The organism is Xanthomonas sp. CFBP 7698, from assembly GCF_003600855.1.
Classification (GTDB): Bacteria; Pseudomonadota; Gammaproteobacteria; order Xanthomonadales; family Xanthomonadaceae; genus Xanthomonas; species Xanthomonas cannabis.
This window is the reverse complement of the sequence record NZ_PRDN01000004.1, coordinates 1-56,790: the sequence shown is the minus strand read 5'-3', so window position 1 is coordinate 56,790 and position 56,790 is coordinate 1. Positions and strand designations below refer to the sequence as shown.

Sequence of the window (56,790 nt, the reverse complement as noted above, 5' to 3'; positions counted from 1 at the left end):
TACAAAGCCGCACAAAGACGAGATCAAGAAGGTTGCAAAGTGGAATGGAAGCCTTGGGGCATGGGTTCTACCTAAGAGCCGAAAGGAAGCATTCGAGCGCGACTTCTCGAAGTTCATGGGTTGAGATCTAAATAATTAATTCAAGCCGACGCCGCTCCGCGGCGCAGCTTATTCAGGGGTTGGGTCGCGGCATCGAAAGCGCTGCAAACTGAAAGGGAGCAGAGTATGGCAACGACGATGTACTTCGACGAGGTGGTCAATGATCAGGGCGGAGAGCATTCCTTTGAGATTGAACTCGGGCGATCATCCTTTTATCCAGAAGACAGCATTTACCTGACCATCGATGGCAACACCGTTATCATGGATTGGGCCACAGCCAAGAGATTTGTGAACGCAGTTCTGGCTGTCGGTCACTACCATGGCATGGTTGACGGACGATGATCGAGCAGCGATCTAACAATCCGTTCAAGCTGACGCCGCTCCGCAGCGCGGCTTAACTCAGGTGCTAGACACCATGGCGAGCAACTTCGCGTATAACCTTCTCATGGCACTAGTGCCAGGCTCTGCCGTCAGTTTTTACGAGGGTTTGCTTATGGCAAAGCAGTCTAAGTTCTACGCGCTAAAGTACGAGTCGCTCCAAATCGTTCGAGCCATCAACTACATTGGTGGTGGTACGCGGACGAAGATCCTTAGATCGGACAGAGCAGATGATCTGTGGTTGATTGCTTCAGAACTTTAAATTAAAACATAAGCCAGCCGGTCATGTTGTCTTGCGCAGAAATAGTGAAATTGTAGACGCTATCGCCGCCTGTGAAATCTCTCCCTACTCTGCTGAGCGCCTCATGCAGCAAATCGCGACATGGCAAGTGGACCTGCGTGGACTTCGCGTACGTAAAATCCTCTTCTTGCCTCGGGGCCAACTAGCAATGTGAAGAACGGGGCAGGTGCAATTAATAAGTCAACCTGCCCCCTTTTGCCCGCGCGTCAGGGTTTTTACAAAAACATCCAGCCCACATCACTCACTTTTCTCAGGAGGAATCCCGATGGCAATTAAATGCGACAACACTGACATTTTGTTGGCAACTGTCCGCGCTAAAAATAACCTGCGGCAGGGATCTCCCATCCCAATGGCACGCAAACAAAAATTGATGTGCCGGAAGGGTTGGTGATGAATATCCTTAGCATTGGAAACGGCAATTTTTAAGACGATAGTTTTGAGAATCACATTGCTACAGACATTGTTAATGTAATTGAATTTATTAACTATCCGGTCCCTGAAAACTAAGGGCTGTAGTTGTTCGCTCTAACTTATCAGTGCACCACTGCCTTCGGCAGACCATGAATTCAGACGTTAGGCTTACTTGGAGCATTTATGACGGACTTAAAAGTACATAGCGTTGACGGAAAGGGAGGTCTTGATAAAGAGTGCGTGTGGTTGAGTGTTCTGGAGGACATCCCGAGTCTTCAGTATTACGTCCTCTGTGACACTACTTACACAGACGAAAATCACATTTCTAATGAGCTTCGCCATACTTTCTGGTTCCCAAAGATTGCTGCAAAAAAAGGCGATTGGGTTCGGCTCATGACAAAAGATGGAAAGAACACGTCCGCTGCCAACGACAAAGGAAGCACAACGCACACTTTGTACTGGAAGCTTGGCAAGACGGTCTGGAACAAGGACGGTGATGCCGCAATCTTGTTCCCAGTAAAGAATTGGAAAACCACACGGGCTTAAGCCTAACAATTCATTCAAGCCGATGCCGCTTCGCGACACGGCTTAACTCAGGCGTTAGGACGTAAAGCATGTTAAACGACCGGCTTTCCTGGGCCGCTACTGCTGCGACAGTAGCCCTAATGTTCTTCGCAATAGTTTGGGTGCAACCATTGGTATCGGCCATGCAGTTCACCTACGTCATAGCAGGTGCTGTCGCTGGCGCGGTCGCTTCGCTCGGTATTTATCGGCTAGTAGCTAGCGCTCTCCTTTGGCTGTTCGGGAAAAGCATCGGCCTTCGAGCACTAATCCTTGGAAAAGGCTTCCTCGAAGGAACGTGGGTCGGTCATTATATGCACAGTGATCAACACCGATACACGATTGAATACATCGATCAGTCATCCGGTCACACTGTCATCCATGGTCGCGAGTTCGATCAAACTGGAGAGACACGTGCGTCCTGGTCATCCGACACTGTCTCCATCGATATCGTCCGCATGCAGCTCGTCTACGCTTACACGTGCAAAGTGTTTGAGCACAAGCATGTGCAAGAAGGCCTCGGTGTATTTGCTATGGTTAGGGAATCGAACGACAAAGCTGCAAGGAAGCTTGATGGCTATGCAGTTGACCTCATCGATGGAGAACGCGATCTAAACACAGAATTCAAGATTGACGACAAGCCGGTGTCAGACGAAGAGGCGCTGACCAAAGCGAGAGAGAAATTCAATATACCCGAACAACGAGTGGGCTAACCAGTCGGTCAAGCGGACGTGCCTACGGCAAGCCGCTTACCTCCAATGTTAGGCGACACATATGACCATGGTCCCGACCGAATGTCGCATGCCATCTCTCTACCCGGAGTTGTAACGACTGCAGCCCATACTCCTACTATTCATTGGTAAAAGAGCGGGGGCAGGCTCACTTAATAAGTCAACCTGACCCCGTTCCTTCTATCACGCAGTACCGCACAGCGGTCCGGCGGACTCAGGCATTAGATTGCAGTTGAGATCATAACCAGCCTAGATTTCTGTTGAAAAATTTGTCCATCTTCCGGCAGCGTACTAAGCAGCGCGATAAGAAGATGTCACAGCAGAGTTTTCCAGTTGGTCTCCAAACGACCGCATGAGCATAACTGTAGTTTCCACGATTTCATCAATCTGGCCATTATCTATAAATGCGTTCTCTCCATGTGCAATTGCATTACGGCGGTCCAAAAGGAATCTGTCGATAAAAGCCGCCTGCGACTCGTAAGGCGATGAGTCAACTCCGCAGACCAAGCATATTTCGCGCATCACTGCACTGCTTAAATTTGATCGTGTGCTAACAATTGTGTCGTCAACTTTGGCGAACTGAAGAGAAGATCCGGAAAGTATTTCATCAATTAACTTACAGCTGTCTTTAAAGTTCTTTTTAGTGGAATACAATGTCGCAAATCGCGGAATAAAGAGATTTTTAAGGAACTGTGGATGAAGCTCTTCATATCGTAGACTTCGCGTTGCTACGAACTCGAGATAGCTCTTAGCGGCCAACCTAACATATCCCTCCCAGTGCGCGTAAGCGATAGTCACCAAAGCGCGGAGAAGGACGCGACGCCCAACCGAGTCCGAGCGTCGAATTGCTTGCTTTAGATCGGAAAGTTCCCTAATTCTCCATACTCGATCTGAACTCAAGAGCGCGCCAAGAAGTTCCGGCGTATGCGGCCTAGTCATGGCGTAAAGAATCTTACGCCGAAAGGAACAGTCATCTGAATTCGCTGCGTCCCTCGCAAGCCAGGAGACTTAAAAGCAGCAACTTCAGGAGAGAGCCAAAATGCCGCGACTTTTGATCGGACAAAGTCTACAGGGTTATCCGAAGCCAAGATCGCATCAATATTTGAAGCAACGCCTACCGCAACTCCTTCCAAACCAACTAGTCCAACCCTACCAACGTGTCGGGTGCCGTCCCAAGGACGCAGCGCATCCGCACCGAGTGCTTGATGGAGGAGATCGGTTGTTGTCCCTAGGACAAGGTTTGCCTTGCTTAAGTCACCATCTTTAGCTAGAGCAATGATGCCTTCATCGATGTAGGCTTCAACATCGAGCAATCCCGCGTAAGGAATAAGGGTATGGACCAGCAGTCTAGTGGCGTACTCGATATGTCGCTGACGCTCGGCTTGGTCGTCACTCGTGCCGGTGATCTCCTTGAACCTCTGGCTTTCGGCAGAAGCTTTCACTGCTCGGAAGTAATTCGTGTTCACCATCAGCATGATGCAATTACGTAGCTCTTGAGCATTTGCGGGCGTTCCGCCAGCGTTCAGACGTTGGAAAAGGTCATACTTTGCGTCGTTATCGCTTGGCCGTTTCAAGATTTCGACGCCAATCCTTGCGCGCTTGATTGCTAGCTGCTGAGGCTTCTCGATGAGTCGTTGTTCCTGCTCCGGAAGGCCCGTTATCGCAGCTGACTTTTCCCAGACTGCGTTCTTAAGAGAGGGGAGGTAGCGAGTTGCTTCAAGCGCAGAAGGGGGCATCAAGACGCCGGCTGGGCCCCTGAGGACACCCATAAACTCTAGAATAGTTGAAAGCCTTTGAAGTCCATCGATGAGCTCCCATCCTCCATCTTCCATCTCAAATACAAATATTGGTGGAAGAGGGATGCCGAGCAATATGGATTCGATGAGTTTCGATTTTTGCCCTATGTCCCATCGGAAAAGTCTTTGGAACTCGGGTCTAATTGTCAGTTCATTTCCCTCATACATACCCACAATCTCGCCAAGGGACATCTGGTACGCATCTGTGCGAACTGACCTTTGGGTGTTCTCAATCTCTTGTGCAAGCATTATTGGCATCTCCCTTCGTTGAGGGCGCTTGCCCAGTGAGTGAATGGTAATCGCTAGCTGAGTGTCACGCATCATCTCTGTGCGGGCGCCGCATTGGCAGGGTCGCATTGTTTTTCATGCTTATCAGCGCTTTGCGTCGCCACCCGGCGGCGGGGCCTGTTCGTCAAGGAGGGCGTTGCCATGCGTCGACCCACGTCCAGTCCCACATCAGCACGCAAGCGCACCAAGGTGCCGCCGCCCACCGAGGTCGTCTGGCGTACCCTCGACCCCACACTGAAGCCGCCGCCGTACCTTGAGCGCACGCCAATCCCAGAGCCCCGCACCGAGCGCCGCCCCCCACGCCCAGGCCACCCGCGTGCCCCCCAACACTGCACCGTCGGCTACGGCTACTACTCCGCCAGCCACCAACGCATCCCCACGCTACGCCTACGCGGCCGCTGGCTGGAACAACTCGGCTTCACCATCGGCAGCAAACTCAACATAAGCATGCGCAACGGCGAACTGGTCGTCAGCGTCGCACCTACGGACTAACCAGGTGCGCCGCGTACGCGCAGCACGCACCCGCACTCCCCGCGCCGAGCGCAACGCGCCAAGCGCCGCACCGTGCGCGTTCCCCGCTCACCGCGCAGAGGAGAACACAGATGGAGCACCACGCCGTCGTCTTGCATCTCACGCTGGACCAACGCGACCAGCCCGACCGCCTGCTACGCAGCCTCATCGCTCATGGCGACGTGATCGCCATGAGCAAACCGGAGTGCCTGGAGGCGCAGGCGCTGCCCACGCTCGGGCAAGCCATCTTCGATGCTGCCAATGCCGTGCGCGAGATGCTTGAGCAGCGGGTGGAGCAAGCGTGTGACGCTTCTAAGCGAAATCCCTGAGACCGCACTCAATCATGTCCTATGGTGACTTTGAATAGCGATGACGCGACACGGCTTGCATTCTGGAGGCGGCGCCACTGTTGAACTGAATGTGCAACTTCACACAATGTGATGAGACGGAGCGATTGACATGTTCTTGCTGGCGTCACTGCTCCATAGCGCACGCGTTGAAATAGCCTATGCTGTGATCGAAACAATCTCTTCAGGCACAAGGCATGTCACGATCGCATAAAGTTGTACGCGTATTGCTGTTATTAGTAGCAATGTATACAGCGGTAGGCTGTCATCGGCAGCCACAACAGACCAGTACGCCACAGCCGGACCGGAATAGTGATAGCCGAACGGCTGTACCGTTGGCTCGCTCGTTGGAAGCCTTCCACGATGGCGAAATCCGACTTGATTTTGACGTGCCGGCAACAACTGGTGAGTCACCTCGCTCCGTCTTCATTGGGGTTCGTCTCGAGGGGCGCGATCCAACCTCCGTGGCTGAGGCTGCCGATGCGCTTAGAAAAGCAAAGATTCCTGCAACGGTTCAGCTCTATCAAATCGAGCAAGGCCGTACCGTAGAGGTTGAACTTAAGCGCAGCCGGTGGGTGAGTCGTAATAAGGTGGAGTGGCTCACTATCCCTGCGGACGGTACCGTCCCCGGCCTGGAAGCGGCCGATGCAGACCGAGAGTCCTTGTTGGAAGCAGGCTTGATCGCTCAAGGGGTTGCTTACACTGAACTATCTTTTGCAAGCGCAGATGCGTTGCCATCAGGCCACTATGTCCTTGGCCTCTCGCTGGGCAATGAGCGTCAGTTGTTGATTGACGCCAAGGCGAAGCTCTTGGTTGCTTATCGCGCAAAGAAGAAGTGAGAGGAGCAACGGAATGAATTCATCAGAAACGCACTACACGGTCACTGTCTATGTAGCCGCGCCCGGCACGCCATTAGCAGGCGGCGGCACATCCGCAGCGGGACACGTCTACTACTCCATCTCCGATGGGCAAAATAACAATAGCTACGGGTTCGCTCCGATAGCGCATGGCCAGTCAAGTGGGCCTGGAGGCGTATCAACAACCGATGCTGCAGACTACAAAGACCCTTACTATTCTAGGACGCTGGAGATCAGCAAGGGGCAGTATGAGAAATTGCAGGCCTTCGGCAGAGATGCTGGCGGCCACGGTTTTAACATGCAGTATGAGTGGAAACAAAATAGTTGCATTGATTTTACCTGGAGTGCATTAAACGAGGCCGGCTTGCATCGACGGAACGTATTTGTCATGACGGATAAGGATTTCGAAGGGCAGTTGAAGCCACTTTCTAACGTCGAAGACATCAAGAGCATCAAGGCTCCGCTCCCCGATAGTAAGTTGAATAGTGAGTTGCAGCATCCAATGCCGAAGCAGACTTTCGAGCAGCGCTTTATTTCGGAGCAGCGCGATCCGGAAGGTCATAGTCTGCCGGGTCTAGCTGAGTCAGTTGAACGACATCAGATGCCAGCAAGCGACCTAAGTAAGACGGACCCTCTCTTAGCTCAAGCTGAAACTGCAGTCCGCGATCTCGAGAAAGGGCTTGGTCGCGACTACGACGAGAATAGCGCTCGCCTCGCTGCGAGTAGTGCCTATCTCGCAAAGGAGAATGGGCTATCAAGAATAGATCACATTGCATTGAGTGAGCAGACCGCCTCTGTCCGCCAAGGCGAGAACGTTTTTGTAGTGGAGGGGGCAGTGAATGATCCCGCACACAAGATGGCGTATATGAAGACCATGGATGCCATTTCGCAGCCAGTGGTGCAATCATTGGCCCAGCTGCAGACATTGAGCGAGGCGCAGCGGCAGCGACAACCACAGCAACAGCAAGAGCAGCAACGTGATCAAGCATTAGTGCAGCCGCATCGAACGGTGTGAAATTGATCAGATAGCGCAATCAAGGTGAGCGTGATTGCGATGCTTTTGTCGCACGACACACCGGTTGCTAGGGCCTTCTAACACATCCGAAATCCATCAACGACAGGGATGAAGCTCAAGTATCCGAGGAACATGACATCCAGCTTTTCGAAGCGCGTTAGTCACCTGGCTCGTTTCCTGCGGTCTCCCAACGACTAACCCACAAACGCCTGCCGGTGGTCGCGAATAAAGTCATCGAATGTATGTGGTGGCACTCCGGTGAGCCGCTCGATCTCGAAGGTGGGGTCGATATCGTGATGGCCTGCCACCACGTCCGCGAACTGCACCGTGAGGCCCTTGGCCATCCAGGGCGAGTTGCCCGTGGCACGCATCAGCACGTGGAACACAGGTGTGGGCAGGTTGAGATAACGCACCTTGCGGCCAATGCCCTGCGACAGGCGCGCGGTTGCCGCCTGCATATCGAGTGTCTCCGGCCCGGTAAGGAAATAGGTTGCGCCTGCGTGGCCTTCTTCGGTCAGCACCGTCGCGGCCACGCGCGCGATGTCGCGTGTGTCGATCCAGGACACGCTGCCGCGGCCGGCCGCCATCGGGAACACGCCCTTGGCAATCGGATCCTTGAACCACAGAAAGTTCTGCATGTACGCGGTGGGCTTGAGGATGGTCCACGCGATGCCTGACGCACGCAGGTGGTGGTCGATCAGCGCATGCGATTTCGCCCACGGTACCGGTGAGCGCACGTTGCAATCCGATGCCGAGACTTTCACGATCCGGCCAACGCCAGCGCGCTTGGCCGCGTCAATCGCGGCCGTCTCCTGCGCCACCTGCCCGGGTGTGGGCGGGGTGATGAGAAACAGCGTGCTGCACCCCTGCATCGCGTTTTGCAGCGTGTCGGGTGTGTCGAAGTCGCCCAGCACGGCGTCGATGCCCTTGCGTTGCAGCTCATCCACCTGCTGTTGCTTGCGGCACATTGCGCGGAACGATGTGCCTGCTTCTTTTAAGAGCCTGCACAGCTCGCCGCCGATACCACCCGTGGCACCTGACACCAGAATCATGACTGCGTTACTCCTGCGGTTTGGCGGTGGAACTGGAAGCGCTGGGCGCATCGCCCAGCCACTCGGAGATGACAGTGCTCATCTCCTCAAGCGTGCGGATGGCATCGCAGATGCGCTCGAGGCCGATCCGGTCGGCAATCGCCTGGTCGACGGGCGCAACCGCGTTCTCGGCACCGGCCACGGCTTTACTGCCTGCCCGGGTGAGCGCTACGAGCTTGGCGCGCAGGTGATGTGGATTCGGCTGGAACTCGACCAGCCCCTGCTCGGCAAGCACATCGACAATCCGCTGCACCGCCTGCCGGGAGAGGCCCATGTTGCGTGCGATCGAGGCGGCGGGAAGCGGAGCGGGTGCGTACCGCAGCGCGGCCAGCACCTGCCACCACGCACTGGTGAGCCCAAGGTGGGCAACCAGTTCGTTGCCCGCGCTCACCAAGCGGCCGTTGGCTGCGAACACGGCTAGCGCCAGCGCGCGTACGTGTGCGTTATCTGTCTGCATGCCATTGCCGTCATTCAAGTTGACAACATGTTGTCAATCTGGCGGTGAGTGGTATGTGATGCAGGACTCTGCACAAATCCCGTTCGGCATCGCAGGATCGCGATAAGTGAAAGCGGCGCCAATGGGCGTGGATCGTATGCATCGCTCGTTTCGACACGAGCGACCTATTTACGTTTCAGCGGCACGTCGCCAGCTTCGCCTACTCACTAAGTCGTGCGTCCAATCCGAAGCAACGGGCGGATGTCCTCACGCGCCTGCCGACGCAGCGGGCAGTTGAGATGGCTGAAGTGTCGCCGCACAGGGGGGCTGCCTGTCATTGGCCCTGGCGTTACTCAAGCCAATTGGAAGACGCCCGCTTCTCCGGTTGCTGGGTCGTACGCCACCAATGCCTCTTCAGACGCGTCGGCGCTGCACACGCGTTCTCCGTCACTGCTCCAGATAGCAGACTGGCCCGCACCGATGAAGGTGTCGGCGGCGCCCACACAGTTGGCCATCACCACGGTCATGGAATGTTTCTTCGCAATCATCGGGTAATGCCCATAGGCCGATGCGACGCCTCTCTCGGACTTCGCCACGCTTGCCAGATACACGTGAGCGCCTAATGCGGCTGCGTGTTCGGCATGGCTGGCCTGCAGTGATTCATAGCAAATGGCGGGTGCCAGAACATGATCTGCCTGCGTGAGCACAAGCTGCTCGGCGCCTGGGGTGAAAAAAGGCAACTCGTCGAGGTGGAGATGCTGCTTCGAATAGGTACAGCGTTTCAGCCCCGGCTGGAAACAGACCATGCTGATTTCGGTACCGTTCGCTCCCCTGGTGGGCGCGCCCACGGCGATGAGCATGCCGTACCGGTCACTGGACACCTGAAACGCGTCAAAACGCCTGTCAGCCGGGTCCACCGCCAGCGCCTCTGCCAGCCCCGGCTCATAACCGGTAAGGGAAAGCTCGGGGAACAGCAGCACGTCGGCACCTTTGCTCGCAGCGAAGCGAATGACATCAAGGTGTCTGCCAATGTTCCTGTCGATCTCACCCGGTGTGGAACGAATTTGTGCAGCGATGAGCTTCATTGCTGGTCTCGCGCCCATGGATTGAGCACCAAGCTTAGTCCTGCTTGCCTGGGCACAGCCGGGCTTGTTTGATTTTCGTCAATTCGGCCGACACATGAAATTCGCAGGGGGGGTGCTTGACTGCATCGGTCAAGAATCGTTGCGGAGTTGCGCATGAGTGCAGTCACGGTAGGCAGGGTCGACCAGGCGTTGAGCGGGCGGGCATCAGTGCAGCAGGCGGCGGCGCAGCATGCGTCGCTGCCGCTCGCATCGGTCCGAGCGGGTGGAGGGCCGGCGCGTTGGCAGCGAGCGCTTGCAGCGACATGGAGCGGCGGGTGCCGCGTGACGTCCACCCTGACGGTGCGTTCGCGCGCCGTTGCTTGCTGAGGGGCGGTCATGCGGATCTGTGTACTCAATGAAACGACCCCGAGCGTCACCGGGCTGGAGCAGCGCTGCGCGGCGGCGCGTGAGGCCGGGTGCGACTACGTGGTGATGGCTGCGCCGTTCGAGCGTGATGCGGATGGCCGGCTGGTCGAGCCGGCTGGTGCTGCCGATGCGCAGCACGGCCCGTTGCGTGATGCGGCGCAGGCCGCGCATCGTGCCGGGGTGAAGCTGCTGATCGATCTGCGGCTGGATGAAGTGGGCGGGGCCAGCGCGGTGGTGCGCGATAACCCGCAGTGGTTCCGCGCACGCAGTACGGCGGTGCCGGACCCGCGTCAGCCGCGCGCCACGCCGGAAGTGGCTGAGGCGCGCTTCAGCTATGCACAAGAGGGCGCTGCGCTGGTGGAGTGGTGGAGCACACGCTTGCTGGAGTGGGCCGGGCAGGGTGTAGCCGGGTTTCGGCTGTTGCAGCCGCAGCAGGTGCCGGCACAGCGTTGGCGCGAGCTGATCGCCCGCGTGCATGCGCAGGCTCCGGAAGTGGTGTTTGCGGCGTGGACGCCCGGGTTGGGGCTGGAGGCGCTGCAGCAGCTGTCCGGTGCCGGGTTCGATGCGGCGTTCTCGTCGCTGGCATGGTGGGATGGTCGCGGCAGTTGGTTCTTCGATGAAGACACCGCGCTGCGTGCATTGGCGTCGCAGGTGATTGCCGTGCTGGATGCACCCGATGGCAAGCGTGCTGCCGCGCCCGAGCAGCACTGGCAGCTGGCGCTGGCCCTGGGTGGCGCCTGGTTGCTGGACGATGCGCATCTGGACGCGTTGCCGCTGTCGATCCGTGCCACCGATGGTTTGCCCACCAGCAATGCGGGCATGCGGTTGCGGCCGCTGTTGCGCGAAGCTACCGGCTTGACTGCGGTGGCAGTGGAGCCACTGGGTGGCTTGCCCTCCTTGTTATTGATCAATGGCGATACGCGGCACGTGGTGCCGGTGCCGGCATCGGATCTGTTGCGCCTGCTCGGCGACGCCGAAGCGCTGGTGGCCGAAGACGGCCGCACCTTGTCCGGCGCAACGCTCGACGCGCTGGAACCGGGCGAGGTGCGCGTGTACCGCAGCGTGCCGGCGCGCCATGTGCTGGCGGTGCCCCGCATGCGCCCGCGTGCGCAGACCGCCGCCGCTTGGCCACGCGTGTGCATCGAGTCGGTGACGCCGTCGGTGGACAACGGCCGTTTCCCGGTCAAGCGCACGGTGGGCGACCGCATCTGTGTGGAAGCCGATGCGTTCTGCGACGGGCACGACCGCATCGCGGTGGCGGTGCTGTGGCGCCCGGCCGATGCCAAGACCTGGGCCAGCGCACCGATGCGTGCACTGGGCAACGACCGCTGGCGCGCGGAATTCCCGCTGGAGCGCATCGGCACCTATGAGTTCCGCGTGGAAGGTTGGCGCGACGTGTTCGCCACTTTGCATGCGGACCTGGAAAAGAAGCGCGCGGCCAATACGGTGCTGCCGGTGGACGTGCAGGAAGCCGTCGCCGTGGTGCAGGCCGCGCATGCGCGTAGCAACGGCACGCTGGCCGAGCGCCTGCAGGCGGTGCTTACCCGTATCGGCGCGCAGAGCGAGCCCTTGCAGCAGTTGGCCATTGTGCTGGAGCCGGACACCGCGCAGGCCATGGCGGCGGCCGACGACAAGCCGTTCCGCTCCGAGACGCCGGTGACCTACCGGGTGGAATCGGAGCGCCGCGCGGCGCACTTTGCCAGCTGGTACGAATTGTTCCCACGCTCGCAAAGCGGCGACCCGCAGCGGCACGGCACCTTCGACGATGTGATCAAGCGGCTTGCGCACATCCGCGCGATGAACTTCGATGTGCTGTACATGCCGCCGATCCACCCGATCGGCTTGAATAACCGCAAGGGCCGCAACAACTCGGTCACCGCGGTCGAGGGCGAACCGGGCAGCCCGTATGCGATCGGTGCCAGCGATGGCGGGCACACCGAGGTGCATGCCGAACTCGGTGGGCTGGAGGGCTTCCGTCGCCTGATCCAGGCCGCGCGTGCACATGGGCTGGAGGTGGCGCTGGATTTCGCGATCCAGTGCGCACCCGACCACCCGTGGTTGAAGAAGCACAAGGACTGGTTCACCTGGCGCGCGGATGGGTCGATCCCGTATGCGGAGAACCCGCCGAAGAAGTACCAGGACATCGTCAACGTCGATTTCTACGCCAGCGGCGCGGTGCCGGACCTGTGGAACACGCTGCGCGATGCGGTGCTGTTCTGGGTCAACGAAGGCGTCACCCTGTTCCGCGTGGACAACCCGCACACCAAGCCGTTCCCGTTCTGGGAATGGTTGATTGCCGATATCCGCGGGCGCCGGCCGGACGTGGTGTTTTTATCGGAAGCCTTCACCCGGCCGAAGATGATGTACCGCCTGGCCAAGTGCGGCTTTTCGCAGTCCTACACCTACTTTACCTGGCGCAACCACAAGCACGAGCTGCAGGAGTACGTGGAAGAGTTGAACGAAGGCGTGCCGCGCGAATGCTTCCGCCCGCATTTCTTCGTCAACACGCCGGACATCAACCCCACGTTCCTGCAAAACAGCGGGCGCAACGGGCATCTGATCCGCGCCGCGCTGGCGACCACCTTGTCCGGGCTGTGGGGCATGTACCAGGGCTTTGAATTGTGCGAAGCCACGCCGCTGGCACCGGGCAAGGAAGAGTATCTGGACTCGGAGAAGTTCCAGCTGCGCGCCTGGCCCGAGCGTGCGCCCGGCGACATCGTCGATGAGATCACTCGCTTCAATCAGCTGCGCCGCATGCATCCGGAGCTGCAGTCGCATCTGGGCACACGCTTCTATCAGGCGCACAACGATCAGGTGCTGTACTACGGCAAGTTCCTGGATGCCGGCTACCTGTCGCGCAGCCGCAGCATGGTGCTGGTGGCGGTCAACCTGGACCCGCATGTCGGGCAGGATGCGGATATCGAAATCCCACTGTGGGAGCTGGGCCTGCCCGATCACGCCACCGTGGCCGTAGAAGATCTGTGGGACGGGCATCGGTTTGAGTGGCACGGCAAATACCAACACATCCGTCTAGAGGCAACGCGACCGTTCGCGTTATGGCGCATCCGCGCAGGAGAGGTCGCATGAATGCAGTTGCAGCGTTACAAGCCGATGCCGAGCAGTCGTCGGTGGTTGCCGATCAGCTTTGGTACAAGGACGCCATCATCTACCAGGTGCACGTCAAGTCGTTCTTCGACTCCAACGACGATGGCATCGGCGATTTTCCGGGGCTGATTTCCAAGCTGGACTACATTGCCGAACTCGGCGTGGACACCATCTGGCTGCTGCCGTTCTACCCCAGCCCGCGCCGCGATGACGGCTACGACATTGCCGAATACATGGCGGTGCACCCGGACTACGGCAGCATCGAAGATTTCGAGCAGCTGGTGGCGCAGGCGCATGCACGCGGCATCCGCATCGTCACCGAGCTGGTGATCAACCACACCTCCGACCAGCACCCGTGGTTCCAGCGTGCACGCAATGCGCCGGCCGGCTCGCCGGAGCGCGACTTCTATGTGTGGTCGGACACCGACCAGGAATACGAAGGCACGCGCATCATTTTCTGCGACACCGAAAAGTCCAACTGGACCTGGGACCCGGTGGCCGGGCAGTACTTCTGGCACCGCTTCTACTCGCACCAGCCGGACCTGAACTTCGATAACCCCGCAGTGCTGGAAGCGGTGCTGGAGGTGATGCGCTTCTGGCTGGACCGCGGGGTGGATGGCCTGCGGCTGGATGCAGTGCCGTACCTGATCGAGCGCTCCGGCACCTCCAACGAAAACCTGCCGGAAACCCACGCGATCCTGCGCAAGATCCGCGCCACGCTGGATGCCGAATACCCGGACCGCATGCTGCTGGCCGAGGCCAACATGTGGCCGGAAGACACCCAGCAGTATTTCGGCCAGAACGCCGACGAATGCCATATGGCGTTCCACTTCCCGCTGATGCCGCGCATGTACATGGCGATCGCGCGCGAAGACCGCTTCCCGATTACCGACATCATGCGCCAGACCCCGGAGATTCCGGAGAGCTGCCAGTGGGCGATCTTCCTGCGTAACCATGACGAGTTGACGCTGGAAATGGTCACCGATTCGGAACGCGATTATCTGTGGCAGACCTATGCCGCCGACCGCCGCGCGCGCATCAATCTGGGCATCCGCCGCCGCCTGGCGCCGCTGCTGGAACGCGACCGCCGCCGCATCGAGCTGATGACCTCGTTGCTGCTGACCATGCCCGGCACGCCGGTGCTGTATTACGGCGACGAGATCGGCATGGGCGACAACATCCATCTGGGCGACCGCGATGGCGTGCGCACGCCGATGCAGTGGTCGATCGACCGCAACGGTGGTTTCTCGCGCGCCGACCCCGCGCAGCTGGTGCTGCCGCCGGTGATGGACCCGCTGTACGGCTTCCAGGCGGTGAATGTGGAGGCGCAGATCCGCGACCAGCATTCGCTGCTCACCTGGACCCGCCGCGTGCTCAGCGTGCGCAAGCGCTACCAGGCCTTCGGTCGTGGCAGCCTGCGCTTCCTGTACCCGGGCAACCGCCGCATGCTGGCCTACCTGCGCTGCTATCAGGACGAGACCGTGCTGTGCGTGGCCAATCTCTCGCACACGCTGCAGGCGGTGGAGCTGGACCTGTCCGAATTCGAGGGCCGCGTGCCGGTGGACATCATCGGCGGCGGCAGCTTCCCGCCGATCGGCCGGCTGACCTATCTGCTCACGGTGCCGCCGTTCGGTTTCTACGCATTCCAGCTGGTGAGCGAAGGCACGTTGCCGGATTGGCATGTGCCCAGCCCGGTGCCGTTGCCGGATTACCGCACGCTGGTGCTGCGCAGCGACACCGATGAGAGCAACGCCTTGCTGCCGCACCTGGCCACGCTGGAAGGCGAGATCCTGCCGGCCTGGTTGTCGGCGCGGCGCTGGTTCTCGGCCAAGGATCAGGCATTGAAGAATGTGCGCATCTCGCGCCGCACGCCGCTGCCGGGTGATGAGCCGATGAGCCTGCTGGAGCTCGACGCAGAGCTGGAAGATGGCCGCCACGAGCGCTACATGCTGCCGATTGGCATCGTGTGGGAGCGCGACCACCCCAGCACGCTCGCCGAGCAGCTGGCATTGGCGCGCGTGCGCCAGGGCCGCGAGGTGGGCTATCTCACCGATGCGTTCGCACTCAAGCCGATGGTGCGCGGCGTGATCGATGCGCTGCGCAGCAATGCGGTGCTGGACGTACGCGATGGCGACGATGCCGCGCAGCAGGGCCAGGTACGCTTCGAAGCGACGCCGGCACTGGCCAGGCTGGAGATCCCCGCCGACCCGGACATCCGCTGGTTGTCGGCCGAACAGAGCAACAGCTCGCTGGTGGTCGCCGACAAGGCGGTGTTCAAGCTGCTGCGGCATGTGGCCGACGGGGCCAATCCGGAGATCGAGATCGGCCGCCGCCTGACCGAGATGGACTACGCCAACGCCGCGCCGTTGCTGGGCAGCGTCAGCCGGATCGACGCACAGGGCACCGTCACCACCATCGCCTTGTTGCAGGGCTTCATCCGCAACCAGGGCGATGCCTGGCGCTGGACGCTGGATCACCTGGCGCGCAGCTTCGACGAGTACGCCACCGCGCAGACCGACGAAGCACGCGCCGAAGCCATTGCCGGGTACGACGCCTTTGCCGCGGTGGTCGGCAAGCGCCTGGCCGAGCTGCATGAAGCCTTGTCGCGTGCCAGCGACGATGCCGACTTTGCCCCGCAGCGCATCGACCTGCCCGCCGCCAACGATGTGGTGGCCGGCGTGGCGCGGCAGGTCGAAGAGATGTGGGACACGGTCAATGCGCGCCTGGCAGGCACCGACGACGCCACCGAGCGCGAGGCGCTGGAAGCGGTGCTGGCGCAGCGCCCGCAACTGGACAGCCTGTTGGCCAAGGCGCCCAGCGTGCTGGCCGATTCGTTGCTGACCCGTGTGCATGGCGACTTCCACCTGGGCCAGATCCTGGTGGCCTTCGACGATGTGGTGTTGATCGATTTCGAAGGCGAGCCAGCCAAGCCGCTGGCCGAACGCCGCGCCAAGGCCAGCCCGCTGCGCGATGTGGCCGGCTTCCTGCGCTCGCTCGATTACGCCAGCGAAGTCTCGGCACGTGGCGAAGAGGGCACGGCCGCGCGCGCAGGCGTCGGGGTGGACACGCATCTGGACGAATTCCTGGTGCAGTTCCGCCGCCGCTCCACACAAGCCTTCCTGGACGCTTACCATGCCGTGCTCGACGCCAGCGCCCACCCGTGGATTGCGCCGGCGGCGTTCAACGCGGCCACCTTGCTGTTCCTGGTGGAGAAGGCCTGCTACGAGGTGCGTTACGAGGCGGCCAACCGCCCGGGTTGGCTGATGGTGCCGATCGAAGGCTTGCGACGCATCCTGCAACGTGCACGTGCCGGTGCAGGAGACACATGATGAATGGAGTAATGACAGCAGTGACCAATCGATGGGACCCCGGCGTGGTACGCGCGCTGGCCGAATCACGCCACGGCGATGCTTTCGCCATCTTGGGCGCGCATCCGACCGAGACCGGGCGCGTGTTGCGCACTTATTTGCCGGGCGCCAACCAGGTGAGCGCCGTGCTCGACGACGGCCAGACGATCGCCCTGGAGGCCGGCCCGGAACCGGGCCTGTTTGCCGGCGACCTGCCGGCCCAGGGCGGTTACCGGCTGCGCATCGGCTGGCCCGGCGGCGAGCAGGAAACGGCCGATCCTTATGCATTCGGCCCGCAGCTCAGCGACTTCGACCTGCACCTGATCAGCGAAGGCCACCATCTGCAGCTAGCCGACGCGCTGGGCGCCAATGTGGTCGAGGTGGATGGCGTACGCGGTACGCGTTTTGCGGTGTGGGCGCCCAATGCCTCGCGCGTGGCGGTGGTGGGCGACTTCAATAGCTGGGATGCGCGCCGTCACCCGATGCGGCTGCGGCATCAGTCCGGCGTATGGGAGCTGTTCGTGCCCGACGTTGGCCCCGGTGCGCACTACAAGTACCAGCTGCGTGGCCCGCATGGGCACGAATTGCCGGCCAAGGCCGACCCGGTGGCACGGCGCGCGGAACTGGCGCCCGGCACCGCCTCGATCGTGGCTGACCCGGCGCCGTTCCAGTGGAGTGACGACGGCTGGATGGCCACGCGTGCGCGCCGCCAGGCGCACGACGCACCGATGAGCATCTACGAGATCCACGCCGGTTCCTGGCTGCGCGAAGAAGGCGTGGACCTGGACTGGGATGGCCTGGCCGACCGGCTGATTCCGTACGTGGCCGATATGGGCTTCACCCATGTCGAGCTGCTGCCGGTGAGCGAGCATCCGTTTGGCGGCTCGTGGGGCTATCAACCGCTGGGCCTGTTCGCACCCACCGCGCGTTTCGGCTCGCCGGACGGCTTTGCCCGCTTCGTCGACCGCTGCCACCGCGAAGGCATCGGCGTGCTGGTGGACTGGGTGCCGGCGCACTTTCCCACCGACGCGCATGGCCTGGCGCATTTCGACGGCACTGCGCTGTACGAACACGCCGACCCGCGCGAAGGCTTCCACCGCGACTGGAATACGCTGATCTACAACCACGGCCGCCGCGAGGTGTCCGGATTTTTGATCGCCAGCGCGCTGGAGTTCTTGCAGCGTTACCACGTGGACGGGCTGCGCGTGGATGCGGTGGCTTCGATGCTGTACCGCGATTACAGCCGCAATGCCGGCGAGTGGGTGCCTAACATCCATGGCGGGCGCGAGAACTACGAAACCATCGCCTTCCTGCGCCGGCTCAACGAAGTGGTGCGCGAGCACACCCCGGGCGCAGTGATGATTGCCGAAGAATCCACCGCATTCCCCGGTGTCACTGCCGATGTGGCGCACGGTGGACTGGGTTTCCACTACAAGTGGAACATGGGCTGGATGCACGACACTTTGCATTACGCCGGGCTGGACCCGATCTATCGCCGCTACCACCATGGCGAGCTGACCTTCAGCATGGTCTATGCGTATTCGGAGCGCTTCGTGCTGCCGATCTCGCACGATGAAGTGGTGCACGGCAAGGGCTCGCTGCTGGGCCGTATGCCGGGCGACGAGTGGCAGCGCTTTGCCAACCTGCGCGCGTATCTGGGCTATATGTTCACGCACCCGGGGCGCAAGTTGCTGTTCATGGGCTGCGAGTTCGGCCAGCCCACCGAGTGGAACCACGACGCCAGCATTCCGTGGCACCTGCTCGACGACCCGCGCCACCGCGGGGTGCAGACCCTGGTGCGCGATCTCAACCGGTTGTACGCGGAATATCCCGCACTGCACGCGCATGACGACGACCCGGCCGGGTTCGCCTGGGTGGTGGGCGACGATGCCGCCAACAGCGTGCTGGCGTTCCTGCGCAAGGGCAAACGCGGCGATGCGCCGGTCCTGGTGGTCATCAACTTCACCCCGGTGGTGCAGCACGGCTACCGCATCGGCGTGCCGCAAGGCGGCCAATGGCGTGAGGTGTTCAACAGCGACGCCGGCATCTACGGCGGTGCGAACCTGGGCAATGGCGGCATCGTGACGGCAGAGCAGCAGTCCATGCATGGCCATGCGCAGTCGCTGCCGTTGCTGTTGCCGCCGCTTGGCGCCATCGTGCTGACCCCGCACGGCTGATGCGTCACGCACACCGCCGGACAGCTGGTCCGGCGGTGTGCCACCTGTTAGATTGCGCGCCGTAGAGTGGCTGACAACCTGCCGCGCATGCCCGCCGGGCCGCGCTGCAGGATTGCCAGCTTCTTCTTAGGCAGCCCGGGGAGGGCTGCCGGGCACAGCCGCCGCCATGCCTTCCGTCGATCCTCTTGCGGGAGTGGTGTGCGTGGGCGTCTTGATCGCTGCAGTGGGTTTTTCGCCGGTTGCGGCCGTTCGCTGCGTTTTGGGCGTGCATGGCCGTGCGCAGGCAGACGTGTGGACGGTGGTGCCGCTGCAAGCGAGGGCGCAAACTCGCCGCTCGCATCGTGCCCAGCGCGGTGCGCTGCCTTCGCTCACCTCGATGCAGGCTGGCACATGAGCGCGCTGATGGCCGCACTCTATCTGCTTGCCGCTGCCGCCTCGGCCCTGGCGTTTTATCTGGCAACCACGCATCAACGTCTGTTGCTGCAGCGACGCCCCTCGGTGCGCGTGTTGCGCGTCGGTGGCTACGTGTTGCTGGCGTTGTCACTGGCCTGCGCCATCCTTGCGCTGGGCGTGTGGGCCGGCATCTTTGCCGCCGTGACGGCGCTGATGCTGGCGGCAGTGGCGCTGCCGGTGCTGGATGTCGGGCGGCAGGTGCGCGCACAACGCAGGCAGGCACGCCATGTGGGCTAGATGGTTGAGTGCGGTGGTGCTGGGCCTGCCGCTTGCGGTGGGTGTGGTCGGCCTGTGCGCCTTGCTGCTACCGGGGCCGCAACAGCGCTATACCCTGGTGTGGTTGCTGCTGATGTTTCCGGTCTGGATCGGCGCGATGGCGTTGCCGTTCGTGTTCCGGCGGGCATCGCATGCCTGGATCGTGCTCGGCGGGCTGACGCTGCTGTGCTACCTCGCACTCGCCGCGATCAAGGCACTGGGCTGGACGGAGCTGAGCGCATGAAAGCATCGACCTTGCGCGCGTTTCTGTCAGTGCACAGCTGGATGGGGTTGCTGGCCGGCATGGCCTTGTTCATTGCCTTCTATGCCGGTGCCATCACCGTGTTCACGCATCAGCTCAGCGAGTGGCAGAGTGCGCCGGCGGTTGCCGACAAGACGCCTGCCGATCCGGTGACTGCGGCGCAGTCCTTGCTGGACACGGTCATCGCCACGCACCCGCAGGTGGCCGATTCGTTCTTGCTGCTGTTGCCGGGCGAACATGGGCCGATTGCGCGGGTGTATTGGTATGGCGCGCAGGCCGATGCCAGCGGCGGTATGCGCCAGTATCAGGCAGGGCCCGATGGCGGCCTGCTGGAGTTGCCGCAGCGCGTGGGCTTTGCGGATTTTCTCTACGACCTGCACTTCACCGCCGGCCTGCCGCGCGTGCTCGGCACCTATCTGTTCGGGGTGGTGAGTGTGTTGTACGGGCTGGCGCTGGTCAGCGGCGTGGTGTTGTACGCGCCGGTGTTCTTCAAGGACCTGTTCGCGCTGCGCGTGGGCGCCAACCTCAAACGGCTGTGGCAGGACGCGCACAATCTGGTGGGCATGCTGTCGCTGCCATTCCATGTGATCTTTGCCTGGTCCGGCGCAGTGCTGTGCCTGGGCGTGTTGCTGCTGGCGCCATTCCAGTTCCTGGTGTTCGACGGCAAGCTGATGCAGATCCTGGAGCCGGATTTCGAACTCGCACCGCATGTGGCGCCGGCCAAGCGTGCAGCGCCGTTGTTGCCGGTAGCGGTGCTGTTGCACAAGGCAGTGGCTGCCAGCCCCGGCTTCGTGCCGGAAAGCCTGGCCTACCACGATGCCGGCGATGCCCATGCGCGGGTGGAGGTCTACGGCCATCACGACCAGCGCCGGCTCAACACCTTGGGCGGCGTGGCACTGGATGCCAGCACCGGGCAGGTATTGCGCGTGCTGGAGCCGGCCACGATGTCGCCCGGCACCGCTGCGTTGCGCGGCTTGCAGGCGCTGCATTTCGGCAACTTCGGGCATGTGGCGGTGCAGTGGCTGTACTTCCTGCTTGGCTTGGGCGGCGCGTTCCTGTTCTACAGCGGCAACCTGCTGTGGATCGAAACACGGCGCAAGCGCCGCGCCATTGCGCAGCCGCGTCGCACGCATGCGATGGCGCGGCTCACCGTCGGTGTCTGCCTGGGCAGTGTGGCCGGCATCTCGGCGCTGTTTATCGCTGCGCGGTACCTGCCGCAGGGCCAGGAGCGCTATGTCTATTACGCAGTGTTCGCCGCAACGCTGCTGTGGGCCCTGGTCCGCCCCACCGCACGCGGTGCGTATGAGCTCTTGATGGTCTGCGCCGGGTTGACGGCGCTGATTCCGCTGGCCAGCTGCATTGGCGCACAGGGCGCGACCGCGCCGTGGCAGAGCGCGACCGTGCTCGGCGTCGATCTGGTTGCGCTGCTGATGGCCTGGGCCTATTGGCGCATGGCGCTTGCGAGCAAACGCCGTGGCATGCAGGGCGATCCCAATAGCGTATGGGCATGGCCGGCGCGCGGGGTTGCTTAGGAGCGGCGAACAGATGACTGCGTTCACCGCCAGGCGCGCACGGTCGCTGTCCGATGCGGCATGGACGACGCGTGCGCGGCGGTTCCAAGCGTGGTGACCGCACCCATCTGACGACCGCTCGCTACGTTTTTTGGTCACGCTACGCCGCGGGTGATTGCGGTGCAGGCATGAAGTAGTGAACGTCGCAGGTGATTGCTGGTGCAGGCGTGCAGCAGTGAACGTGTAGTACCTGCACGGCGTTGAGCTGCGGCGTGCGACCTCTGCACGCGCTGGCCTCACGTCCGGCGCACGTGCAGTGCGTAGCATGTGCCGCTTCTGTCCGCGCAAGAGGATGCCATGCCCGCCCGCACACGCATCGGCCTGATCTCCGACACCCATGGATTGTTGCGACCCGAAGCAGTGGCCGCGCTCGTGGGAAGCGATGCGATCATCCATGCCGGCGACGTCGGCAAGCCGGACATTCTCGCCGCGTTGCAGGTGCTGGCGCCGCTGCATGTCATAGCCGGCAATATCGACAACAAGCCCTGGGCAGCGGGCTTGCCGCAGACGCTGGATGTGCTGATCGGTGGCGTACGCATCCACGTGCTGCACGATCTGAAAACGTTGACGCCGGGTGTTGCAACAGACGTCGTCATCAGCGGGCATTCGCACAAACCGGCGATCCAGACGCGCGATGGCATGTTGTACGTCAATCCCGGCAGCGCCGGGCCGCGTCGCTTCAGTCTGCCGATCAGCGTGGCCACGTTGTGGCTGGGCGATGGCGCGCCACGCGCACAGGTGCATGAGCTGGCACTGGGCTGAGTTCGCTGACCTGGCATGCACACGCGCGGGGCCATCCTCGTGGGCCACGTTGTTGCAAGGAATCCCGATGAATACACGTCGCCAATTTCTTTCCGCTGCCGCTGCGGGCACTGCGGCATTGGCCGCTGCACCGCTGCTGGCACAGGCTTCTGCGCCTGGCAGTGTGATGCCGACGCGCGGCAAAACCGCTGCGAACGCGTTGCCGACCAATTCCGTCGTCAAGGGCGCACGCTACCGGCCGCGCAGTCGCCTGGGCTTCGGCGGCGTGGCCATCGGTAATGGCTTTGCGCCCACCAGCGACGCACAAAGCGAGCAGACGCTGGCCGCGGTGTGGGAGTCGGGGGTGCGTTATTTCGATACCTCGCCATGGTACGGGCTGGGCCTGTCGGAGCGGCGCACCGGCCATCACCTGCACAATCACACGGCCGATGATTATGTGGTGTCGACCAAGGTCGGGCGCCTGCTCACCGCCACCGACAAACCGCCCAAGACGATGTGGGTGCAACCCTCGCCGTTCGACTATCGCTACGACTACAGCGCGGCCGGTGTGCGGCGTTCGATCGAAGACAGCCTGCAGCGTTTGGGCGTGTCCCAGATCGACATCGCCTATATCCACGACCTGTCGCCGGAGAACGAGAAAGACCTGGGCATGCCGTGGGAGCAGCGCTTTGCCGAAGCGGTGAAGGGCGCGATGCCGGAGCTGACCAAGATGCGCAAGGAGGGCCTGATCAAGGCCTGGGGGTTTGGCGTCAATCGCCCGGAGCCTGCGTTGCGCGCAATCGAAGAGGCCGACCCGGATATCTTCCTGCTCGCCTGCCAGTACTCGCTGCTCGATCATGCGCAGGCCTTGCACGACACCTTCCCGAAGATCGCCAAACACGGCGCCTCGGTGGTGGTCGGTGCGCCATTGCTGGCCGGGTATCTGGCCGGCCGCGAGCGTTATCTGTACGACGGCACGGTGCCGGAATGGGCACCGGCCAAGCGGCAGAAAGCGCTGGCCGTTTGCGAGCGGCATGGCGTGGATCTACGCACCGTATCGCTGCAATTTGCCGCTGCGCCGCAGGTGGTGTCGTCGGTGATTCCTGGCGCGCGCACGGCCGAGCAGGCAGTCGCCAATGCGGCATCGATGCGGGTGGCGATTCCTGCGGCGGTGTGGGAGGAGCTCAAGCGCGAAGGCGTGATCGAGGCGGATGCGCCGGTGCCTGTTGTGCGTTGAAGGACGACGCTTGGAGCGTCTAATCAAACATTGCGTAGCCGCTGGGCCGGCGCGGTCGGTGCTCGTGCGATGCGTCCAACAAAGCGCAGCCACGCTGCGTTTCCTTCTCCCACCGGGACATTGTCCTCCTTCATGGGGGAGAAGGTGCCCCGGAGGGGGCGGATGAGGGTACGGAACAAGCGACCACGTCCCCGATAGCAGTCGATTGCACCAACCCAGCCCTGCACGCTGGGAACGACTTCAGCGTCATTGCGCGCAGCGAGCTCCCGACCGTGCCAAGCACAGTTGCCGTCAACGCATCACGGAATCAACAGCGGCCGCAAAGCAGGCACTTGCCTTGCCAATTCGTCGGCGACGATCGCCGCAAAGGCATCTGCGCCCTCGGGGCCAAGATGCGTGTAGTCGAACGCAAGTTTGGCCTGGCCCATCGGTTCCGCACTGGCATTGTCCTGTGCAGTGGCAGCCGCGGTGGCCGCAGTCACGCTGGCGCCCTCAGGCACTTTCGACGATGACGATGACGATGACGGCAGCGTCTGCGCCGGTGTCTTGCCGACGGTAGTGCCCGATTGCGCAGCGATCACTTGCTGCGGGTCGGCCGGCCGCTGCGCAAGCCGCATCGCCAGCACCGGCCCCATGCCCTGCACCAACGCGCGGCTGCGCGCGTGCAGGTCGACCACCGGCACCTGCAACTCGCGCGCAACTGCACGTGTGGCCTGCGCCCATGGCGCCAGGTCGTCCAGCAGTTGGCCGCGCTCGAACTGCCGCCGCGTCAACGGCGTCACCAGCACCGGAACTGCGCCTGCGGCACGCGCCTCGGCCACATAGCGGCGCAGGTTGGCCGGGAATTCTGTCGCCAGGTCGGTGGAGCGCCCCGGCTTGCCGGGCTGGTCGTTATGGCCAAACTGGATCAGCACCACCACCTGCCGGTAGCCACCGCTGCGCAACTCCTTGAGCGCAATGTCCCACGACCCTTCCGCACGATAGTTGGAGGTACTGCGCCCGCCACGCGCCAGATTGAGGCAGCTCAAAAACGAGGTCACATGCTGCGCGCAGAAACTCGGCCCCCAACCACCCTGCACGGCGGTGGTGGAATCGCCGACCAGCACGATCTTGCTGGCGGCAAACACGGGTGGCGGGGCCGGCGCGTTGCTGGCAGAGGTACCGGTGGTGGATGCCTGGGAGACGAGCGATGTCTCGACAAGCGCAGTGGCATCGGCGAACGGAAGGCATGCAACTGCCAGCGCAGTCAGCAGCAGCGATGGGAGTGCGAAGTGATGACGCATGGATGACCTCAAGATCGAATCAATACGGCTGCGTGATCGCAGCCAGCGCGTGGCCAGTGCGCGAAGCGGCATGTGGTGCTCAGCCCCTGCCATTGCGTGCACGCGTTCCGAACGCGAATGGCGACCGCTTTCGACGCTTTGGTTGGGGCTCAACAAAACACGCATTCAGAACGTGCCGCGTTGAATGAAGGGCGCTTGCTGATACAGGCGTCGCTCGCCACCGCGCGGATCGTGTTCCAACCGGCTCGGCGTATCGAATACCAGCGTTTCGCGCCGCTGCAGCGAATACGGCTGCCAGCGCGGCGCACCGCGACGATTGGGGTCGCCATTGCGTGCAAACGCGATCAGCGCATCGCTCATCTGATCGGCCATGCGTTGCGCATCAATGCTGTCGCCGGTGCGCGAACCAGGCTGGCGTATGGTGTCGAACACCAGCGGAATATCCAGCGTGTGGAAGGCGCCGAACTTGCCACCCTCCAGCGGCGAGCCCCAATCCAGCTGATAGACCCAGGTGGGCGCGCCCTGACGCGCACGCGCTTCGGCCTCTTCGACCGCGCCACGCCACGAGCGGCCGGCAGTGGTGGCGGCAAAGAACACCTGCGAAGGCGAGTACTGCGGATACAGCCGCCGGTATTCGGCAATCACCACCTGCGGCAACAGGTCAACGTACTGCTGCGCTTCCAGCTTGGCCGGCAACTCGTCCCAGCTCAGCGCAAAGTTTTTTGCGTCGTTGCCGAGAAATGCGCGTGTCTCGTCGCGGGTATTGCCGATCACCATCGGAATGCGCGCCGATTGCACTGGTGCGGTCGGCCAGAACGGATGCACCGGCACGTTGCGCGCATCCAGGACCGGGCCGAAATACAGCGCGCTGTTTTCCACCCGCGACGGGTCGCGCACCTGTGCGGCTGCCAGCAGGTCCGCCACCGGCACAGTGCGCAGCCGCGCCAGATCGCCTGGCGCAATCTTCAATGCGTCCAGCAGCAGCTGCGCGCGCTGGGTGGCCGCGCGCGGGCCGGCCACGGTGACCTGCTGCCCGCTCATGGTCCAGGCACGGTGGAACAACCCACGTGCGGCCGGCATCGCCATCAGCGTGGCGATCTTGGCGCCGCCGCCGGACTGGCCAAACACCGTGACGTTGCCGGCATCGCCACCGAATTCGGCCGCATGCTGGCGCACCCAGTGCAGCGCCTGGATCAGGTCCAGCTGCCCGGCATTGCCCGAATCGGCGAAGCTCGCATCGCCGAGCTGCGCCAGCGACAGGTAGCCGAACAGGTTGAGCCGGTGATTGACCGTGACCACCACCACATCGCCGCGCGTGCACAGGCGCACGCCGTCGTAGAGCGGGTCGCTGCCGGAGCCGGTGGTGTAGCCGCCGCCGTGGAGATAGACCAGCACCGGCCGCTTGCCGCCATCGCGCAGGCCGGGCGTCCACACGTTGAGGAACAGGCAGTCCTCGCTGGTGGGCTCGCTGGCCTTGGGTTGTGGGGCGGCCGCACCGAAATGGCTGGCATCGCGCACGTCCTGCCACGGCGTTTCCTGCAGCGGCGCCTGGAAGCGTCGCGCCGCGGTATCGCCGCCATACGGGATGCCCTTGAATACGCAGATGCCCTGGTCGCGGTAGCCGCGCACTGCGCCGCCACGCACGCGTGCCAGCGGGGCGCTGTCGTTGCGTGGCGGCGGCGCCACGGCACCCGCGAAACCTGGCAGCGCGACGGCGGCACTGGCGAGTAATCCACTGCGCAACAGCGTGCGTCGGCGCACGTCGGGGGACGGCGCTGTCATCGTGCCGCGTCCTTTGCAGATGCATCTGCTGGTACCGAGCCCGGTGCCTGTGCCGCTGCAGCTGTCTGCGCCTTGGTCACATGCGCAATCCAGGCCTGCGCCAGCTGCGGCCATGCGGCCAGCGTCAGCCCGCTGATACGGCCGCTGCCGAAGCCATGGCCGCCCTGCGGGAAGACATGCAGCTCGCTCGGCACGCCGGCGCGCAGCAGCGCGTCGTACATCAGCAGGCTGTTGCGTACCAACACCACAGTGTCGTCCTGCGCATGCAGCAAAAATGTCGGCGGGGTGCGCGCATCCACGTGCAACTGCGGGGAATACGCGCTGACCTGCGCCGCGCTGGGCGCCTTGCCGATCAGGCGTTCGCGCGAGCCCATGTGCGCGTTGGCGCTGTCCATGTCGATGACCGGGTAGACCAGCAGCTGGAAATCCGGCCGCGCGCTCAGCGCATCGGCCGCATCCACCGGTGGATACACCTGCGCGGCGTAGCGCGTGCCAAGACTGGCCGCAACGTGGCCGCCGGCCGAAAAGCCCATCACTCCCACGCGCTGCGCGTCGATGCCGTAGCGCGTTGCATTGGCGCGGATCAGCCGCAGCGCACGTTGCGCATCGGCCAGCGGCACGTCGGCGCCGTTGGGGTGGCCTTCGTCCGGCAAGCGGTAGCGCAGCACGAACAAGGTGATGCCGGCCTGGTCGACGAAGCTGGGCACCAGCGTGCTGCCTTCGTTGTCCAGCACGATGCGTTGATAGCCGCCGCCGGGGGTGACCAGTAGCGCGGTGCCGTTGGGCCGCCTGGGGCGGTAGACCACCAGGTATGGGTCGCTGATGTTCTGGATGTAACGGTCGGGCAGGGCGGCATCGCTGCTGCGGTCGACGATGCGCTGCGGCTGCGGCAACGCGGTGTCTCCCGGTGCCAGTGCGCGCGGCCACAGGCCGATGCGGCTGGCCTGTTCGGCTGCGGTGTCGGCGCTGGCCACCTCCGCCGACCACGCCGGGGTGGCAACCAGGGCGAGCGCGCCCAGGGCCACCGTCACTGTTCGGCGCAATGCGTGCAAAAGCCCGCTGCCCCTGCGTTTGCGACGTGTCTGTTGCATCCACCCCTCCCAGGGCCAGTTCGTTATCGCGGTCACAATGCCGCACTGCACATTGCCAATGACACCGGTTTACCATATACAGCACACCGTGCCGCTGTCGATTGGCAGTGCAACAAAACACCTATCAGGGAGACACCCTTGAGCAACGACGCCGCCACCCCGCCAACGTCCACATCCGCGTTGTCCGACATCGCCCAACGCTTTGTGGAGGCTCGCCGTGCCGGGGCCTCACTGCCCGACTTTCCCGGGCAAATCCCGGACGATCTGGTCACTGCATACCAGGTGCAGGACATCGCTATCAGCCAGTGGCACGACCAGGTGGTGGGCTGGAAGGTGGGCTACATCGCCGCCGAGCGCCGCGATGCCTCCGGCGACGAACGGCTGCTGGGCCCGATCTTCTCTCAGAAGCTCTGGAATGCTACCGGTGGAACAACCGAGTTCCCGATCTATGTCGGCGGCTTCGGCGCGGTGGAAGCCGAGTACGTGCTGCGGCTGGAGGCCGATGCTCCCAGCGGCAAGACGCACTACACCGCCTACGAGGCCGCCGCCTTGCCGGCGCGGCTGTTCATCGGCGTGGAAATCGCCAGCAGCCCGCTGGCGACCATTAACAAGCTGGGCCCGCGCGTGGTGATTTCCGACTTCGGCAACAACAACGGCCTGATCCTGGGGCCGGAAGTGACCGATTGGCTGGACCGCGAGGAGACTGCGCTGACTGCCGAAACCCTGATCGACGACCAGGTGGTCGGCACCGGCGGCGCCACCACGCTGCCCGGCGGGTTGCGTGCGGCCTACGCATTCGCGCTCAGCCGTTCGGCCCAGCGCGGGCGCCCGCTCAAGCGCGGTGATCTCATTGCCACCGGCAATGCCACCGGTATCCACGACATCGAAGTGGGACAGCATGCCCTGATTCGCTTCGCCGGCATCGGCGACATTTCCTGTACGGCTGTGTCCGCCAACTAGGTGCGGGCCCCGTGACCAGACGCTTGGGAGGGCGCCAATGATCACACGCAGACATTTCCTCGGTGCCGGGCTCGGCGCCGCCGCCGCTGCCCCGTGGCTGGGCGCCGGCGCCACCACGCCGATTCCCGGCGGGCAGTTGCTCACCGCCACCGATGTGCACGTGGGCGACTACCCCACCGTGGAAGCGGTGCGCTGGTTCGGCAAGCAGCTCGAGGCACGCACCAACGGCCGGCTCAAGCTGCGCCAGTACCATTCCGGCCAGCTGGGCCGCGAGTCCGAGGCGATCGACATGGCGCGCTTCGGTGCCATCGACATCACCCGGGTGTATTCGGGCGCGTTGAACAACACCTTTCCGCTGACCCAGGCGCTGTGCCTGCCGTACGTATTCGACTCGGTGCCGCATCTGCGCCGTGCCATCGACGGCCATGTGGGCGACAGCGTGTTGCGCAGCTTCGAGCAGCGCGATCTGGTGGGTCTTGCCATCTACGATTCGGGCGCGCGCTGCTTCTACAACACCAAGCATCCGCTGCACCGCCCGGAAGATCTCAAGGGCCTGAAGCTGCGTGTGGCTTCGTCGGATATCTTTCTCAAGCTGATGCGCATGCTGGGCGCCAACCCCACCCCGATGTCGCTGGGCGAGACGTTTTCGGCGATGGAAACGCACATGATCGACGGTGCGGAAAACAACATGCGCAGCTTCCAGTCCAGCCGGCATTTCGAAGCCGCGCATTACTGGTCGCAGAGCGAGCATTCCTATGCGCCGGACATCCTAGTGATGTCGCGCGCCAGCTTCGAATCGCTGAGCCCGGCCGATCGCGGCCTGGTGGTGGAACTGGCGCGCGCCTCGGTGCCGGTGATGCGCAACTTGTGGGATGCCTCGGAAACGGTGGCACGCAAGCAGGTGATCGACTACGGCGTGAAGCTCAACCAGGTCGACATGCCGGCCTTCCGCGCCGCCTCCGCCCCGCTGCTGGCCGAATACCGCAAGCAGCCGGAGATCGAAGCGCTGTACCGCCGCATCCGCGATTTCGCATAGAGGTGACCCGATGACCGAACCCGAGACTCTCGCCGTCCCGGTCGCGCCGTTGCAGCGCGCGCTGGACCGCGTTTCCGATATCGCCGTTGGCGTAGCGTCGCTGGCGCTGCTGGGCCTGGTGGTCGTGCAGGGCTGGCAGGTGTTTACCCGCTACGTGCTCAACGACTCGCCCAGCTGGACCGAGCCGGTGACCTTGCTATTGCTGAGCACCGCACTGAGCCTGGGCGCTGCCGCCGGCGTGCACACCAACCGCCATTTTGGCTTCTACTTGCTGGGCGAACACGTGCCGCCGCTGGTGCGCAAACTGTTCGAAGTGATTCGCCCGCTGATGATCATGTCCATCGGTGCGGTGCTGGCCTGGTGGAGCGCGGCGCTGCTGCTCGATGGCCTGGACATCAAGATGGCCGGCGCGCAGATGCCGCAGAGCATCAACTACCTGCCGCTGTCGATCGGCGGTGCGCTGATGGTGCTGTTCGCGTTGTTCAAGTTGTGGCGTGTGCTGCGCCCGGTCCATGTTGGAGGAGTGCGCTGATGGGCATCGCCATGTTGTTGGGAACCTTTGTGGTGCTGCTGCTGATCGGCGTGCCGGTGGCCTATGCGCTGGGTGCGGCCGCCCTGGCCACGCTGCTGTATCTGGACCTGCCCACGGTGGTGCTGGTGCAGCAGATTTCCGCCGGTAGCGGTTCGGCGTCGCTGATTGCGATTCCGCTGTTTATCTTCGCCGGCGAGCTGATGTTGCGCGGTGGCATTTCCGAACGCCTGATCGCGTTGGCGTCGTCGTTGGTGGGGCGCGTGCGTGGCGGCCTGGGCCAGGTCAGCGTGCTGTCGTCGTTGTTCTTCGGCGGCGTGTCCGGTTCTGCCATCGCCGACGTCTCGGCCGTTGGCGGCACCATGATTCCGCAGATGATCAAGCGCGGTTACGACCGCGATTACGCGGTGAACGTGAGCATGACCGCTGCGCTGGTGGCCTTGCTGGTGCCGCCCTCGCATAACCTGATCCTGTTTTCGGCCGCGGCCGGCGGCGGCCTGTCGATTGCCGATCTGTTCGCGGCCGGCATCTTCCCCGCGTTGTTGATGACTGCAGCGATGATGGTCACCGGCTACGCGGTGGCGCGCCATCGCGGCTACGGCACCGAGCCGTTCCCGGGCTGGCGTGCGGTGGCATTGCGCCTGTTCGGTGCATTGCCTGGCCTGGGCCTGGTGGCGCTGATCTTCATCGGTATTCGCGCCGGCATCTTTACCGCGGTGGAGAGTGCGGCCATCGCGGTGGTGTACGCGCTGATCGTTACTGCGCTGCTGTATCGGCAGCTGCGCTGGGCCGAGTTCTTCGCGGCCGTCACGCATGCCGCGCGCACCACCGGCGTGATCCTGTTCGTGATCGCCACCGCGGCGGTGTTCGGTTGGTTGCTGGCCTATCTGCAGGTGCCTGCTGCCGCGGTGAAGTTCCTGCAGGCCATCGCCGACAGCAAGAACACCGTGCTGCTGATGATCGTGGTGATGCTGTTGCTGCTGGGCATGTTCATGGACCTGGCACCGAAGATCCTGATCTGCACGCCGATCTTCCTGCCGGTGGTCAAGGCCTACGGCATCGACCCGATCCACTTCGGCCTGGTGATGGTGCTGGCCGGCGGCATCGGCCTGATCACCCCGCCGATCGGCTCGGTGCTGTTCATCGGCACCTCCATCGGCCAGATCACCATCGCCCAGAGCATGCGCACCATCTGGCCGTTTTGGCTGGCGGCGCTGTGCGTGCTGTTGATCGTGGCGTTTTTCCCCGAATTGTCGCTGTGGTTGCCACGCGCCTTGCGCGCATGAGGACCTGAGCGACGGCGTGCCTGGCAGGCGCGGATCGGCGCGGCAATCGCGCCGTATCCCCGCCTGCCAGGCACGCGCGATGCCTTGCGTGGGTTGGGCATCGCTGCTGGCGGGAGGGTTCCGCCTCATCCGGTTAACCGGTGGCATTGCTGCCGCGACCGTATCGCCCCGCACCGCGGGGACCAGGAGAAAGCATGCGTATGCGTATCACCTCACCCCGTCTGCGTTGGCTGCTGGCCGGCGGACTGTTGCTGTGCACCGGGCTAAGCGCCGCGGCCGACTGGAAGCGCGGCATCGAGCATCAGCGCATCGCCGACCAGGGCAATGGCACCTTCCTCAACCCGGTGCTGGCCGGCGACCATCCCGACCCGTCCGTGCTGAAGGATGGCGACGATTACTACCTCACGCTGTCCTCGTTCGATGCCTACCCGGGCCTGCCGATCTGGCATTCGCGCGATCTGGTCAACTGGCAGCCGCTGGGCCATGCCATTACCCAGAATGTCGGTGCGATCTGGGCACCGGACCTGATCAAGCATGGCAAGCGCTATTACATCTATTTCCCGGCCCGGCGCGGCGACCAGGGCGAGCGCAGCAACTTCGTGGTGTGGGCCGATGACATCAAGGGCCCGTGGAGCGCGCCGATCGACATCGGCCTGGGCAAGTACATCGACCCCGGCCATGCAGTGGGCGAAGACGGCAAGCGCTATCTGTTCCTGAGCGGCGGCGATTACGTGCAGCTCTCCGACGACGGCCTCAAGGTGGTCGGCACGCCCAAGCACGTGTACGACGGCTGGAAATACCCGGAAAGCTGGGACGTGGAAGGCTACGCGCAGGAAGGCCCCAAGATCACCCGCCACAACGGCTGGTACTACATGACCACCGCCGTGGGCGGCACCGCCGGCCCACCGACCGGGCACATGGTGATCACCGCGCGCTCGCGCTCCATCCACGGGCCCTGGCAGAACGCGCCCAACAACCCGATCACCCGCACCAAGAGCGCCGACGAGCCGTGGTGGTCGCGTGGCCACGCCACCCTGGTGGAAGGCACCGACAAGCGCTGGTGGATGCTTTACCACGGCTACGAACACGGCTTCTGGACGCTGGGCCGGCAGGCGCTGCTGGACCCGATCGAATGGACCCCGGACGGCTGGTTCGTCGCCAAGGGCGGCGACCTGGGCACACCGCTGAAAAAACCCAGCGGCCAGGCACTGCAACACGGCCTGGCGCTGTCGGACGACTTCCGTGCCGCCACGCTCGGCCCGCAGTGGGCGTTCTTCAACCCGGCCGCCGACGAAGCCAAGCGCCTGCAGGTGGGCGATGGCGTGTTGCGCCTGCAGGGCAAGGGCACCGCCCCGCGCAATGCCTCGCCGCTGACGGTGATCGCCACCGACCCGGCCTACCAGTTCGAGGTGCAGATGACCGTGGCACCGGGCGGGCAGGGCGGGGCGCTGCTGTTCTACAGCGACAAGCTCTATGCCGGCGTGGGCAGCAATGGCGAAAACTTCGTCATGCACCGCTATGGCGAGGAACGCCCCGGCACGCTGGCGCCCAGTGCTACCGGTGGCACCTTGTGGCTGCGGGTCACCAACAACCGCCACATCGTCACCATCCACAGCAGCACCGACGGCAAGGCGTGGACCAAGTACCCGGTACAGATGGAAGTGTCCGGCTATCACCACAACGTGGCCGGCAAGTTCCTGGCCTTGAAGCCGGCGCTGTATGCCGCAGGCCCCGGCCAGGTGGAGTTCCGCAACTTCCGCTACCGCGCCCTGGACTGACCGTTCTGCATCGTCGGGCATGCCGCGGCACGGCCTGCCGCGACAGGCCCTGCATGGCGGGTCTGCGCTCTCGGCAGGCTGCGCTCAGGTCTGCCGGCCCTGTGGCCGGTAGAATCCAATCAACTTCAACGGTTGACCGCTATGCCCGCCCGCAAGATGCCTGAAGAGGGAATGCCCGGCCTGCCGAAGGGCAAGGTAGCCACGATCAACGACATCGCCCGCATGTCGGGCGTGTCCAAGAAGACCGTGTCGCGGATCATCAACAACTCGCCGCTGGTGCGGCAGGACACCCGCGAGAAGGTCGAGGCGCTGATGCGCGAGGTGGGCTACGCGCCCGACCCGCTGGCGCGCGGGCTGGCGTTCCGGCGCTCGTTCCTGATCGGCATGGTCTACGACAACCCCACCGCCCAGTACATCGTGGACATGCAGTACGGCGCGCTGGACGCGCTGCGCGGCTCCAGTTTCGAACTGGTGGTGCACCCCTGCGACAGCCGCAGCCCCGGCTACATCGAGGGCGTGCGCCGTTTTGCGCAGGCGCAGAAGTTGCACGGGGTGATCCTGGTGCCGCGCGCCTCCGAAGACCAGGCGCTGGCCGACATGCTGGCCGAAATCGGCTGCCGCTACACCCGCATCGCCTCGATTGCGCTGGACGCCACCTCGCAGACGGTGATCACCCACGACCGCGACGGTGCGGCCGAAGCGGCCGATTACCTGCTCTCGCTCGGCCACCGCGACATCGCCCTGGTCACCGGCCCCAGCGCCTACCGCTCTTCGATCGAACGCACCTCGGGCTTTGCCGACGCACTGACCCGGCGCGGTATCGAACTGCCGCCCGAGCGCATCGTGGAAGCCGGCTACACCTTCGAATCCGGCGTGGCCGCGGCCGAAAAGCTGCTGCTGGGCAAGAAGCGCCCCACCGCCATCTTCACGGGTAACGATGAAATGGCCGCCGGTATCTACAAGGTGGCCCTGCGCGCCGGCATCAGCATCCCGCGCCAGCTCTCGGTGATCGGCTACGACGACAGCTCGCTGGCCTCGCGCCTGTGGCCACCGCTGACTTCGGTGCGCCGCCACACCCGCGACACCGGCCGTACTGCCGCCGCCATGCTGATCCAGCCGGACAACGCCCCGCAACTGCCCACCGCCAGCGTGCGCCCGCACCTGATCGTGCGCGACTCCTGCCAACCGCCGGAAGATTGAGCGCTGCGCCATGCAGCGTCGGGAGATTGAGGGCCGCGCGCCACGGTGCCCGCCTTCCGCCACCTTAGCAGGGCGTTGTGCCCGACAGGGTGAGAACAGCTGGCTCGATCGGCCAACAGCATGCCCCCATCCGCCCTTCGGGCACCTTCCCCCGCAGGCGGGGGAAGACAGTCCGCCGATCGCCGCCACAAAGCCCCTCTCCCTGCAGGAGAAGCGCTCTAAGCCCCTCTCCCGCCGGCGGGAGAGGGGTTGGGGTGAGGGCAGGCGGCAGACAGCCATCCAAAAACGCCAAGCCGTAAGCCTTGGTAGGAGGTCCACATAAGCCTCTACCCGACCACCAGGCTACGCCCCCAAACACCACGCGCAGCCTCGTACCCTCATCCGGCGCTGCGCGCCACCTTCTCCCGACGGGAGAAGGGGTTAAAAGCCCCTTTCCCGCCAGCGGGAGAGGGGTTGGGGTGAGGGCAAGGCGGCAGACAGCCATCCAAAAAAGCAAGCCGTAAGCGTTGGTGGGAGATCCACATAAGCCTCTAACCCGACCAACCAAACCGCGCCCCCACACACCACGCGCAGCCTCGCACCCTCATCCGGCGCTGCTCGCCACCTTCTCCCGACGGGAGAAGGGGTTCCCATTCCGCCACAGCTCCATCTTGCACTGCGCAATGACACCGGTTAACCAGAGCCGGTAGACTACCCCGGTGCAAGCCCTCTTTCCCCCCGCTTGCCACGGAGATCGCGCATGTCCCTGTACTGCAAGACCCACTACGCCACCCACCCGGACGCCATCAAGGGCGCCAGCAACGACGACCTGCGCGAGCTGTATCTGCTCGACAGTCTGTTCGTCGACGGTGCGGTGACCCTCAAATACACCCACTACGAGCGCTTCGTGCTCGGTGGCGCCGCACCGCTGGGCACCGCAGTGGAGCTGCCCAAGCAGACCGAGCCGGCGTCGGCCGCCGGTCACGCGTTCCTGGAGCGGCGCGAGCTGGGCGTGATCAACGTCGGCGCGGGCGCCGGCACCGTGACCGTGGACGGCACCGCCTACACGCTGGGGCCGAAGGACGGCCTGTACGTGGCGATGGGCAGTACCGATGTCAGCTTCGCCTCGGATGATGCCGCCAACCCGGCCAAGTTCTACCTGGCCTCGACACCGGCGCATGCGCGCTTCGAGACCAAGCAGCTGTCGATCAAGGATGCGGTGGCGCTGGACCGGGGCGCGCTGGAAACCAGCAACGAGCGCACCATCTACCAGTACATCGTGCCGGCCACCTGCCAGTCCTCGCAGCTGCTGCTGGGGCTGACCGTGCTCAAGCCGGGCAGCGTCTGGAACACCATGCCGCCGCATCTGCACGACCGCCGCAGCGAGGTGTATTTCTACTTCGACCTCGGCGCCAACGACCGCGTCTACCACTTCATGGGCGAGCCCGACGCGCAGCGCCACATCGTGATCCAGAACAACGAAGCGGTGGTGTCGCCGCCGTGGTCCATCCACATGGGCGCCGGCACCAGCAATTACGCCTTCATCTGGGCGATGGGCGGCGAAAACCTGGATTACACCGACATGCACGTGCTGGACATCTGCCAGCTCAAGTAAGCCCGCGTTTCAGCAAGGCCGGCACCACAGCGTCGCCTCGGTCGCGCTAGGCGCCGGCAGCGTCAGCGCCCTCCATCCGGCGCCGGCACTGCACCCGTTCGAACAATGCAATCGGCCGCGCATCGCGCGGTTCACTCATCACATCACGGCACATCCAGCAGGAGCGACAAGGTAATGAGTAATCCGTTCAGTCTCGAAGGCAAGGTCGCACTGGTCACCGGTGCCAACACGGGCTTGGGCCAGGGCATCGCGCTGGCACTGGCGCAGGCCGGCGCCGACATCGCTGCCGCCGGCATCCAGGCGCCCACCGAGACCGAACAGAAGGTCAAGGCGCTGGGCCGTCGCTTCCTCGCCATCGAAGCCAACCTGATCAGCATCGAACCGGTGCAGCGCATCGTCGACGAGACCATCGCCGGGCTGGGCGGGCTGGACATCCTGGTCAACAACGCCGGCCTGATCCGCCGCACCGACGCGGTCGATTTCAGCGAGCAGGATTGGGACGACGTGCTCAACGTCAACCTGAAGTCGGCGTTCTTCATGGCGCAGGCCGCCGGCCGCCACTTCATCGCGCAGGGCCGCGGCAAGATCATCAACATCGCCTCGATGCTGTCGTTCCAGGGCGGCATTCGTGTCCCGTCCTACACCGCCAGCAAGTCCGGCATTGCCGGCATCACCCGCCTGCTCGCCAACGAATGGGCCAGCAAGGGCGTGACCACCAATGCCATTGCGCCGGGCTACATGGCCACCGACAACACCGCGCAGCTGCGTGCCGACCAGGATCGCAACAAGGCCATCCTCGATCGCATCCCGGCCGCGCGCTGGGGCGAGCCGTCCGACCTTGGCGGCACCGCGGTGTTCCTGGCCAGCACCGCCTCGGATTACGTCAACGGCGCCATCATCCCGGTCGACGGCGGCTGGCTGGCACGCTGATCCAGATCGCACGGCGATGGCGCGCACCGTCCAGCGCGCGCCGCCGCCCCTGGTGTTGCTGCGATGTGGTGTCCTTCTCCCGCCTGTGGGAGAAGGTGCCCGAAGGGCGGATGAGGGCAGCCCTCGCCTGCCAACGCCCCGGACGGGCAGCGCAACCGAACACCTCGCGGCGGCACCATTGCCTTCATCTTTTCCGAACCACTCTTCCCCAACCAATCGGAGCATTCCCATGAAAATCGCACTCATGAACGAGTTTAGCCAGGCCGCCAAGAACCCGGTGATCCTGCAGCAGCTCAACGACGTCGCCAGCGAGCAGGGCCACAGCGTGTTCAACGTCGGCATGGACGGCGACAACGATCACCGCCTGACCTACATCCACCTGGGCATCGTCGCCAGCCTGCTGCTGAACTCCAAGGCCGTGGACTTCGTGGTCGCCGGCTGCGGTACCGGCCAGGGCGCGATGATGTCGCTCAACGCGCACCCGGGCGTGTTCTGCGGCTACTGCATCGAGCCGACCGACGCCTACCTGTTCGCCCAGGTCAACAACGGCAACGCGCTGTCGCTGGCATTCGCCAAGGGCTACGGCTGGGGCGCGGAAATCAACGTGCGCTACATCTTCGAAAAGGCCTTCAGCGGCGAGCGCGGCCTGGGCTACCCGGCCGAACGTCGCGAATCGCAGGCCGCCAACGCCGGCATCCTGACCCAGGTCAAGCAGGCCACCGCCAAGTCCTACCTCGACGGCCTGCGCGCCATCGACCCGGAGCTGATCAAGCAGGCCATCGGCGGCGAGCGTTTCCAGCAGTGCTTCTTCGACAACGCCCAGGATGCGGAAATCCGCAACTTCGTCGCCGGTGTACTGGGCAAGCCCGAAGCCGCAGCTGCGTAACGGCTAAAGCCCCTCTCCCAATGGGAGAGCCAGTCATTGCGATTAAGCCCCTCTCCTACCGGGGCGAGAAGGTACCGCTTGCGCGCCATTGGCGCGCGTACCTTGGAGCGCCCGCACTGCTAGCGCGGGCAGGGGCGCGGAGCGGGGGTTGGGGTGAGGGTACGACGGCAGACAGCAACCCCAAACGGGGAAGGCTTGGACGACGGCAGCACCGTCCAATAGTTCCAATGCAGTCGCACCCTCATCCGCCCTTCGGGCACCTTCTCCCGATGGGAGAAGGAACACCGCGCTGTACTAGCACCTTCTCCCGGAGCCCATCATGCGTCTGCTGCTGTTCGCATCGCTGCTGCTCTTTGCAAGCATTGCCCACACCGCACCCCACCACATCTTCATCGCCGGCGATTCCACCGCCGCCGATTACGGCCCGGAGCGCGCGCCGCAAGCCGGCTGGGGCCAACTGCTGCAGGAGTGGTTCGACCCGGCGCAGTGGCAGGTGCACAACCACGCCAAGGGCGGCCGCAGCACGCGCAGTTTCATCGCCGAAGGCCGCCTGGATGCCATCGCAAAAGAATTGCAACGCGGCGACATCCTGCTGATCCAGTTCGGCCACAACGACGCCAAGCGCGAAGATCCCACGCGCTACACCGATCCCACCACCGACTACGTGCAGTTCCTGCGCCGCTACATCGCCACCGCACGCGACACCGGCGCCACCCCGATCCTGATCACCCCGGCCGCACGTCTGCTCTACGACTTCGGCGCGCTGCTCGACACGCACGGCCGCTACACCCTGGCGATGCAGCAACTGGCCGCCGAAGAACGCGTGGCCCTGATCGATCTCAACGCCAGTTCCAGCGACTGGATCCGCGCACTCGGCGAACAAGCCGCCAAACCGTATTTCCTGTTCGTGCCCGAACAACACAAGGCAGACGGCACCCACTTCAGCCGCGCCGGTGCCACCGCCATCGCCTGCCTGGTCGTGCACGGCTGGGTGCAACTGCAGCCCGAGCTCAAGACGCAACTACGCCGCGATGCCGACTGCGGCGCAGCACCCGACACCGCCGCCCAACGCGCCACACAGGTGTATCCCTCGCTGGTGCTGCACGAACGCGATCTCGCCCGCGAACAACCCGGCCCGCACGGCGGCGCCGGCCCCACCACGGCCTATCCATTCTTCGCAGACGCGCCGGAGCTGAAGTTCGTGCTGCGCAAGCGCGTGCTGCACAAGGGCGCCGGCATCGGTCTGCACCTGCACGACAAGGACGAGATCTATTACATCGTCAGCGGCCGCGGCTTGTACGCGCTGGATGGCAAGCAGTACGACGTCAGCGCCGGCGACGCGCTACTGACGCGGCCTGGCAGCACGCATGCCTTGCAGCAGATCGGTGAGGAACCGCTGGTGCTGCTGTTGGCCTACACGCAGATACCGAAAAAATAACCGGCGTAAAGCCGACCAGGTGACGTCATCGGTCGACGACTCCACGCGCGCGTTGAGCGGTGAGTTGAACCAGCCAGGCGTACCACGGCGATCGGCAAGCTGCAGGTCCACAGCCGGCGATGCAGTACCTGCATGCAGCAGGCAGCACTGGCAAAGCCCTCAGGCCTTGTCCACGCCGTAATGCGTCAGGCCCAGGCGCGCCAGGTCGCCGACCCGGCGGTAATACACCTCTTCCCACCCCTGCACGCGCTGGCGGTCGGCCTCGTTCATGGCGTCGAGGATGTCTTCGATGCTCAGCAGGTCCGGGTCTTCTTCCAGCCGTTCGAATACCGCGCCCAGCCCTTCGATGGCCTGCCGCGTCTGCGCTGCGCCCATGGCCGCAAGGCCGCGCAGTGCGTCGCTGCGGGTGGCCGCATCCCAGCGGTCGAAATAGCGCGCATAGCCGCTTTCGCTCATGTCCGCATCCAGCCGGGCCAGTGCGATCAGCTCACGTTCGCCCGGCGTCAGCGCGTCCAGGCGTCCACGCAGCGTGGCCAGTTTTGCCTGCGCGCGTGCAGCACGCCGGCGCCACAGCAGCTCGGGCATGTGGAGCAGGCCTTCGGGCGTGGGTGGTGCGATCCCCGGCCAATTCACCCCGAAGCCGTCGTCGGTGAGTTGCCATTGCGCACGCTGCGGCGGTGTCGCCTTGAGCAACAGGCGATGGGCCTGGATGGGCTCATCGATGCGGATGCCGTTGGCCAGGGTGAACAGCAGGCGGGTGTCGTCCAGCTCCAAGCGCCGGATACGCAGATGCGTCAGGTCCATTGAGCGAAGGCGGTGTGGGGAGGCTTGACCTTAGTCCGCGGTGGCAGCGGTGTCGAGTCGGTGTGCCTCACATCGCAGCGTCACCAGCATGCATCGCCTCACGCCGCCGCAGTGGGCAGCACATGATTTCAGCCGGTGCCTCACACGTCGCCGTCGCGGCTCCAGCCCTCGCCGGTGCCGCGCTGGAACGCCAGATCGCTTGCCAGCACGTCGCCGGCCGGCACCTGCGCCTGCTGGGCGAGATCGGCGTAGATCGGGGTGAAGTCGGGCGCGGTGGCGTCCATCAGCTGCGCAAAGCTGTCGATGACGAAATAGGTCTTCTGGAAGCTGTCGATGCGGTAGCGGGTGCGCATGATGCGCTGCAGATCAAAGCCAATACGGTTGGGTGCAGCCGACTCCAGCGAGTACAGCGACTCGCCCTTGGACGAGACGATGCCGGCGCCATAGATCTGCAGCCCCTGCGCAGTCTTGATCAGGCCGAACTCCACCGTGTACCAGTACAGCCGCGTCAGGTTCTGCAGCGCGTCCGCGCCGATGCCATGCGCCTTGACCCCGCCACGGCCATAGGCCTGCATGAAGTCGGCAAACAGCGGGTTCATCAGCAGCGGCACGTGCCCGAACAGGTCATGGAACAGATCCGGTTCGGCGATGTAGTCGATCTGCTCGGGCCGGCGGATCCACCACGTCACCGGGAAGCGCTTGTTGGCCAGGTGATCGAAGAAATCCAGCTCCGGCAGTAGGCCTTCCACCCCCACCAGGGTCCAGCCCGTCGCCGCCTGCAGCACGGCGTTGAGCGCATCGAAGCGTGGAATCTGCCGATCGTCCATGCCCATCGCGTCCTGCGCCTGCAGGAACTCATCGCAGGCGCGGCCCACCAGCAACTCGCGCTGGCGGCGATAAAGCGTGCCCCAGGTGGCATGGTCGTCGCTGCTGTACCCGTCCCACGGCTGATTGACCACTGCGGTCGTGTAGACCGGCACGTAGCCCTTGTCGGTGAGCTGGTTTTCGACGCGGCGCGGGGCAGTGTTCATGCGGTAGGAATCCCATGGCGGCAGCGCTTCACCTTATCCGGATCGCGACGCAAGAGGCTTGCGAACCTTGCGTGCCGCGACCGGTTGCGCGCAAGATTCGTGCGTCTGAATCTGCTGCTGCGCAACATATGGACCAGCCAATCGCTCTGGACCGCACCGATCTGCGGTTGCTTGCCCTCCTGCAGACGCAGGGACGTACCAGCAATGCCGAGCTCGCCATGCAGGTGAACCTGTCGGCCTCGGCCTGCCTGCGCCGCACGCAGCGACTGGAGGCCGCCGGCATCATCGCCGGCTACGGTGCGCGGCTGGATGCCCGCGCGCTGGGGCTGGGCCTGCAGGCCTTCGTGCGGGTGCAGTTGGAACAGCATGGCCAGGCCGATATCGACCGGTTCGCCGATGGGGTGCGCGGTTGGGACGAGGTGGTGGCGTGCTGGGCCCTGACCGGCGACATGGATTATCTGCTGCAGGTGCAGGTACGCGACCTGGAGCATTTTTCGAGGTTCCTGCTGGATCGCCTGCTCAATGCCACCGGGGTGTCGGACGTCAATTCCAGTTTCGTGCTGCGCACGGTCAAGGCGCCGGAAGGGCTGCCGCTGTCGCATCTGGGCTGAGCGGGCGCTGCGCGGGCAGGTGGCTGGCGGGCCCTCCACGTTGTTCCCAAAGTGCTGCGCGCCGCGTTGGCCAGTTCGCCCATGCGTGGCTGCGATGGGGAGCCGTCCTTCGTCGTCATCCATACCACCGGTGTCGCCCATGGCGGCGTCTTCCGGCAGCGTGAGCGTGTTACCAGCACGCGCGCTGCCACCGACACGCGCGCTGCCACCGACGGCGCCCGTGACCTGGCCGGATGCGTCGCCGTCTTCACCACGCCGCGGCGTGTCGTGTTGATGCACGACGCGCGTTGCCGAGCCATTGACGTGACGGCTCGCCACAACCAAGCGACCCCAACCGTGCCGCACTTGTCGCACAAACGATAACGATTTACATTTGCGTAACGTCTGGCCGGCTCCGGCCATGTCCTCTCGTCGATCCGCCAGCCTTTGCCAGGCCAGCCAGCCATCGCCTGAGCAGGACGCTGACACATGACTGCCTCCCTGCTGCCACGCCACGGCGTGCGCCCACAATCGATGAGAGACCGATGCCTGCATTGCCCCATTCCCTGACCACGCTGTCTGTCGCCCTGCTGTGCGCGCTGAGCTTGCCGGCCCCGGTGTACGCGGCCGACCTGGCCGATGCCAAGACGCTCGACCAGGTCAACGTCAACGGCACGGTGAGCCGCGCGCAACCGGCCACCACCACGCGCCTGCCGCTCACGCTGCAGGAAACCCCGCAGTCGGTGAGCGTGATCGGCCTGCAGCGCCTGGAAGACGAATCGCTGTTCAGCATCGACGATGTGATGCGTAACGTTACGGGCGTCAACGTGTCGTTCTACGACACCCAGCGCCCGCTGTACTTTGCGCGCGGCTTCCAGATCACCGATTTTCAGGTCGACGGCCTGCCGACCTATAGCGGGGCGACCAATCAGGAATACGACACGGTCTTCTACGACCGCATCGAAGTGATCCGCGGCGCCAATGGCCTGCTCACCGGCGCGGGCATTCCTTCGGCCACGGTGAACCTGCTGCGCAAGCGCCCGGGCAAGGACTTCGATGCGTCGTTTGCGGTGAGCGCGGGCACCTGGGATTTCCGCCGCATGCAGGCCGACGTCAATGCACCGCTGACCGAAGACGGGCGTTTTCGCAGCCGTGTGGTGGCCGCCTGGCAGGACCGCGATTACTACTACGACCGCTACCACGACAACAAGATGTCGGGCATGGCGGTGCTGGAGGGCGACCTGACCGACAGCACCACGCTCACCGTGGGCTACCAGCGCCAGGACAACAGCCCGGTCGGCTCGACCTGGGGCACGGTGCCATTCTTCGCCGCCGACGGATCGTTGGCCAATCTGCCGCGCTCCACCAACATGGCACCGGAGTGGACGCGCTGGCAGCGCGAAACCAGCACCGCCTTCGCCAACCTGGAACAGCGCTTTGGCGAGGACTGGCTGCTGCGCGTCAACTACGCCCATACCAAGGGGCAGGTGCAGAACATGCGCGTCTACGGCACCGGCTATCCGGCGGCCGATGGCAGCGGCATCTTCCTGCGCACAGCGGCCGGCGAAACCGAGGATGTCCGCGACAGCGTGGACGTGTACCTGTCGGGCGGGTTTTCGCTGTTTGGCCGCCAGCACGATGTGGTCGTCGGCGGCAGCTGGCAGGATCTGCAGTCCACCGCATATCCCACCGTGCAGACCTATCCGGATGACTGGGCCACCTGCATCAGCCCGACCGGGGCGCGCGAGCGCTGCTATTTCATTCCGGACATTCGCAACTGGAACGGCGACATTTCCGAGGTGACCTACGCGCGCAACGGCCGGCGCAATGAAGCACGCACCACGCAACGTGGCGTGTACGCCTCCACCCGCTTCCGTCTGGCCGAGCCGCTGTCGCTGATCGCCGGCGCACGCCTGAGCACCTGGCAGACCCGCACCCAGGCCTTCAGCGCCAGTGGCAGCTATACCGGCACCAGCGGCCGCTACAAGGTGAGCGACGAAGTCACCCCGTATGTGGGGCTGGTCTACGACATCGTGCCCGACGTCTCGGTCTACGCCAGCTACACCGAGATCTTCAATCCGCAGAACTACCGCGACAAGGACAACAACCTGCTCGCGCCGGTGGAAGGCTCCAATCTGGAAGCCGGCATCAAGGCGCAATTGCTCGACGGCCGCGCGATGGCCACCGCCGCCGTGTTCGAAGCCAAGCAGGACAATTTCGCGGTGCGCGACATGACCCAACCGGAAGGCGCATTGCCCGATGGCACCTCTGCCTTCATCGGCGTGGACGGCACCAAGAGCCGTGGCTGGGAAGTGGATTTCAACGGTGAGATTCTGCCGGGCTGGACGGTCAACGGCGGCTACACGCACGTCAAGGTCACGCGGGCGCCGACCGATGCGATCTACGCCAATTTGCCGGAGGACTATCTGCAGCTGTCCACCCAGGTGCGCCTGCCCGGCGCCTGGGACCGCCTGAGCATCGGCGGTGGCATCAGCTGGCAAAGCGCGGTGCGCGGCTTCAATATCGAACGCCCCATCGGCGACGGCAGCGGCGCCACTACGCCGGTCACCGTGGTGCAGAACCCGTACGCGCTGGTGCATTTCAACGCCAACTACCGTATCAGCGATCAATGGACCGCCACGCTGGCGGTGCGCAACGCCTTCGACAAGACCTACTGGGCGAATCTGGATTATCAGAACTACGGCGAGCCGCGGTTCGTCAGCGTGTCATTGCGTTGGCGGTATTGAGGTCGATGGCGATGCATGAGCCTGAGTGAGACACGGGGCCGGGTGGCGCGCACGCCGTGCGATGCGCACGTCGCGGTCATCGGGACGGCAGCGCGAGCAGGGTCGCTCCTACCAAAGCAGTGCAGTGACCAGGCCGTTGTAGGAGCGGCCCAGGCCGCGATGCCGTCCCGATAACGCCTGGCCCTCGAGCACCCACGACATTACTCAGGCCCGCAGTCCGCCTCAAGCACGCAATCTGCGCGGAGAAGCGCGTTCACGCGCGGCGGGATACCACCAGTCACGTTCCCTCGACTGGGCACCACCAGTGACGTTCCCTGGCGCGCAAGCGCGCCGCAACAGCGGGGCCTGCGCATACGCCGTTGTAGGAGCGGCCCCGGCCGCGATGCCGTCCCGATGACGCCTGGCCCTCGAGCGCCCAGGACATCCAGCAGCCCCACACTCCGCAGCTACACGCGACTCTCAGCGCGCGACGGGCATCACCGGCAACTCCTCGCGCACTCGCGTGCCCTGGCAACAGCCGCTTCCGGCAGCCGATCCCATCCAGCTCAGCGCGGCCGCGTCACGGTGCCACGCAGGCCTCGTCCTTGCCGCGTAGTTTTTCCCAGCGCGAGCGTTGTTCCAGGCAGCGCTCGTAGGCCTGCTGCCTTGCTGCCCTGGCCTGATCGGCCGCCGTGCGCGTGGCACTGCTGCGCGCGGCCTGCAGCTGCGCAATCTTGGCGCGAATCTGCGGCATCACCGCCATGGCGGCGCGTTCGCCTTCCAGGATCGCAGCGCTGCGCTGGTTGAAATCGGCCGAGCCGATATCGTTGACCTTGGGGCGCACCACCACGTCCGCGCGCTTGAGTTCGGCCTCGCCCAGGCGCTGGCCCATGATCGAGATGGACTGGTTCACCGTGCCCAGCAGGTCGCCCGGATTCTTGCCGCTGGCCTTGCTGGAGATATCCACCGCCACCACGAACTCCGCGCCGAGCTGGCGTGCGGCATCCACCGGCACCGGGCTGACCACGCCGCCATCGACGAAGTGGGACTGCCCGATGGTCACCGGCTCGAACACGCCGGGAATACTGCTGGACGCACGCACCGCCTGGCCGGCATTGCCGCGCACAAACACGGTGCGCTCGCCATCTTCCAGGCGCGTGGCCACGGCGGCAAACGGCTTGCGTAACTTTTCGATCGGCTTGCCGCCCAACTGGTCGTTGACGTAGTCCTGCAGCTTCTGGCCCTGCACCAGGCCGCCGGAGAACAGCCGCACGTCGCGGATGCTGGTCTGGTCCAGCGCCACCGCCTTTTCCTGCATGTCGAAGGCCGTCATGCCGCTGGCATACAGCGCGCCGACCACGCTGCCGGCGCTGGTGCCGGACACCACCACCGGGGCAAACCCGTTGGCTTCGAGCATCTTGATCACGCCGATATGCGCAAAGCCCTTGACGGCGCCACCGCCAAGCGCGATCCCGATCTTGACCGGTTTGGCTGCCGTCGCCGACGGCGGCTGCACCACCGGCGCGGGCAGGGCCGGGCGTGGCTCGCCACCGCAGGCCGAGAGCAGACCGAGCACGGACAACAGGGCAAGCGAGCGGGGGCGGCGAAGCGCAGTCATGGCGAAAACGTCGATGGGAAAGGCGAGGGAGAATACACGCGCGCTGCCACTGCTGCTGCAGTGATTGGCGAGGGTGGAGCTAATTCAAAACTGCATCATCTGCAGGCCTTGCATTCCCTTCTCCCACCGGGAGAAGGTGCCCCGTAGGGGCGGATGAGGGTGCGCCTCAGGCATCTGCCAGGGCCTGGAGTGACAAACGCGCCGCCACGCGCCTTGAGAAGTGACACGACGATTGCTTCGCCCCGCACCCCCACTCGCTAAATCACCACCACGCCAACCCGCCGCAGCACCCACTCAAAACCGGTTATCCCCATCCAGCAGCCGGCCCAATCCGCCCAGCACCGAGCCTTCGCCGCGTTGCTGGCCGCCGGCTTGCGGAGCGGCCTGCAGCATGCGGCCGGCCATGCGCGAGAACGGCAGCGATTGCAGCCAGACCTTGCCCGGGCCGGTGAGGGTGGCCAGGAACACGCCTTCGCCACCGAAGAACATGCTCTTCAACCCGGCCACGCGGCGCACGTCCATGTCCACGCCGGCGTGATAGGCCACCACGCAGCCGGTGTCCACGTCGATACGCTCGCCAGGGCCAAGCTCACGTTCGACAACCGTGCCGCCGGCATGCACGAACACCCAGCCGTCGCCTTCGAGCTTTTGCATGATAAAACCCTCGCCGCCGAACAGGCCGGTAAGGATCTTGCGCTGGAAGGCGATGCCCAGCGACACGCCGCGCGCGCCGGCCAGGAAGCTGTCTTTCTGGCAGATCAGCTGGCCGCCATGCTCGGACAAGCGCAGCGCCAGTACCGTGCCCGGGTAGGGCGCGGCGAATGCGACCTTGGCCTTGCCGCTGCCGGCGTGGGTGAACACGGTGGTGAACATGCTCTCGCCGGTAACCACGCGCTTGCCGGCCGACAGCAGCTTGCCCATCAGCCCGCCACCGCCGCTCTGGCCGGCATGCGAGCCGTCGCCGAACACGGTGTCCATCTGCACTGCCGAGTCCTTGTACATCAGTGCACCGGCCTCGGCGATGGCGCTCTCGCCCGGGTCCAGTTCCACTTCGACGAACTGCATGTCGTTGCCGACGATGCGGTAGTCGATCTCATCGGCGCGGCCGGCCGCGCCGGTCAGCGGTGGCGGCGCACTGCCGCCGCCCTGCAGTTCGGCCAGCTGACGGGCCGGGGTCCAGCCATCGAGCCCATCGCGCCAGGCCAGTGCGTCGGGTTGGCGCTGGGCGTATACGCGGGCGTTGGCAGCGTCGAGCGGGCCGATGCGTTCGGCCTGTCCGGGAACATGGAAATACCACTGGGCCATCGGGACGACTCCTGTCTGTAGGTGCGGCGAGTCTAAGCGCAACCGCAGCGGCGGCGTCCCGTGTCCAAGGTCATGCGCTGGGTACAGGTGGGCACGGTGGCGGCGCATCCCACGCGCAGCACCGTGCATCGCAGGGCACGCAGCACATCCGCGCCACACACACGCGCATCGGCGTGCGACGGTGCGATGCGAGCCAAGGACCAGCGCGCGCCAGCACGGACCGACATCGCGGCAAGACACGTCACGCGCTTGCACCCAGGCAAGCCTCCGTAGCCGTCGGGAAACAGCGCGGATTGCAGCCGCGTCGGCTATCCACGCCGCACGTGCGTGGCTACCGCGCACACCGCAGATCCGCATCGGTGCCCGCTTGCGTCTGACAGGCAGGCGCGCAGGATCACCCTGCAGCTCTCACTCCCCAACGCTCGCCCAATAGCGCTCGCCATCGCGATGCACGCGTACCGGGCCATCGAATACCGCCGACAGGCTGGCATCGGTCAGCACGGCATCGCGCGCGCCGTCGGCCACCACCTTGCCGGCGCGCAACAGGATCACCCGCGCGATCTCCGGCACGATCTCTTCGATGTGGTGGGTCACCAGCACCAGGGTGATGCCCCGGCGGGCGAGATGACGCATCGTGTCCAGCAGGTGCTGGCGCGCCACCAGATCCAGGCCGGTGGAGGGCTCGTCCAGCAACAGGGCGCGCGGGCGGTTGACCAGGGCGCGTGCGATCAGCACCCGGCGGGTTTCGCCGGCCGACAGCTCGGCAAACGGGCGGTCCAGCAGCGGCAATGCCTGCGCCAACGCCAGTGCTTCGCGGGCACGGGCGCGCATGCCGTCGTCGATCTCCCGATGCGGCGGTACCACGTAGCTGGCGAAGAATCCGGACAGCACCGCGCTCTCCACATCCAGCCCCGGCATGTCGGCCAGGTTGACGCTCAGATCGCTGGTGACGATGCCCAGCTGCGAGCGCAACCGGTCCACCTGCCAGCGCGTCTGCCCCAGCACCTTGACCGAGGCCTGTCCGTCGCCGCGTGCCAGCGGATACAGCTCGCGGGTGATGAGTTTGATGAAGGACGATTTGCCGCAGCCGTTAGGGCCCAGGATGGCGGTGTGCTGGCCCAGCGCGATGCGCAATTGCAATGCATGCAACACGCGAACCTGGCCGCGCATCACACTCGCCTGGTCGAGTTCGATCAACGCTGGCGCATCGGCGGGTGCAGCAGCAACATCGGTAACAACAGTCATACGGAAGGCATCAGGCAGTGGGAAGACAGACGTGTGAACCGCTTTAGGAATGTAGGGGTGACCCTACGCTTGCGAAGGGTGAAGTTTGCCGCGATCGCCCCCATCATGTCTGCATCGACCAACGAGATGCGCCGCCGTGGACCTGCCGATGTTGTCAGACCCGATCATCGACTTCCTGACCGCCGGCGTGGCCGGGCTGGGCGTGTGGGGCATGCTCGCAGTGCTGCTGGTGTTCACCCAGCTCACCATCTTCTCGGTGACCTTGTACCTGCATCGCAGCCAGGCCCACCGCGGCGTGGATTTCCATCCGGTGGTGGCGCATTTCTTCCGCTTCTGGACCTGGCTCACCACCTCGATGATCACCCGCGAGTGGGTGGCGATCCATCGCAAGCATCACGCCAAGGTGGAGACCGAAGAAGACCCGCACAGCCCGCAGACCAAGGGCATTTCGCAGGTGTTCTGGCGTGGCGTGGAGCTGTACCGCGAGGCGCGCGCGCAGCGTGCCGACATCGAGCAGTACGGCAAGGGCGCACCCACCGACTGGATCGAGCAGCACCTGTATACCCCGCATGCCAATGCCGGCCCGGTCGCCTTGCTGGTGCTCAACACGGTGCTGTTCGGTCTGCCGGGCATCGCGCTGTGGGCGATCCAGATGGCGTGGATTCCGTTCTGGGCCGCCGGCGTGGTCAATGGCCTGGGCCATTGGTGGGGCTATCGCAATTTCGAATCCGCCGACACCTCCACCAACCTCACCCCGTGGGCGCTGTGGATCGGTGGCGAAGAACTGCACAACAACCACCACGCCTTCCCGAGTTCGGCGCGCTTTTCGATGCGGCGCTGGGAACTGGATATCGGCTGGATCGCCATCCGTGGATTGCAGGCCGTGGGGCTGGCCAAGGTGTTGCGCGTGGCGCCGTCGCTGGATATCCGCCCCAATATCGCCGTGCCCGATGCCGATACGCTCAAGGCGCTGTTGTCGCATCGCTTCCAGGCCATGACCGACTACCAGCGCAATGTGCTCAAGCCGGCGTTGCGCGAGGAGGCCGCCGCCACCGGCGCCAAGCTGCGCGAGCTGTTGCCGCGACGCTTGCGCAAGGGCCTGGTCGATGACGGGCGCTGGCTCAAGCCGGACGCGCGCGCGCAGTTGCAGGCCTGGGTGGCGCAACGCCCGCGCATGCGCACCCTGGTCGAGTACCGCGCACGGCTCAGTGCGGTGCTGGAGGCCCGCAGCCACGATGCATCCGAGCGCCTGAAGCAGTTGCAGCAGTGGTGCCACGAGGCCGAAGCCAGCGGCAATGCAGCGCTGCAAGCCTATGCGGCGCGGCTCAAGGGTTATGCGCTGAGTGGGCCGTAAGCCCGGCGGCACGCGTATTGCCGTGAGTGCGCGTGCGTTGCATCGTCTGGCGCCGCCTGCGCTGCCGATGGCCTGCGTTGTACTGGCCTGCCTTGTACTGGCGTGGGTGCCCGCAGCGCATGCCCAGGTGCAGGACAGCCAGGAATATCTCAAGCGCATGGACAGCGATGGCGATGGCCGGGTCAGCCGCGATGAATATGTGGCCTGGATGAGTTACGCCTTCGATCAGCGCGATGCCGATCACGACGGCGTGCTGCAGGGCGAAGAGTTGCCCGGCCGTCGCGGCAAGCCGATTACCCGCACGGCGCACCGCGCCAGCCTGATCGAGCGGTTTGCACGGCAGGATGCCACTGGCGACGGCTATCTGAGCGCACGCGAGCTGCTGGCGCCGCCCCGCTGATGCCTACCTTCGCGCCCGGCTGACGTCGGCTTGGGCAAGCTCGAGCGCATGTTCACTCTCGATCAGGTCAGCCGGCACTACGGCCAGTCCATTGCGCTCGACAACGTCACGCTGACTGTTGCACGCGGTGCGACCACGGCGTTGATCGGGCCGAGCGGCGCCGGCAAGTCCACCGTCCTGCGCATGCTGGTCGGGTTGGAATGGCCCGACAGCGGCAGCGTCACCTTCGATGGAACGCCGCTGGCACGTGCCGGCCTGCAGGCGCAGCGCCAGCGCATCGGCTATGTCATCCAGGAAGGTGGCCTGTTTCCGCACATGGACGCGCGCAGCAATGTGGTGTTGCTGGCACGGACCCTGGGCTGGCCGCGCGAGCGCATCCAGGCGCGGCTGGAGCGTCTGTGCACGCTCTGCCAGCTGCCGCCGGCGTTGCTGGCACGCTACCCGGCCGAACTCTCCGGTGGCCAGCGGCAACGCGTTGGCCTGATCCGTGCCCTGATGCTGGACCCGCCGGCGCTGCTGCTGGACGAGCCGCTGGGCGCCCTGGACCCCATCGTACGGTACGACCTGCAGGCGCAGATGCGCGAACTATTCGCCCAGCTTGGCAAGACCGTGGTGCTGGTCACCCACGACGTTGCCGAAGCCGCGTATCTGGCAGACACGTTGGTGCTGATGCGCGCCGGCCGCGTGGTGCAGCAGGGCAGTGCGCAGGCCTTGCTTGCGCAGCCGGCCGAGCCGTTCGTGCAGCGCTTTCTCAGCGCGCAGCGCAGCATCGGCGACGCAGCATGATCGCGCGCGTGCTTGCCATGGTGATGTTGCTGATCTGCAGCGGCGGCGTGTCGGCCGCTGGGGTGACGGTGGGCTCGAAGAATTTCACCGAGGCGGTGATCCTGGGCGAGATCGCCACCGCTGCCGGCAAGCGCGCTGGCGTGGACGTGCAGCACCGCGCCCAGCTCGGTGGCACCCGCATCCTGTGGCGCGCGCTGGAAACCGGGCAGATCGACGTCTACGCCGAATACACCGGCACCCTGGCGCAGGAACTGCTGCAGCTGCCCACCGCCAGCCAGGCCGAACTGCGTGCGGCGCTGGATGCACGTGGCCTGGCGATGACGCAATCGCTGGGTTTCGAGAACAACTATGCATTCGGCATGCAGCGCGAGCGGGCACGCGCGCTGGGCATCGCCACTCTGTCCGATCTGGCCCGTCATCCAACCCTGAAGATCGGCCTGAGCAACGAATTCATGCAGCGCGCCGACGGCTGGCCCGGCGTGCGTGCGGCGTACGCCTTGCCGCAGACCGCCACCGGGCTGGATCACGATCTGGCTTATCGCGCGCTGCAGAACGCAGCGATCGAGGTCACCGATCTGTACAGCACCGATGCGGAGATTCCGTATTACCGGCTGCAGGTGCTGCGCGACGACCGCCATTACTTCCCGGAGTACCAGGCGGTCTTTCTGTATCGCAAGGATCTGGCACAGCGCGCACCGGCAATGCTCAAGGCGCTGCAGGGCCTGCAGGGGCGTATCGACGAAGCCACCATGCAGCGGCTCAACGCACAGGTGAAGCTGGAGCGCCAAGGCGAAGCGGCGGTTGCGGCGCAGTGGCTGGGCGTGGCGCCGGCCACGCAAGCCGATTCGCGTTTCAGTCGCTTGCTGCGTCACACGCGCGAGCATCTGGCATTGGTCGGCGTTTCGCTGGGCTTGGCACTGCTGATCGCCTTGCCGCTGGGCGTGCTGGCCGCACGGCGGCCGCGTCTGGGCCAGTGGGTGCTGTCGTTGACCGGCGTGCTGCAGACGCTGCCGTCATTGGCCGTGTTCGTGTTCATGATCCCGCTGTTCGGCATCGGCGCGAAACCGGCGATTGCGGCGTTGTTTCTGTATAGCCTGCTGCCGATCGTGCGCAACACCTACGCCGGGCTGACCTCGATCCCACGCGAGCTGCGCCAGACCGCCGAAGCGATCGGCGTGCCTGCGTGGACGCGCCTGTGGCGGGTGGAGTTGCCGCTGGCGCGCCGCACGATCGTGGCCGGCATCCAGACCGCCGCGGTGATCAACGTGGGCACCGCCACGCTGGGTGCCTTGATCGGTGCCGGTGGCTATGGCCAGCCGATCCTCACCGGCATCCGTCTGGACGACATCGGCCTGATTCTGGAAGGCGCGATCCCTGCGGCGGTGCTTGCGCTGATCGTGCAGGCACTGTTCGAGGGGCTGGAACGCTGGGTCACCCCGCGTGGTTTGCGCATCAGCCGTGCCTGAACGTGTAGGAGCGGACCCGGCCGCGACGGGGCGTTACCGATACACGGCTTTATCCCGGTAATGCCTGACAACGCTCGGTAACGCCCGTCGCGGCCGGGTCCGCTCCTACATGCGCGGCTTCATGCCTCTGGCAGCGCTGCGATCAGATCTGACAGCGCCTCACCGGTGACACTCAGGTGCGGTGCGATACGCAGGCGTCCGTGCCGCCGCGTGCAGATCGCCCCGCGTTCGCCAACGGTCGTTGCCACGGCCTCCAGCCGGTGTGCCGGCGGCTGCAGGGCGGTCAGGTGCGGCGCATGCGCGGGCGTGGACCAGCTGCCCAGACCGCGTGCCTGCAGGGCCGCGTCCCACTGCGCGGTGAGCGCGCCAAGCGCTGCAGCGATTCGCGCAGGTTGCCAGGCAAGCACTTGTTGCAAGGCGGCGGTGGCCATCGCGATCCTCAACGGGTCGGCCACCCCGCCGGCATCGAAGCGGCGTGCGCCCTCGCGGTAATGCGGCGCCTGCGCGATGGGGAATTCCCAACTGCTGCCGGCATCGCGGCCGATCCAGTGCTCCTCGATCGGCACCCCATCGACGCGCCACGGCGCTGCCACCCACAGCCACGCCAGACCCATCGGCCCCAGCAGCCACTTGTGGCCGACGCTGACCACGAACGCCGGCCGCCAGCGCGGCAGATCGGTCGGCAACACGCCCAGGCTCTGGCTGAGGTCCAGCACCAGCGCCGCACCGCGTGCATGCACCGCCGCGCTGATGCGGTCCAGGTCCAGTTGCCGTCCGTCCAGCCAGTAAGCATGCGGCAGGCTCGCGATGCGCAGCGCCGGTGTGCGCTCGATGGTCTGCAGCACCGCCTCGCTCAGGTCGGCGCCGCTGTTGGTCGGCACCGCCACGAGGTGGGCACCGACCTCGCTGCACCGCCGCTGCCAGATCAGCAGGTTGGACGGAAACTGCCCGTCCAGCACCAGCACCGCTTCACCGCGCTGCAACGGCAGATTGAGCGCGGCCGTGGCCAGCCCATGCGCAGCCGATGGCAGCATCGCCACCGCGTCGGCATCGCCATCGAACACCTGCGCAGCCAACCCACGCAGCTGCTCGATGTCCCGCATCCACGTATCGAACGGCAACCGCCACGGCGTGGCCATCGCCTCGACGGCCTCATGTGCAATGCTCTGCACTGCACGCAGCAGTGGCCCGCGAGAGGCAGCGTCCAGATAGATGACCTCATCGGGCAGCGCAAACGCCTGTTGGCGGTGCGCCCAATCGAAGGGGGCGGGGAACGAACTGGACAGCGAAGACGTCGGCATGCCAACAGCTTACCGCTGGCTGCCATGCTGCCGACACAGCGCGTTCACGGGCGCTGACCAAGCATACGGCGATGTCTGCAACCTCACCCCTGCTGGTCGATCGCCAGCAACAGCAGTTGTTCCTGCTGGAACGCTATGCGCAGACTCGCGCGTTGAGCGATCGCCTTGCCGCACCGTTGAGCGCCGAAGATGCGATGGTGCAGAGCATGCCCGATGCCAGTCCCAGCAAATGGCATCTTGCCCACACCACCTGGTTCTTCGAACGCTTCGTGTTGCAGGCCGACCCGGCGTATCGCGTGTTCGACCCGGCATGGGATTTCCTGTTCAACAGCTATTACCAGAGCGTGGGCCCGATGCACGCGCGCGCGCGTCGCGGCGTGTTGTCGCGCCCGTCGCTGCAACAGGTGCGCGACTACCGTGCGGCCGTCGACAGCCAGATGCAGCAATGCTTGCAGGAGGGACGGCTTGATGCGCAGGCCTGTACCATCGTGCAGTTGGGCATCCAGCACGAGCAGCAGCATCAGGAATTGCTGCTGACCGACATCAAGCACGCGCTCTGGAGCAACCCGCTGCAGCCGGCCTACCGCGATGCGCCGGCGCCGCCTGCCGCCATTGCCAGTGCGCTGCGCTGGCACGCGCGCGACGAGCAGATCGTCGAGATCGGTGCCGCCGCATGGCCGCACTGCGACAGCTTTGCCTACGACAACGAATCGCCCCGTCACCGCGTGCTGGTGGGCGCGCATGCGCTGGCGCATCGGGTCGTGACCAACGCCGAATTCCAGGAATTCATCGACGCCGGTGGCTACCGCAGTGCCGGTGCCTGGCTCAGCGATGGCTGGGCCATGGTGCAGGTGCAAGGCTGGCAGCACCCGCTGTACTGGGACGCGGACGGGCGCGAGTTCACCCTGGATGGCTGGCGCGTGCGCGATCCGCATGCGCCGGTCTGTCATCTGAGCCTGTTCGAAGCCGATGCCTTCGCGCGCTGGGCCGGCGCGCGCCTTCCCACCGAAGCCGAATGGGAACAGGCCGCGACCGGCGTGCCGGTGCAGGGCAATTTTGTCGACGGTGATGCGCTGCACCCACGGGGCGCCGAAGCCGTGGACACCGGGTTGCAGCAACTGTTCGGCGATGTCTGGGAATGGACCGGCAGCGCGTATCTGCCGTATCCGGGCTTTGCGCCGTGGCCTGGTTCGCTGGGCGAATACAACGGCAAGTTCATGAACGCCCAGTGGGTGCTGCGCGGCGGTAGTTGCGCCACGCCGGCCAGCCATATGCGCGCCAGCTACCGCAACTTCTTCCCCTCCGATGCGCGCTGGCAATTTGCCGGCGTGCGCCTTGCCAAGGATCTGCCTTGAACGCCGCCGCCCATGCCATGCAACGCGCCCATGCCGCGCTGACCGATCTGCGCCCGCAGCCGGACGACATCACTGCCGATGCCCTGGCCGGTCTGTCGCAGACGCCCAAGACGCTGCCGTCGAAGTATTTCTACGACGCCCGCGGGTCGGAGCTGTTCGAAGCCATCACCCGGCAGCCGGAGTATTACCTCACCAGCACCGAGCTGGGCCTGCTGGAGGCCAGCATGGCCTCGATCGCGCAGGCAATCGGCCCCGGTGTGCATGTGGTGGAATACGGCAGTGGTAGCGGGCGCAAGACCGAACTGCTGCTGCAGGGCCTGCGCGATGTGGTGGCCTACACGCCGCTGGAAATCTCGCGCACCGCGCTGCTGGACAGCACCGCGCGGCTGGCCCAGCAGTTTCCACAGATCCAGATGCTGCCGGTCTGCACCGACTTCACCAAGCCGCTGCGTCTGCCTGACGCACAGCGCCCGGCGCGTCGCCACGTGGTGTTCTTCCCCGGCTCGACGCTGGGCAATTTCACCGACACTGCGGCGGTTGCGTTGATGGATGCCATGCGCCAGACCATGGGCAGCGACGGCTGCGCGCTGATCGGCATCGACCTGGACAAGGACGCCAGCCTGATCGAAGCCGCCTACAACGATGCGGCCGGGGTCACCGCCGAATTCACCTTGAACCTGCTGGCGCGCCTCAACCGCGAGATCGGCAGCGACTTCGATTTGGGCGGCTTTCGTCACCACGCGGTTTACGTGCGCGAGCGCGGCCGCATCGAAACCTTCCTGATCAGCCAATGCGCGCAACGCGTGCACGTTGGCGGCCAGGACATCGCGTTTGCCGAGGGCGAGGCGATGCAGGTCGAATACAGCTACAAATACACCGACGCGCGCTTTGCCGAGCTGGCCGCCGCGGCAGGGCTCAAGGTCACGCACGGCTGGAACGACGCCAAGGACTGGTTCGGCCTGCGCCTGCTGCGTCCCCTGTAATGACGCGGTGCAGGCGTGCAACCGCCCGATGACGCACAGATTGCCGCGCTGATTCGGCACTTGCTCACGCAACGGCAGCCCGAGCAATCGATCTGCCCATCAGAGGTTGCGCGCGCACTAAGCGATGATGCGTCTGTGTGGCGCACCCTGATGCCGCAGGTGCGCGCGGTAGCGGCGGCGGCCGCAGAGGCCGGCGTCGTCCGTGTCACCCAGCAAGGCAGAACCGTGCAGCTGCCCGGCGTACGCGGGCCGATCCGCCTGATGCGCGGGCCGCAGTTCGACTGAGGTTTGGCCTGCACGATAAGCGGTACGAGCAATCACTTCGTGCCGGTTCACTCCAGGGTGGATGATCCAGGCGAAAGCTGTGATCTGTAGCTTGGCTGCAGGACCCTCTACCAGATTTGAAGACAGCCAGCCATCTCGACACGCACGATGCAAGCGTCGCTATCTGATTGCTCGATCCGGGCAGATCAGGCGCAAGCGAATCATCTGCGCCTTTGCTGCAGGGCCCTTGCCCGCCCACCATCGCAGGACACGCCGCAAGTACATCCCTGTAGGCTCCGTGGCGGCATCC

At 64.6% G+C, this 56,790-nt stretch carries 48 protein-coding genes and 1 other RNA gene (1 of these 49 only partly in view); 35 read left to right on the top strand and 14 right to left on the bottom strand.

Annotated features, from left to right (window positions below; all coding sequences use genetic code 11):
- The 3 genes from XnspCFBP7698_RS16100 to XnspCFBP7698_RS16075 all read left to right on the top strand — a co-directional run.
- Positions 1-124, top strand: the 3' end of a protein-coding gene (locus XnspCFBP7698_RS16100; RefSeq protein WP_104580284.1) for a nucleotide-binding protein. The gene continues 581 nt to the left of window position 1, outside the view; only the last 124 of its 705 coding nucleotides appear in the window; its start codon lies beyond the left edge, outside the window; it ends in the stop codon at positions 122-124.
- A 101-nt stretch (positions 125-225) separates the two neighbouring features.
- Positions 226-441, top strand: coding sequence for a hypothetical protein (locus tag XnspCFBP7698_RS16095; protein ID WP_104580283.1), 216 nt, complete (start codon positions 226-228; stop codon positions 439-441).
- Between the two features lie 1,455 nt (positions 442-1,896).
- The gene (locus XnspCFBP7698_RS16075) at positions 1,897-2,463 is read left to right on the top strand and encodes a hypothetical protein (RefSeq protein WP_146093214.1); all 567 of its coding nucleotides are present in this window, start codon (positions 1,897-1,899) and stop codon (positions 2,461-2,463) included.
- Between the two features lie 309 nt (positions 2,464-2,772).
- On the opposite strand, the gene XnspCFBP7698_RS16070 is transcribed toward XnspCFBP7698_RS16075, so the two are convergent.
- Both XnspCFBP7698_RS16070 and XnspCFBP7698_RS16065 read right to left on the bottom strand, forming a co-directional pair.
- Positions 2,773-3,420 (bottom strand): MAE_28990/MAE_18760 family HEPN-like nuclease, encoded by a 648-nt coding sequence (locus XnspCFBP7698_RS16070; RefSeq protein ID WP_104580279.1) that lies wholly within the window; start codon positions 3,418-3,420, stop codon positions 2,773-2,775.
- Positions 3,417-4,526, bottom strand: a complete 1,110-nt coding sequence (locus XnspCFBP7698_RS16065) for a DUF262 domain-containing protein (RefSeq protein WP_104580387.1) — start codon at positions 4,524-4,526, stop codon at positions 3,417-3,419. Before XnspCFBP7698_RS16065 ends, XnspCFBP7698_RS16070 begins: the two co-directional genes overlap by 4 nt.
- Positions 4,527-4,706: 180 nt before the next feature.
- Here XnspCFBP7698_RS16065 and XnspCFBP7698_RS16060 point away from each other — a divergent pair, with 180 nt between their 5' ends.
- The 4 genes from XnspCFBP7698_RS16060 (at position 4,707) to XnspCFBP7698_RS16045 (ending at position 7,294) form a co-directional block, all read left to right on the top strand.
- Positions 4,707-5,057, top strand: a complete 351-nt coding sequence (locus XnspCFBP7698_RS16060) for a SymE family type I addiction module toxin (protein WP_104580278.1) — start codon at positions 4,707-4,709, stop codon at positions 5,055-5,057.
- Positions 5,058-5,167: 110 nt separating this feature from the next.
- The gene (locus tag XnspCFBP7698_RS16055) at positions 5,168-5,404 is read left to right on the top strand and encodes a hypothetical protein (RefSeq protein ID WP_104580277.1); all 237 of its coding nucleotides are present in this window, start codon (positions 5,168-5,170) and stop codon (positions 5,402-5,404) included.
- A 365-nt stretch (positions 5,405-5,769) separates the two neighbouring features.
- On the top strand, positions 5,770-6,261 hold the full coding sequence (locus XnspCFBP7698_RS21390; RefSeq protein WP_104580276.1) for a hypothetical protein: 492 nt from the start codon (positions 5,770-5,772) through the stop codon (positions 6,259-6,261).
- A 13-nt stretch (positions 6,262-6,274) separates the two neighbouring features.
- A complete protein-coding gene (locus tag XnspCFBP7698_RS16045) occupies positions 6,275-7,294 on the top strand; it encodes an XVIPCD domain-containing protein (protein WP_104580275.1) in 1,020 nt (339 codons plus the stop codon).
- 194 nt (positions 7,295-7,488) lie between these two features.
- On the opposite strand, the gene XnspCFBP7698_RS16040 is transcribed toward XnspCFBP7698_RS16045, so the two are convergent.
- From XnspCFBP7698_RS16040 to XnspCFBP7698_RS16030, 3 genes are all read right to left on the bottom strand, one after another.
- Complete coding sequence (locus tag XnspCFBP7698_RS16040; RefSeq protein WP_104580274.1) at positions 7,489-8,346, bottom strand: SDR family oxidoreductase; 858 nt, start codon at positions 8,344-8,346, stop codon at positions 7,489-7,491.
- 7 nt (positions 8,347-8,353) lie between these two features.
- A complete protein-coding gene (locus XnspCFBP7698_RS16035) occupies positions 8,354-8,842 on the bottom strand; it encodes a helix-turn-helix domain-containing protein (RefSeq protein ID WP_104580386.1) in 489 nt (162 codons plus the stop codon).
- A 332-nt stretch (positions 8,843-9,174) separates the two neighbouring features.
- Entirely contained in the window at positions 9,175-9,906 is a 732-nt protein-coding gene (locus XnspCFBP7698_RS16030; RefSeq protein WP_104580273.1) for a carbon-nitrogen hydrolase family protein, read from the bottom strand.
- A gap of 375 nt (positions 9,907-10,281) precedes the next feature.
- Here XnspCFBP7698_RS16030 and XnspCFBP7698_RS16025 point away from each other — a divergent pair, with 375 nt between their 5' ends.
- The 9 genes from XnspCFBP7698_RS16025 to XnspCFBP7698_RS15985 all read left to right on the top strand — a co-directional run bounded on the left by XnspCFBP7698_RS16025 (position 10,282) and on the right by XnspCFBP7698_RS15985 (position 23,459).
- Positions 10,282-13,398 (top strand): maltotransferase domain-containing protein, encoded by a 3,117-nt coding sequence (locus XnspCFBP7698_RS16025; protein WP_104580272.1) that lies wholly within the window; start codon positions 10,282-10,284, stop codon positions 13,396-13,398.
- Entirely contained in the window at positions 13,395-16,745 is a 3,351-nt protein-coding gene (gene treS, locus XnspCFBP7698_RS16020; RefSeq protein WP_104580271.1) for a maltose alpha-D-glucosyltransferase, read from the top strand. The genes XnspCFBP7698_RS16025 and treS overlap by 4 nt, the downstream gene beginning before the upstream one ends.
- An 11-nt stretch (positions 16,746-16,756) precedes the next feature.
- Positions 16,757-18,940, top strand: a complete 2,184-nt coding sequence (gene glgB / locus XnspCFBP7698_RS16015) for a 1,4-alpha-glucan branching protein GlgB (protein ID WP_104580270.1) — start codon at positions 16,757-16,759, stop codon at positions 18,938-18,940.
- 390 nt (positions 18,941-19,330) lie between these two features.
- Positions 19,331-19,630, top strand: coding sequence for a hypothetical protein (locus XnspCFBP7698_RS16010; protein WP_047695050.1), 300 nt, complete (start codon positions 19,331-19,333; stop codon positions 19,628-19,630).
- Complete coding sequence (locus XnspCFBP7698_RS16005) at positions 19,620-19,892, top strand: hypothetical protein (protein ID WP_123137596.1); 273 nt, start codon at positions 19,620-19,622, stop codon at positions 19,890-19,892. Before XnspCFBP7698_RS16010 ends, XnspCFBP7698_RS16005 begins: the two co-directional genes overlap by 11 nt.
- Positions 19,889-21,442 carry a PepSY-associated TM helix domain-containing protein gene (locus XnspCFBP7698_RS16000; RefSeq protein ID WP_123137595.1) on the top strand — a complete coding sequence of 518 codons (1,554 nt, stop codon included), beginning with the start codon at positions 19,889-19,891 and terminating at the stop codon, positions 21,440-21,442. The genes XnspCFBP7698_RS16005 and XnspCFBP7698_RS16000 overlap by 4 nt, the downstream gene beginning before the upstream one ends.
- 60 nt (positions 21,443-21,502) lie before the next feature.
- A non-coding RNA gene (locus XnspCFBP7698_RS15995) (sX9 sRNA) lies at positions 21,503-21,578 on the top strand.
- A 200-nt stretch (positions 21,579-21,778) separates the two neighbouring features.
- Positions 21,779-22,243, top strand: a complete 465-nt coding sequence (locus tag XnspCFBP7698_RS15990; RefSeq protein WP_123137594.1) for a metallophosphoesterase family protein — start codon at positions 21,779-21,781, stop codon at positions 22,241-22,243.
- A 67-nt stretch (positions 22,244-22,310) separates the two neighbouring features.
- Positions 22,311-23,459 (top strand): aldo/keto reductase, encoded by a 1,149-nt coding sequence (locus XnspCFBP7698_RS15985; protein WP_123137593.1) that lies wholly within the window; start codon positions 22,311-22,313, stop codon positions 23,457-23,459.
- 299 nt (positions 23,460-23,758) lie between these two features.
- Here the strand turns inward: XnspCFBP7698_RS15985 and XnspCFBP7698_RS15980 are convergent, their stop codons facing one another.
- The 3 genes from XnspCFBP7698_RS15980 to XnspCFBP7698_RS15970 all read right to left on the bottom strand — a co-directional run bounded on the left by XnspCFBP7698_RS15980 (position 23,759) and on the right by XnspCFBP7698_RS15970 (position 27,615).
- On the bottom strand, positions 23,759-24,742 hold the full coding sequence (locus XnspCFBP7698_RS15980; RefSeq protein WP_123137592.1) for a rhamnogalacturonan acetylesterase: 984 nt from the start codon (positions 24,740-24,742) through the stop codon (positions 23,759-23,761).
- A 165-nt stretch (positions 24,743-24,907) separates the two neighbouring features.
- Complete coding sequence (locus tag XnspCFBP7698_RS15975; protein ID WP_147423601.1) at positions 24,908-26,524, bottom strand: carboxylesterase/lipase family protein; 1,617 nt, start codon at positions 26,522-26,524, stop codon at positions 24,908-24,910.
- On the bottom strand, positions 26,521-27,615 hold the full coding sequence (locus tag XnspCFBP7698_RS15970; protein WP_123137591.1) for an alpha/beta hydrolase: 1,095 nt from the start codon (positions 27,613-27,615) through the stop codon (positions 26,521-26,523). The genes XnspCFBP7698_RS15975 and XnspCFBP7698_RS15970 overlap by 4 nt, the downstream gene beginning before the upstream one ends.
- A 138-nt stretch (positions 27,616-27,753) precedes the next feature.
- Between XnspCFBP7698_RS15970 and XnspCFBP7698_RS15965 the strand changes: the two genes are divergently transcribed.
- From XnspCFBP7698_RS15965 to XnspCFBP7698_RS15920, 10 genes are all read left to right on the top strand, one after another.
- Complete coding sequence (locus tag XnspCFBP7698_RS15965) at positions 27,754-28,575, top strand: 2-keto-4-pentenoate hydratase (protein WP_123137590.1); 822 nt, start codon at positions 27,754-27,756, stop codon at positions 28,573-28,575.
- A gap of 37 nt (positions 28,576-28,612) precedes the next feature.
- Positions 28,613-29,611: a TRAP transporter substrate-binding protein gene (locus XnspCFBP7698_RS15960; protein WP_104580263.1), complete on the top strand. Its 999-nt coding sequence runs from the start codon at positions 28,613-28,615 to the stop codon at positions 29,609-29,611.
- Positions 29,612-29,621: 10 nt separating this feature from the next.
- Complete coding sequence (locus XnspCFBP7698_RS15955) at positions 29,622-30,143, top strand: TRAP transporter small permease (RefSeq protein ID WP_047695039.1); 522 nt, start codon at positions 29,622-29,624, stop codon at positions 30,141-30,143.
- A complete protein-coding gene (locus XnspCFBP7698_RS15950; protein WP_104586363.1) occupies positions 30,143-31,426 on the top strand; it encodes a TRAP transporter large permease in 1,284 nt (427 codons plus the stop codon). The genes XnspCFBP7698_RS15955 and XnspCFBP7698_RS15950 overlap by 1 nt, the downstream gene beginning before the upstream one ends.
- A 194-nt stretch (positions 31,427-31,620) precedes the next feature.
- Complete coding sequence (locus XnspCFBP7698_RS15945) at positions 31,621-33,204, top strand: family 43 glycosylhydrolase (protein WP_123137589.1); 1,584 nt, start codon at positions 31,621-31,623, stop codon at positions 33,202-33,204.
- 141 nt (positions 33,205-33,345) lie between these two features.
- Positions 33,346-34,404, top strand: a complete 1,059-nt coding sequence (locus XnspCFBP7698_RS15940; protein ID WP_029218312.1) for a LacI family DNA-binding transcriptional regulator — start codon at positions 33,346-33,348, stop codon at positions 34,402-34,404.
- A gap of 739 nt (positions 34,405-35,143) precedes the next feature.
- Positions 35,144-35,998 (top strand): 5-dehydro-4-deoxy-D-glucuronate isomerase, encoded by an 855-nt coding sequence (kduI, locus tag XnspCFBP7698_RS15935; RefSeq protein ID WP_104580260.1) that lies wholly within the window; start codon positions 35,144-35,146, stop codon positions 35,996-35,998.
- 174 nt (positions 35,999-36,172) lie between these two features.
- Positions 36,173-36,928, top strand: a complete 756-nt coding sequence (gene kduD, locus XnspCFBP7698_RS15930; protein ID WP_123137588.1) for a 2-dehydro-3-deoxy-D-gluconate 5-dehydrogenase KduD — start codon at positions 36,173-36,175, stop codon at positions 36,926-36,928.
- A 229-nt stretch (positions 36,929-37,157) separates the two neighbouring features.
- The gene (locus XnspCFBP7698_RS15925) at positions 37,158-37,814 is read left to right on the top strand and encodes an RpiB/LacA/LacB family sugar-phosphate isomerase (protein ID WP_047695035.1); all 657 of its coding nucleotides are present in this window, start codon (positions 37,158-37,160) and stop codon (positions 37,812-37,814) included.
- Between the two features lie 319 nt (positions 37,815-38,133).
- Complete coding sequence (locus XnspCFBP7698_RS15920) at positions 38,134-39,252, top strand: GDSL-type esterase/lipase family protein (protein WP_123137587.1); 1,119 nt, start codon at positions 38,134-38,136, stop codon at positions 39,250-39,252.
- 159 nt (positions 39,253-39,411) lie between these two features.
- On the opposite strand, the gene XnspCFBP7698_RS15915 is transcribed toward XnspCFBP7698_RS15920, so the two are convergent.
- Positions 39,412-40,056 (bottom strand): DUF4375 domain-containing protein, encoded by a 645-nt coding sequence (locus XnspCFBP7698_RS15915; RefSeq protein WP_123137586.1) that lies wholly within the window; start codon positions 40,054-40,056, stop codon positions 39,412-39,414.
- Between the two features lie 140 nt (positions 40,057-40,196).
- On the bottom strand, positions 40,197-41,087 hold the full coding sequence (gene phhA, locus XnspCFBP7698_RS15910) for a phenylalanine 4-monooxygenase (protein WP_123137585.1): 891 nt from the start codon (positions 41,085-41,087) through the stop codon (positions 40,197-40,199).
- Between the two features lie 128 nt (positions 41,088-41,215).
- On the opposite strand from phhA, the gene XnspCFBP7698_RS15905 reads away from it, so the two are divergent.
- Positions 41,216-41,698, top strand: a complete 483-nt coding sequence (locus tag XnspCFBP7698_RS15905) for an Lrp/AsnC family transcriptional regulator (RefSeq protein ID WP_039566292.1) — start codon at positions 41,216-41,218, stop codon at positions 41,696-41,698.
- A gap of 524 nt (positions 41,699-42,222) precedes the next feature.
- Complete coding sequence (locus tag XnspCFBP7698_RS15895) at positions 42,223-44,424, top strand: TonB-dependent siderophore receptor (protein WP_123137583.1); 2,202 nt, start codon at positions 42,223-42,225, stop codon at positions 44,422-44,424.
- 559 nt (positions 44,425-44,983) lie between these two features.
- Here XnspCFBP7698_RS15895 and XnspCFBP7698_RS15890 read toward each other — a convergent pair.
- From XnspCFBP7698_RS15890 to XnspCFBP7698_RS15880, 3 genes are all read right to left on the bottom strand, one after another.
- Positions 44,984-46,021: a patatin-like phospholipase family protein gene (locus XnspCFBP7698_RS15890; RefSeq protein ID WP_123137582.1), complete on the bottom strand. Its 1,038-nt coding sequence runs from the start codon at positions 46,019-46,021 to the stop codon at positions 44,984-44,986.
- Positions 46,022-46,315: 294 nt separating this feature from the next.
- Positions 46,316-47,326: a TIGR00266 family protein gene (locus XnspCFBP7698_RS15885; RefSeq protein ID WP_047695922.1), complete on the bottom strand. Its 1,011-nt coding sequence runs from the start codon at positions 47,324-47,326 to the stop codon at positions 46,316-46,318.
- Positions 47,327-47,734: 408 nt separating this feature from the next.
- The gene (locus XnspCFBP7698_RS15880) at positions 47,735-48,571 is read right to left on the bottom strand and encodes an ATP-binding cassette domain-containing protein (protein ID WP_123137581.1); all 837 of its coding nucleotides are present in this window, start codon (positions 48,569-48,571) and stop codon (positions 47,735-47,737) included.
- Between the two features lie 148 nt (positions 48,572-48,719).
- Here XnspCFBP7698_RS15880 and XnspCFBP7698_RS15875 point away from each other — a divergent pair, with 148 nt between their 5' ends.
- The 4 genes from XnspCFBP7698_RS15875 to XnspCFBP7698_RS15860 all read left to right on the top strand — a co-directional run bounded on the left by XnspCFBP7698_RS15875 (position 48,720) and on the right by XnspCFBP7698_RS15860 (position 52,577).
- Entirely contained in the window at positions 48,720-49,925 is a 1,206-nt protein-coding gene (locus XnspCFBP7698_RS15875; protein ID WP_123137628.1) for a fatty acid desaturase, read from the top strand.
- Between the two features lie 67 nt (positions 49,926-49,992).
- Entirely contained in the window at positions 49,993-50,325 is a 333-nt protein-coding gene (locus XnspCFBP7698_RS15870) for a calcium-dependent protein kinase 21 (protein WP_123137629.1), read from the top strand.
- A 48-nt stretch (positions 50,326-50,373) separates the two neighbouring features.
- Positions 50,374-51,111 (top strand): ATP-binding cassette domain-containing protein, encoded by a 738-nt coding sequence (locus tag XnspCFBP7698_RS15865; protein ID WP_123137627.1) that lies wholly within the window; start codon positions 50,374-50,376, stop codon positions 51,109-51,111.
- Positions 51,108-52,577: a glycine betaine ABC transporter substrate-binding protein gene (locus XnspCFBP7698_RS15860; RefSeq protein WP_123137580.1), complete on the top strand. Its 1,470-nt coding sequence runs from the start codon at positions 51,108-51,110 to the stop codon at positions 52,575-52,577. The genes XnspCFBP7698_RS15865 and XnspCFBP7698_RS15860 overlap by 4 nt, the downstream gene beginning before the upstream one ends.
- 119 nt (positions 52,578-52,696) lie before the next feature.
- Here XnspCFBP7698_RS15860 and XnspCFBP7698_RS15855 read toward each other — a convergent pair whose 3' ends face one another.
- Positions 52,697-53,878 (bottom strand): aminotransferase class V-fold PLP-dependent enzyme, encoded by a 1,182-nt coding sequence (locus tag XnspCFBP7698_RS15855; protein ID WP_123137579.1) that lies wholly within the window; start codon positions 53,876-53,878, stop codon positions 52,697-52,699.
- A 71-nt stretch (positions 53,879-53,949) separates the two neighbouring features.
- On the opposite strand from XnspCFBP7698_RS15855, the gene egtB reads away from it, so the two are divergent.
- Genes egtB through XnspCFBP7698_RS15840 form a run of 3 tightly spaced genes read left to right on the top strand, consistent with a single transcriptional unit; the run spans position 53,950 to position 56,501 of the window.
- Positions 53,950-55,233, top strand: a complete 1,284-nt coding sequence (egtB, locus tag XnspCFBP7698_RS15850) for an ergothioneine biosynthesis protein EgtB (protein ID WP_104580253.1) — start codon at positions 53,950-53,952, stop codon at positions 55,231-55,233.
- Entirely contained in the window at positions 55,230-56,216 is a 987-nt protein-coding gene (gene egtD / locus XnspCFBP7698_RS15845) for an L-histidine N(alpha)-methyltransferase (RefSeq protein WP_104580254.1), read from the top strand. Before egtB ends, egtD begins: the two co-directional genes overlap by 4 nt.
- Positions 56,217-56,231: 15 nt before the next feature.
- Entirely contained in the window at positions 56,232-56,501 is a 270-nt protein-coding gene (locus XnspCFBP7698_RS15840) for a DUF3253 domain-containing protein (protein WP_104580255.1), read from the top strand.
- Positions 56,502-56,790: the final 289 nt, after the last annotated feature.

Excerpts from the sequence above, each read along its gene's own strand:
- XnspCFBP7698_RS16095 (WP_104580283.1), top strand. The coding sequence starts at position 226 with ATGGCAACGACGATGTACTTCGACGAGGTGGTCAATGATCAGGGCGGA.
- XnspCFBP7698_RS16075 (WP_146093214.1), top strand. The coding sequence starts at position 1,897 with ATGCAGTTCACCTACGTCATAGCAGGTGCTGTCGCTGGCGCGGTCGCT.
- XnspCFBP7698_RS16070 (WP_104580279.1), bottom strand. The coding sequence starts at position 3,420 with ATGACTAGGCCGCATACGCCGGAACTTCTTGGCGCGCTCTTGAGTTCA.
- XnspCFBP7698_RS16065 (WP_104580387.1), bottom strand. The coding sequence starts at position 4,526 with ATGCTTGCACAAGAGATTGAGAACACCCAAAGGTCAGTTCGCACAGAT.
- XnspCFBP7698_RS16060 (WP_104580278.1), top strand. The coding sequence starts at position 4,707 with ATGCGTCGACCCACGTCCAGTCCCACATCAGCACGCAAGCGCACCAAG.
- XnspCFBP7698_RS16055 (WP_104580277.1), top strand. The coding sequence starts at position 5,168 with ATGGAGCACCACGCCGTCGTCTTGCATCTCACGCTGGACCAACGCGAC.
- XnspCFBP7698_RS16045 (WP_104580275.1), top strand. The coding sequence starts at position 6,275 with ATGAATTCATCAGAAACGCACTACACGGTCACTGTCTATGTAGCCGCG.
- XnspCFBP7698_RS16040 (WP_104580274.1), bottom strand. The coding sequence starts at position 8,346 with ATGATTCTGGTGTCAGGTGCCACGGGTGGTATCGGCGGCGAGCTGTGC.
- XnspCFBP7698_RS16035 (WP_104580386.1), bottom strand. The coding sequence starts at position 8,842 with ATGCAGACAGATAACGCACACGTACGCGCGCTGGCGCTAGCCGTGTTC.
- XnspCFBP7698_RS16030 (WP_104580273.1), bottom strand. The coding sequence starts at position 9,906 with ATGAAGCTCATCGCTGCACAAATTCGTTCCACACCGGGTGAGATCGAC.
- XnspCFBP7698_RS16025 (WP_104580272.1), top strand. The coding sequence starts at position 10,282 with ATGCGGATCTGTGTACTCAATGAAACGACCCCGAGCGTCACCGGGCTG.
- treS (WP_104580271.1), top strand. The coding sequence starts at position 13,395 with ATGAATGCAGTTGCAGCGTTACAAGCCGATGCCGAGCAGTCGTCGGTG.
- glgB (WP_104580270.1), top strand. The coding sequence starts at position 16,757 with ATGACAGCAGTGACCAATCGATGGGACCCCGGCGTGGTACGCGCGCTG.
- XnspCFBP7698_RS16010 (WP_047695050.1), top strand. The coding sequence starts at position 19,331 with ATGAGCGCGCTGATGGCCGCACTCTATCTGCTTGCCGCTGCCGCCTCG.
- XnspCFBP7698_RS16005 (WP_123137596.1), top strand. The coding sequence starts at position 19,620 with ATGTGGGCTAGATGGTTGAGTGCGGTGGTGCTGGGCCTGCCGCTTGCG.
- XnspCFBP7698_RS16000 (WP_123137595.1), top strand. The coding sequence starts at position 19,889 with ATGAAAGCATCGACCTTGCGCGCGTTTCTGTCAGTGCACAGCTGGATG.
- XnspCFBP7698_RS15990 (WP_123137594.1), top strand. The coding sequence starts at position 21,779 with ATGCCCGCCCGCACACGCATCGGCCTGATCTCCGACACCCATGGATTG.
- XnspCFBP7698_RS15985 (WP_123137593.1), top strand. The coding sequence starts at position 22,311 with ATGAATACACGTCGCCAATTTCTTTCCGCTGCCGCTGCGGGCACTGCG.
- XnspCFBP7698_RS15980 (WP_123137592.1), bottom strand. The coding sequence starts at position 24,742 with ATGCGTCATCACTTCGCACTCCCATCGCTGCTGCTGACTGCGCTGGCA.
- XnspCFBP7698_RS15975 (WP_147423601.1), bottom strand. The coding sequence starts at position 26,524 with ATGACAGCGCCGTCCCCCGACGTGCGCCGACGCACGCTGTTGCGCAGT.
- XnspCFBP7698_RS15970 (WP_123137591.1), bottom strand. The coding sequence starts at position 27,615 with ATGCAACAGACACGTCGCAAACGCAGGGGCAGCGGGCTTTTGCACGCA.
- XnspCFBP7698_RS15960 (WP_104580263.1), top strand. The coding sequence starts at position 28,613 with ATGATCACACGCAGACATTTCCTCGGTGCCGGGCTCGGCGCCGCCGCC.
- XnspCFBP7698_RS15955 (WP_047695039.1), top strand. The coding sequence starts at position 29,622 with ATGACCGAACCCGAGACTCTCGCCGTCCCGGTCGCGCCGTTGCAGCGC.
- XnspCFBP7698_RS15950 (WP_104586363.1), top strand. The coding sequence starts at position 30,143 with ATGGGCATCGCCATGTTGTTGGGAACCTTTGTGGTGCTGCTGCTGATC.
- XnspCFBP7698_RS15945 (WP_123137589.1), top strand. The coding sequence starts at position 31,621 with ATGCGTATGCGTATCACCTCACCCCGTCTGCGTTGGCTGCTGGCCGGC.
- XnspCFBP7698_RS15940 (WP_029218312.1), top strand. The coding sequence starts at position 33,346 with ATGCCCGCCCGCAAGATGCCTGAAGAGGGAATGCCCGGCCTGCCGAAG.
- kduI (WP_104580260.1), top strand. The coding sequence starts at position 35,144 with ATGTCCCTGTACTGCAAGACCCACTACGCCACCCACCCGGACGCCATC.
- kduD (WP_123137588.1), top strand. The coding sequence starts at position 36,173 with ATGAGTAATCCGTTCAGTCTCGAAGGCAAGGTCGCACTGGTCACCGGT.
- XnspCFBP7698_RS15925 (WP_047695035.1), top strand. The coding sequence starts at position 37,158 with ATGAAAATCGCACTCATGAACGAGTTTAGCCAGGCCGCCAAGAACCCG.
- XnspCFBP7698_RS15920 (WP_123137587.1), top strand. The coding sequence starts at position 38,134 with ATGCGTCTGCTGCTGTTCGCATCGCTGCTGCTCTTTGCAAGCATTGCC.
- XnspCFBP7698_RS15915 (WP_123137586.1), bottom strand. The coding sequence starts at position 40,056 with ATGGACCTGACGCATCTGCGTATCCGGCGCTTGGAGCTGGACGACACC.
- phhA (WP_123137585.1), bottom strand. The coding sequence starts at position 41,087 with ATGAACACTGCCCCGCGCCGCGTCGAAAACCAGCTCACCGACAAGGGC.
- XnspCFBP7698_RS15905 (WP_039566292.1), top strand. The coding sequence starts at position 41,216 with ATGGACCAGCCAATCGCTCTGGACCGCACCGATCTGCGGTTGCTTGCC.
- XnspCFBP7698_RS15895 (WP_123137583.1), top strand. The coding sequence starts at position 42,223 with ATGCCTGCATTGCCCCATTCCCTGACCACGCTGTCTGTCGCCCTGCTG.
- XnspCFBP7698_RS15890 (WP_123137582.1), bottom strand. The coding sequence starts at position 46,021 with ATGACTGCGCTTCGCCGCCCCCGCTCGCTTGCCCTGTTGTCCGTGCTC.
- XnspCFBP7698_RS15885 (WP_047695922.1), bottom strand. The coding sequence starts at position 47,326 with ATGGCCCAGTGGTATTTCCATGTTCCCGGACAGGCCGAACGCATCGGC.
- XnspCFBP7698_RS15880 (WP_123137581.1), bottom strand. The coding sequence starts at position 48,571 with ATGACTGTTGTTACCGATGTTGCTGCTGCACCCGCCGATGCGCCAGCG.
- XnspCFBP7698_RS15875 (WP_123137628.1), top strand. The coding sequence starts at position 48,720 with ATGTTGTCAGACCCGATCATCGACTTCCTGACCGCCGGCGTGGCCGGG.
- XnspCFBP7698_RS15870 (WP_123137629.1), top strand. The coding sequence starts at position 49,993 with ATGGCCTGCGTTGTACTGGCCTGCCTTGTACTGGCGTGGGTGCCCGCA.
- XnspCFBP7698_RS15865 (WP_123137627.1), top strand. The coding sequence starts at position 50,374 with ATGTTCACTCTCGATCAGGTCAGCCGGCACTACGGCCAGTCCATTGCG.
- XnspCFBP7698_RS15860 (WP_123137580.1), top strand. The coding sequence starts at position 51,108 with ATGATCGCGCGCGTGCTTGCCATGGTGATGTTGCTGATCTGCAGCGGC.
- XnspCFBP7698_RS15855 (WP_123137579.1), bottom strand. The coding sequence starts at position 53,878 with ATGCCGACGTCTTCGCTGTCCAGTTCGTTCCCCGCCCCCTTCGATTGG.
- egtB (WP_104580253.1), top strand. The coding sequence starts at position 53,950 with ATGTCTGCAACCTCACCCCTGCTGGTCGATCGCCAGCAACAGCAGTTG.